Annotated in this window: 54 protein-coding genes (2 of these 54 running past the window's edge); 29 read left to right on the top strand and 25 right to left on the bottom strand. The window is 72.5% G+C overall.

The features are described from left to right. Positions 1-713 carry the 3' portion of a LysR family transcriptional regulator gene (locus ACFWWU_RS09520; RefSeq protein ID WP_384141435.1) on the top strand. It extends 145 nt beyond the left edge of the window, so the window shows 713 of its 858 coding nt (coding positions 146-858); its start codon lies beyond the left edge, outside the window; its stop codon occupies positions 711-713. On the opposite strand, the gene ACFWWU_RS09515 is transcribed toward ACFWWU_RS09520, so the two are convergent. Both ACFWWU_RS09515 and ACFWWU_RS09510 read right to left on the bottom strand, forming a co-directional pair. After that, positions 700-1,278, bottom strand: a complete 579-nt coding sequence (locus ACFWWU_RS09515) for a GNAT family N-acetyltransferase (protein ID WP_384141432.1) — start codon at positions 1,276-1,278, stop codon at positions 700-702. The genes ACFWWU_RS09520 and ACFWWU_RS09515 overlap by 14 nt on opposite strands. A gap of 195 nt (positions 1,279-1,473) precedes the next feature. After that, a complete protein-coding gene (locus tag ACFWWU_RS09510) occupies positions 1,474-4,242 on the bottom strand; it encodes an FAD-binding and (Fe-S)-binding domain-containing protein (RefSeq protein ID WP_384141428.1) in 2,769 nt (922 codons plus the stop codon). Between the two features lie 51 nt (positions 4,243-4,293). Between ACFWWU_RS09510 and serC the strand changes: the two genes are divergently transcribed. Further along, complete coding sequence (serC, locus tag ACFWWU_RS09505; RefSeq protein WP_384141425.1) at positions 4,294-5,412, top strand: phosphoserine transaminase; 1,119 nt, start codon at positions 4,294-4,296, stop codon at positions 5,410-5,412. Positions 5,413-5,484: 72 nt separating this feature from the next. Here serC and ACFWWU_RS09500 read toward each other — a convergent pair whose 3' ends face one another. Both ACFWWU_RS09500 and ACFWWU_RS09495 read right to left on the bottom strand, forming a co-directional pair. Next, positions 5,485-6,309 (bottom strand): ABC transporter permease, encoded by an 825-nt coding sequence (locus tag ACFWWU_RS09500; protein ID WP_384141423.1) that lies wholly within the window; start codon positions 6,307-6,309, stop codon positions 5,485-5,487. Beyond that, complete coding sequence (locus ACFWWU_RS09495; protein ID WP_384141880.1) at positions 6,306-7,412, bottom strand: ATP-binding cassette domain-containing protein; 1,107 nt, start codon at positions 7,410-7,412, stop codon at positions 6,306-6,308. Before ACFWWU_RS09495 ends, ACFWWU_RS09500 begins: the two co-directional genes overlap by 4 nt. A gap of 69 nt (positions 7,413-7,481) precedes the next feature. On the opposite strand from ACFWWU_RS09495, the gene ACFWWU_RS09490 reads away from it, so the two are divergent. Beyond that, positions 7,482-8,234 (top strand): TetR/AcrR family transcriptional regulator, encoded by a 753-nt coding sequence (locus ACFWWU_RS09490; protein ID WP_384141419.1) that lies wholly within the window; start codon positions 7,482-7,484, stop codon positions 8,232-8,234. Here the strand turns inward: ACFWWU_RS09490 and ACFWWU_RS09485 are convergent. Continuing rightward, complete coding sequence (locus tag ACFWWU_RS09485) at positions 8,194-8,559, bottom strand: hypothetical protein (protein ID WP_384141416.1); 366 nt, start codon at positions 8,557-8,559, stop codon at positions 8,194-8,196. The two genes, ACFWWU_RS09490 and ACFWWU_RS09485, sit on opposite strands and share 41 nt — an antisense overlap. A gap of 69 nt (positions 8,560-8,628) precedes the next feature. Continuing rightward, positions 8,629-9,627, bottom strand: a complete 999-nt coding sequence (locus tag ACFWWU_RS09480) for a WD40 repeat domain-containing protein (RefSeq protein WP_384141413.1) — start codon at positions 9,625-9,627, stop codon at positions 8,629-8,631. 71 nt (positions 9,628-9,698) lie between these two features. On the opposite strand from ACFWWU_RS09480, the gene ACFWWU_RS09475 reads away from it, so the two are divergent. Both ACFWWU_RS09475 and ACFWWU_RS09470 read left to right on the top strand, forming a co-directional pair. Next, a complete protein-coding gene (locus ACFWWU_RS09475; protein ID WP_384141410.1) occupies positions 9,699-10,550 on the top strand; it encodes an alpha/beta fold hydrolase in 852 nt (283 codons plus the stop codon). Positions 10,551-10,620: 70 nt separating this feature from the next. Beyond that, entirely contained in the window at positions 10,621-11,307 is a 687-nt protein-coding gene (locus ACFWWU_RS09470) for a GDSL-type esterase/lipase family protein (RefSeq protein WP_384141407.1), read from the top strand. Positions 11,308-11,360: 53 nt separating this feature from the next. Here the strand turns inward: ACFWWU_RS09470 and ACFWWU_RS09465 are convergent, their stop codons facing one another. Next, a complete protein-coding gene (locus ACFWWU_RS09465) occupies positions 11,361-11,780 on the bottom strand; it encodes a carboxymuconolactone decarboxylase family protein (protein WP_384141404.1) in 420 nt (139 codons plus the stop codon). Between the two features lie 37 nt (positions 11,781-11,817). Here ACFWWU_RS09465 and ACFWWU_RS09460 point away from each other — a divergent pair, with 37 nt between their 5' ends. Beyond that, a complete protein-coding gene (locus ACFWWU_RS09460; protein WP_384141401.1) occupies positions 11,818-12,411 on the top strand; it encodes a MarR family winged helix-turn-helix transcriptional regulator in 594 nt (197 codons plus the stop codon). Positions 12,412-12,441: 30 nt separating this feature from the next. Here ACFWWU_RS09460 and ACFWWU_RS09455 read toward each other — a convergent pair whose 3' ends face one another. Further along, on the bottom strand, positions 12,442-13,431 hold the full coding sequence (locus tag ACFWWU_RS09455; protein ID WP_384141398.1) for an aldo/keto reductase: 990 nt from the start codon (positions 13,429-13,431) through the stop codon (positions 12,442-12,444). A gap of 430 nt (positions 13,432-13,861) precedes the next feature. Beyond that, positions 13,862-14,470 carry an RNA 2',3'-cyclic phosphodiesterase gene (gene thpR / locus ACFWWU_RS09450; protein WP_384141395.1) on the bottom strand — a complete coding sequence of 203 codons (609 nt, stop codon included), beginning with the start codon at positions 14,468-14,470 and terminating at the stop codon, positions 13,862-13,864. A gap of 52 nt (positions 14,471-14,522) precedes the next feature. Here thpR and ACFWWU_RS09445 point away from each other — a divergent pair, with 52 nt between their 5' ends. Next, a complete protein-coding gene (locus ACFWWU_RS09445) occupies positions 14,523-15,023 on the top strand; it encodes a GNAT family N-acetyltransferase (RefSeq protein ID WP_384141392.1) in 501 nt (166 codons plus the stop codon). 49 nt (positions 15,024-15,072) lie between these two features. On the opposite strand, the gene ACFWWU_RS09440 is transcribed toward ACFWWU_RS09445, so the two are convergent. Both ACFWWU_RS09440 and ACFWWU_RS09435 read right to left on the bottom strand, forming a co-directional pair. After that, positions 15,073-16,410 carry an MFS transporter gene (locus ACFWWU_RS09440; protein WP_384141389.1) on the bottom strand — a complete coding sequence of 446 codons (1,338 nt, stop codon included), beginning with the start codon at positions 16,408-16,410 and terminating at the stop codon, positions 15,073-15,075. Between the two features lie 28 nt (positions 16,411-16,438). Further along, positions 16,439-16,882, bottom strand: a complete 444-nt coding sequence (locus tag ACFWWU_RS09435) for a MarR family winged helix-turn-helix transcriptional regulator (RefSeq protein ID WP_024759949.1) — start codon at positions 16,880-16,882, stop codon at positions 16,439-16,441. Positions 16,883-17,069: 187 nt separating this feature from the next. Between ACFWWU_RS09435 and ACFWWU_RS09430 the strand changes: the two genes are divergently transcribed. Next, complete coding sequence (locus ACFWWU_RS09430; RefSeq protein WP_384141386.1) at positions 17,070-17,345, top strand: hypothetical protein; 276 nt, start codon at positions 17,070-17,072, stop codon at positions 17,343-17,345. Here ACFWWU_RS09430 and ACFWWU_RS09425 read toward each other — a convergent pair. After that, positions 17,315-18,760, bottom strand: coding sequence for an NCS2 family permease (locus ACFWWU_RS09425; protein ID WP_384141383.1), 1,446 nt, complete (start codon positions 18,758-18,760; stop codon positions 17,315-17,317). The two genes, ACFWWU_RS09430 and ACFWWU_RS09425, sit on opposite strands and share 31 nt — an antisense overlap. 151 nt (positions 18,761-18,911) lie before the next feature. On the opposite strand from ACFWWU_RS09425, the gene ACFWWU_RS09420 reads away from it, so the two are divergent. The 3 genes from ACFWWU_RS09420 (at position 18,912) to ACFWWU_RS09410 (ending at position 23,976) form a co-directional block, all read left to right on the top strand. After that, positions 18,912-19,235, top strand: a complete 324-nt coding sequence (locus tag ACFWWU_RS09420; RefSeq protein WP_384141380.1) for a DUF2530 domain-containing protein — start codon at positions 18,912-18,914, stop codon at positions 19,233-19,235. Positions 19,236-19,323: 88 nt separating this feature from the next. After that, a complete protein-coding gene (locus tag ACFWWU_RS09415; protein ID WP_384141377.1) occupies positions 19,324-21,732 on the top strand; it encodes an HAD-IC family P-type ATPase in 2,409 nt (802 codons plus the stop codon). A gap of 153 nt (positions 21,733-21,885) precedes the next feature. Continuing rightward, positions 21,886-23,976, top strand: coding sequence for a protein kinase (locus ACFWWU_RS09410; RefSeq protein WP_384141374.1), 2,091 nt, complete (start codon positions 21,886-21,888; stop codon positions 23,974-23,976). Here the strand turns inward: ACFWWU_RS09410 and ACFWWU_RS09405 are convergent. Then, a complete protein-coding gene (locus ACFWWU_RS09405; RefSeq protein ID WP_384141371.1) occupies positions 23,959-24,813 on the bottom strand; it encodes a hypothetical protein in 855 nt (284 codons plus the stop codon). The two genes, ACFWWU_RS09410 and ACFWWU_RS09405, sit on opposite strands and share 18 nt — an antisense overlap. A gap of 457 nt (positions 24,814-25,270) precedes the next feature. Next, positions 25,271-26,611 carry a tol-pal system YbgF family protein gene (locus ACFWWU_RS09400; protein WP_384141368.1) on the bottom strand — a complete coding sequence of 447 codons (1,341 nt, stop codon included), beginning with the start codon at positions 26,609-26,611 and terminating at the stop codon, positions 25,271-25,273. A gap of 112 nt (positions 26,612-26,723) precedes the next feature. Here ACFWWU_RS09400 and ACFWWU_RS09395 point away from each other — a divergent pair, with 112 nt between their 5' ends. The 5 genes from ACFWWU_RS09395 to tgmC all read left to right on the top strand — a co-directional run bounded on the left by ACFWWU_RS09395 (position 26,724) and on the right by tgmC (position 29,579). Next, on the top strand, positions 26,724-26,900 hold the full coding sequence (locus tag ACFWWU_RS09395; protein WP_384141365.1) for a hypothetical protein: 177 nt from the start codon (positions 26,724-26,726) through the stop codon (positions 26,898-26,900). 92 nt (positions 26,901-26,992) lie between these two features. Next, positions 26,993-27,160, top strand: a complete 168-nt coding sequence (locus ACFWWU_RS09390) for a hypothetical protein (protein ID WP_384141362.1) — start codon at positions 26,993-26,995, stop codon at positions 27,158-27,160. A gap of 39 nt (positions 27,161-27,199) precedes the next feature. Beyond that, a complete protein-coding gene (gene tgmA, locus ACFWWU_RS09385; RefSeq protein WP_384141359.1) occupies positions 27,200-27,511 on the top strand; it encodes a putative ATP-grasp-modified RiPP in 312 nt (103 codons plus the stop codon). Further along, complete coding sequence (gene tgmB / locus ACFWWU_RS09380) at positions 27,508-28,458, top strand: ATP-grasp ribosomal peptide maturase (protein ID WP_384141357.1); 951 nt, start codon at positions 27,508-27,510, stop codon at positions 28,456-28,458. Before tgmA ends, tgmB begins: the two co-directional genes overlap by 4 nt. Continuing rightward, complete coding sequence (gene tgmC, locus ACFWWU_RS09375) at positions 28,455-29,579, top strand: ATP-grasp peptide maturase system methyltransferase (RefSeq protein ID WP_384141354.1); 1,125 nt, start codon at positions 28,455-28,457, stop codon at positions 29,577-29,579. Before tgmB ends, tgmC begins: the two co-directional genes overlap by 4 nt. 506 nt (positions 29,580-30,085) lie before the next feature. Here the strand turns inward: tgmC and ACFWWU_RS09370 are convergent. Then, entirely contained in the window at positions 30,086-30,463 is a 378-nt protein-coding gene (locus tag ACFWWU_RS09370; RefSeq protein ID WP_024757633.1) for a nuclear transport factor 2 family protein, read from the bottom strand. 653 nt (positions 30,464-31,116) lie between these two features. Here ACFWWU_RS09370 and ACFWWU_RS09365 point away from each other — a divergent pair. Continuing rightward, the gene (locus ACFWWU_RS09365; RefSeq protein WP_384141350.1) at positions 31,117-31,650 is read left to right on the top strand and encodes a DinB family protein; all 534 of its coding nucleotides are present in this window, start codon (positions 31,117-31,119) and stop codon (positions 31,648-31,650) included. 22 nt (positions 31,651-31,672) lie between these two features. On the opposite strand, the gene ACFWWU_RS09360 is transcribed toward ACFWWU_RS09365, so the two are convergent. Both ACFWWU_RS09360 and ACFWWU_RS09355 read right to left on the bottom strand, forming a co-directional pair. After that, complete coding sequence (locus ACFWWU_RS09360; protein ID WP_384141347.1) at positions 31,673-34,828, bottom strand: sacsin N-terminal ATP-binding-like domain-containing protein; 3,156 nt, start codon at positions 34,826-34,828, stop codon at positions 31,673-31,675. A 227-nt stretch (positions 34,829-35,055) separates the two neighbouring features. Beyond that, positions 35,056-35,985 carry a DUF3027 domain-containing protein gene (locus ACFWWU_RS09355; protein WP_384141344.1) on the bottom strand — a complete coding sequence of 310 codons (930 nt, stop codon included), beginning with the start codon at positions 35,983-35,985 and terminating at the stop codon, positions 35,056-35,058. A gap of 523 nt (positions 35,986-36,508) precedes the next feature. Between ACFWWU_RS09355 and ACFWWU_RS09350 the strand changes: the two genes are divergently transcribed. From ACFWWU_RS09350 to ACFWWU_RS09335, 4 genes are all read left to right on the top strand, one after another. Next, the gene (locus tag ACFWWU_RS09350) at positions 36,509-37,897 is read left to right on the top strand and encodes an MFS transporter (protein ID WP_384141341.1); all 1,389 of its coding nucleotides are present in this window, start codon (positions 36,509-36,511) and stop codon (positions 37,895-37,897) included. Between the two features lie 96 nt (positions 37,898-37,993). Next, entirely contained in the window at positions 37,994-38,473 is a 480-nt protein-coding gene (locus ACFWWU_RS09345) for a DUF2771 domain-containing protein (protein ID WP_384141338.1), read from the top strand. Positions 38,474-38,480: 7 nt separating this feature from the next. Beyond that, positions 38,481-39,248, top strand: a complete 768-nt coding sequence (locus ACFWWU_RS09340; protein WP_384141335.1) for a futalosine hydrolase — start codon at positions 38,481-38,483, stop codon at positions 39,246-39,248. Then, positions 39,245-40,099, top strand: a complete 855-nt coding sequence (locus ACFWWU_RS09335; RefSeq protein ID WP_384141332.1) for a 1,4-dihydroxy-6-naphthoate synthase — start codon at positions 39,245-39,247, stop codon at positions 40,097-40,099. The genes ACFWWU_RS09340 and ACFWWU_RS09335 overlap by 4 nt, the downstream gene beginning before the upstream one ends. 17 nt (positions 40,100-40,116) lie before the next feature. On the opposite strand, the gene ACFWWU_RS09330 is transcribed toward ACFWWU_RS09335, so the two are convergent. The 3 genes from ACFWWU_RS09330 to ACFWWU_RS09320 form a co-directional block, all read right to left on the bottom strand. Continuing rightward, the gene (locus ACFWWU_RS09330; RefSeq protein WP_024759928.1) at positions 40,117-40,500 is read right to left on the bottom strand and encodes a cold-shock protein; all 384 of its coding nucleotides are present in this window, start codon (positions 40,498-40,500) and stop codon (positions 40,117-40,119) included. Positions 40,501-40,834: 334 nt separating this feature from the next. After that, positions 40,835-41,173 carry a hypothetical protein gene (locus tag ACFWWU_RS09325; RefSeq protein ID WP_384141330.1) on the bottom strand — a complete coding sequence of 113 codons (339 nt, stop codon included), beginning with the start codon at positions 41,171-41,173 and terminating at the stop codon, positions 40,835-40,837. Then, the gene (locus ACFWWU_RS09320) at positions 41,170-41,370 is read right to left on the bottom strand and encodes a hypothetical protein (RefSeq protein WP_384141327.1); all 201 of its coding nucleotides are present in this window, start codon (positions 41,368-41,370) and stop codon (positions 41,170-41,172) included. Before ACFWWU_RS09320 ends, ACFWWU_RS09325 begins: the two co-directional genes overlap by 4 nt. Before the next feature lie 131 nt (positions 41,371-41,501). Between ACFWWU_RS09320 and ACFWWU_RS09315 the strand changes: the two genes are divergently transcribed. After that, positions 41,502-41,780, top strand: a complete 279-nt coding sequence (locus tag ACFWWU_RS09315; protein ID WP_384141324.1) for a hypothetical protein — start codon at positions 41,502-41,504, stop codon at positions 41,778-41,780. Here ACFWWU_RS09315 and ACFWWU_RS09310 read toward each other — a convergent pair. Then, positions 41,768-42,409, bottom strand: a complete 642-nt coding sequence (locus ACFWWU_RS09310) for an HAD family hydrolase (RefSeq protein ID WP_384141321.1) — start codon at positions 42,407-42,409, stop codon at positions 41,768-41,770. The genes ACFWWU_RS09315 and ACFWWU_RS09310 overlap by 13 nt on opposite strands. Before the next feature lie 123 nt (positions 42,410-42,532). On the opposite strand from ACFWWU_RS09310, the gene ACFWWU_RS09305 reads away from it, so the two are divergent. The 3 genes from ACFWWU_RS09305 to ACFWWU_RS09295 are packed head-to-tail and all read left to right on the top strand — an operon-like array spanning position 42,533 to position 45,524. Next, a complete protein-coding gene (locus ACFWWU_RS09305; protein WP_384141317.1) occupies positions 42,533-43,537 on the top strand; it encodes a FecCD family ABC transporter permease in 1,005 nt (334 codons plus the stop codon). After that, positions 43,534-44,586: a FecCD family ABC transporter permease gene (locus tag ACFWWU_RS09300; RefSeq protein WP_384141315.1), complete on the top strand. Its 1,053-nt coding sequence runs from the start codon at positions 43,534-43,536 to the stop codon at positions 44,584-44,586. Before ACFWWU_RS09305 ends, ACFWWU_RS09300 begins: the two co-directional genes overlap by 4 nt. Next, a complete protein-coding gene (locus tag ACFWWU_RS09295) occupies positions 44,583-45,524 on the top strand; it encodes an ABC transporter ATP-binding protein (protein ID WP_384141311.1) in 942 nt (313 codons plus the stop codon). The genes ACFWWU_RS09300 and ACFWWU_RS09295 overlap by 4 nt, the downstream gene beginning before the upstream one ends. A gap of 4 nt (positions 45,525-45,528) precedes the next feature. Here ACFWWU_RS09295 and ACFWWU_RS09290 read toward each other — a convergent pair whose 3' ends face one another. Beyond that, a complete protein-coding gene (locus ACFWWU_RS09290; RefSeq protein WP_384141308.1) occupies positions 45,529-46,641 on the bottom strand; it encodes a hypothetical protein in 1,113 nt (370 codons plus the stop codon). A 72-nt stretch (positions 46,642-46,713) separates the two neighbouring features. On the opposite strand from ACFWWU_RS09290, the gene ACFWWU_RS09285 reads away from it, so the two are divergent. Together ACFWWU_RS09285 and ACFWWU_RS09280 are read left to right on the top strand one after the other, a co-directional pair. Then, positions 46,714-49,239 carry a helicase-associated domain-containing protein gene (locus tag ACFWWU_RS09285; protein ID WP_384141305.1) on the top strand — a complete coding sequence of 842 codons (2,526 nt, stop codon included), beginning with the start codon at positions 46,714-46,716 and terminating at the stop codon, positions 49,237-49,239. A gap of 88 nt (positions 49,240-49,327) precedes the next feature. Next, complete coding sequence (locus tag ACFWWU_RS09280; RefSeq protein ID WP_384141302.1) at positions 49,328-50,968, top strand: DNA repair helicase XPB; 1,641 nt, start codon at positions 49,328-49,330, stop codon at positions 50,966-50,968. 13 nt (positions 50,969-50,981) lie between these two features. Here the strand turns inward: ACFWWU_RS09280 and ACFWWU_RS09275 are convergent, their stop codons facing one another. After that, a complete protein-coding gene (locus ACFWWU_RS09275; protein ID WP_384141299.1) occupies positions 50,982-51,281 on the bottom strand; it encodes a hypothetical protein in 300 nt (99 codons plus the stop codon). Positions 51,282-51,330: 49 nt separating this feature from the next. Further along, on the bottom strand, positions 51,331-51,543 hold the full coding sequence (locus ACFWWU_RS09270; protein WP_384141296.1) for a hypothetical protein: 213 nt from the start codon (positions 51,541-51,543) through the stop codon (positions 51,331-51,333). A gap of 321 nt (positions 51,544-51,864) precedes the next feature. On the opposite strand from ACFWWU_RS09270, the gene ACFWWU_RS09265 reads away from it, so the two are divergent. Both ACFWWU_RS09265 and ACFWWU_RS09260 read left to right on the top strand, forming a co-directional pair. Beyond that, positions 51,865-53,907, top strand: a complete 2,043-nt coding sequence (locus tag ACFWWU_RS09265; RefSeq protein WP_384141293.1) for a HelD family protein — start codon at positions 51,865-51,867, stop codon at positions 53,905-53,907. Continuing rightward, positions 53,904-54,302 carry a VOC family protein gene (locus tag ACFWWU_RS09260; protein WP_384141289.1) on the top strand — a complete coding sequence of 133 codons (399 nt, stop codon included), beginning with the start codon at positions 53,904-53,906 and terminating at the stop codon, positions 54,300-54,302. The genes ACFWWU_RS09265 and ACFWWU_RS09260 overlap by 4 nt, the downstream gene beginning before the upstream one ends. Before the next feature lie 264 nt (positions 54,303-54,566). Here ACFWWU_RS09260 and ACFWWU_RS09255 read toward each other — a convergent pair whose 3' ends face one another. Next, positions 54,567-55,205 carry the 3' portion of an aminoglycoside phosphotransferase family protein gene (locus ACFWWU_RS09255; protein WP_384141286.1) on the bottom strand. 267 nt of this gene lie beyond the right edge of the window, so 639 of the gene's 906 nt are visible here — the last part of the coding sequence; its start codon lies beyond the right edge, outside the window; its stop codon occupies positions 54,567-54,569.

Raw genomic sequence — 55,205 nt, 5'->3', positions numbered from 1 at the left:
TCGTCGACCGCTCCACCCACCACCTCGCCCTCACCGCCGAGGGCCGCGCCTTCCAGGACAGGGCGGCCGCGGCCCTCGCCGCCTTCGACGCCGCCGTCGACCCGGCCAGGCTCCGCCACCGCCCCCTGCGCCTCGGGCACGCCTGGTCGGCCTTCGGCCCGTACACCACGCCGCTGCTCCGGCGCTGGCAGCGCCTGCACCCCGAGACCCCGCTCGAACTCCTCCGCATCGACGACCGCACGGCCGGGCTCGCCCGCGGCGAGGTGGACGCGGCGCTGCTCAGGGGCGCGGTCGACGCGCCCGGCCTGGTCACCGAGGAGCTCGCCACGGAGGAACGGGTCGCCGCGCTGCCCGCCGACAGCCCGCTCGCCGACCGGACCGACCTCGCCCTCGGTGACCTGGCCGCGGAAACGATCGTCCTCAACACGGTCTCCGGTACGACCACGCTCGCGCTCTGGCCGGCCGGGGCCCGCCCGGCCGCCACCCTGACCGTCGCGAACACCGACGACTGGCTCACCGCGATCGCCGCGGGCCGGGGCACCGGCGTCTCGTCCGGCTCCACGGCCGCGCTCCACCCGCACCCGGGCGTCGCCTACCGCCCGCTGTCCGACGCGCCGCCGCTGCCCGTGGTCCTGGCCTGGCGGGACGCCTTCCCGCACCCGGCGACGGGCGCGCTGGTCGCGATGGCGCGGGACATCGTCAGCGGGGACTGACGGAACGGGCGGAGGGGCCGAGCGCTTCCCACTCCTCGCGGAGGATCCCGTACGTGATCGAGTCCCGCCAGGCGCCCCGGACGTGGACGTGCCCCCGGATCCGGCCCTCCTCGACGAACCCGGCGGCGAGCAGCGTCCGGGCCGAGGCGGTGTTGAGGGGCGCCCGCGCGGCCCACACCCGGTGCAGGTCGAGCCCTTCGAAGGCCAGCGCGAGCAGCAGCCCGACGGTCTCCCGCCCGTACCCCACGCCCCACGACTCGGGCCGCAGCGCGAACCCCACGGTCGCCGCGCGCTGCTGATGCGGATCGATCGCGAGCCGCCCGAACCCGACGAGCGCGCCCGTGTCCCGCTCGACGACCCCGAGGGCGTACTCCTCCCGGGGCGCCACCCGTGCCGACGCGATCGAACGCTCGACGATCGCCCGCACCTCGCCGAGGGAGCGGGGCGTAAAGCTGAGGTGCTCGGTCGCGGCCTCGGAACCGTAGATGCCGTGCACGGCCGGTACGTCGCCGTCCTCCAGCTCACGCAGGAAGAGCCGACCGTACGGGGAAGGGATCCGCTCCATCCACCGAGCGTATCCGGACTCCCGCCCGGACGAGGGGAGTTGCCCCGCCCTCGGGCCGTAGCGAACGGTCAGAGACGTCCCTGCGCGGCGGCGGGGGTGGCGGGGGTGGCCCGGAAGTGGGGGCCGGTGGGGTTCTTGGGAACGCGAGCCGGGCGGCACCGGCGCGCCCTGCTTCGTGGGCTTCTGGTGGGACCTTCACCCCCGGGGCCTCTCCTCCAGGCCCTCCGCCAGGACTTCCGCCAGGTGCCGGGCGCGGAAGTCCGTCAGGTCGGCGATCTGGGTGCGGCAGGAGAAGCCGTCCGCCAGGACCGTCGTTCCCTGGGGGGTCGCGCGGAGTGCCGGCAGGAGTTGGTCCTCGGCGCAGGCGACCGAGACGGCGTAGTGGTCCGGTTCGAAGCCGAAGTTGCCCGCCAGGCCGCAGCAGCCGCCCGCCGGCTCGCCCGTGAGGCCCGCGCGGGCGCGGAGGCGGCGGTCGGCGGTGTCGCCCAGGACCGCGTGCTGGTGGCAGTGGGTCTGGCCGGTGACCGGGCGGTCGAGGCGGGGCGGGGTCCAGTCCGGGGCCAGGGTCTCCAGGGCCTCGGCGAAGGTCAGGACGGAGGCCGCGAGGCGGGCCGCCCGGGGGTCGTCCGGTAGGAGTTCGGGCAGGTCCGTGCGGAGAGTCGCCGCGCAGGAGGGTTCGAGGACGACCACCGGTCCGGGGGTGGCGGAGAGGTCCAGGACGTCCAGCGTCCGGCGCATCACCTTCCGCGCCGCCCCCAGCCGGCCCGTCGACACGTACGTCAGGCCGCAGCAGACCCGCCCCCGCGGCAGCGCCATCCCGAGGCTCGCGTCCTCCAGGACGCGCACCGCCGCGCGGCCCACCTCCGGGGCCAGGTGGTTCGTGAACGTGTCCGGCCACAGGGTGAGGGCCGGCGGGCGGCGCGAGCCGCGCTCGCCGAACCAGGACACGAACGTCCGGTCCGCCACCCTCGGCAGGGACCGCTCCGGCGTCACCCCCGCCAGACGGGCCGAGAACGGCAGCCGCGTCGCCGCGTTCACGCCCCGGCCGAAGAGGGCCAGCCAGCGGGGCAGGCCGCCCATGGTCCAGTGCGAGCGCGGCCGGCGCCAGACCCGCCGGCCCGCGTAGTGGCGGTCGAGGAACTCCGCCTTGTACGCCGCCATGTCGACGCCCACCGGGCAGTCGCTGCGGCACCCCTTGCAGGACAGGCACAGGTCGAGCGCCTCCCGGACCTCCTCCGACTGCCAGCCGTCGGTGATCACCTCGCCGAGCGCCATCTCGTGCAGCAGCCGCGCCCTACCCCGCGTGGAGTGCTTCTCCTCACCCGTCGCACGGTAGGACGGACACATGACCGAAGAGCCTGAACTCGGGCCGTCCGTGCGGCATTTGGCCACCCCTACGCATCGCGCCGCCTCCCGGCCCACGCCCACCAGCGGCAGACCCTCGAAGCGCAGGCCGGAGTCCAGTGGCTTCGGGCGGACCAGCATCCCCGGGTTCAGGCCCCCGTCCGGGTCCCATACGTCCTTCACCGCGCCGAAGAGAGCGACGAGGTCCTTCCCGTACATCCTGGGCAGCAGTTCGGCCCGCGCCTGGCCGTCTCCGTGCTCCCCGGAGAGCGAGCCGCCGTGGGCGACCACGAGGTCCGCGACCGCCTCCGAGAAGCGGCGGAAGTCCCGTACCCCCTTCGCCGTCCACAGGTCGAAGTCGATCCGGACGTGCACGCAGCCGTCCCCGAAGTGCCCGTACGGGATCCCCCGGAGGCCGAATTCCGCCAGCAGCGCGCGGAATTCCCGCAGGTACGCGCCCAGCCGGGCCGGCGGCACCGCGCAGTCCTCCCATCCCGGCCAGGCCTCCCCGCCCTCCGGCGTCCGCGTCGCCGTCCCCGCCGCGTCCTCGCGGACCCGCCAGAGCGCCCGCTGCCCCGCCGGGTCCCGGACCAGGGCGGAGTCGAGCGCGTCCGCCGCCCGGACCAGCCCCCGCGCCGGGCCCTCCCCGTCCATCTCCACGAAGAGCCACGCCGCGCCCCGGGGCAGCCCCTCGACCCTTCCCCGTACGAGGTCGGCGGCCATCCCCTCCACCGTCAGCGGGCTGTACGTAAGGAGCCCCGCCGCCGCCTCCGCCGCCGCGCTCTCGTCGGGGTAGCCGAGGACGACGAGCACCGGCTCGGCCGGCAGCGGCACGAGCCGTACCGTCGCCTCCGTCACCACCCCGAGCGTGCCCTCGCTCCCGCAGAACGAGCGGACCACGTCCACGCCCCGCTCCGGCAGCAGCGCGTCGAGGGCATAGCCGGAGATCCGGCGCGGAAGGCCCGCCGGGTAGCCGGTCCGCAGCAGGGCGAGGTGGCGGTCGACGAGGTCGAGGAGTCCGGGGGGCGCGCCCTGCCCGTTCCGCCCGAGCGTCAACTCCGCTCCCCTGTACGTCACCACATCCAGCGAGCGCACGTTGTCCGCCGTGGTCCCCCAGGCGACCGAGTGCGCCCCGCACGCGTTGTTGCCGATCATGCCGCCGAGGGTGCAGCGGCTGTGCGTCGACGGGTCGGGGCCGAAGGTCAGCCCGTACGGGCGGGCTGCCTCCCGCAGTCGGTCCAGGACCAGGCCGGGGCGGACGACCGCCGTCCGCTCCTCCGGGTCCAGGGCGACGAGCCCGGCCATGTGCCGTGTGAGGTCGAGCACCACGCCCGTGCCGGTGGCCTGGCCGCCGATGGACGTGCCGCCGCCGCGCGCGACGACCGGCGTCCCGTGTGCCCGGCACACCTCCAGGACGGCCGCCACGTCGGCCGCGTCGCGCGGCGCGACCGTACCGACCGGCACACGGCGGTAGTTGGAGGCGTCCATCGTCGTCAGGGCCCTCGCCGTGACGGAGAAGTCGACGTCTCCGGCGACGGCGGCGCGCAGGTCCGCGGCGAGGGCGGTCGCGTCTGCATCGTGTGTTCCCACAACGCCAGGATGTCTCAGTCCTCGTCTCATCCGGCGGACATCCCGCGACCGGCGCCTTCCCGAACCGATACTCTCCGCCTCGTGGCTGAGATCCAGATTCCCGCTGACATCAAGCCCGCCGACGGCCGTTTCGGCGCGGGCCCCTCCAAGGTGCGTACGGAGGCGCTGGACGCCCTGGCCGCGACCGGCACCTCTCTCCTCGGCACGTCCCACCGCCAGGCTCCGGTCAAGAACCTGGTCGGCGAAGTGCGTGCCGGCGTCTCCGACCTCTTCTCGCTGCCCGAGGGCTACGAGGTGATCCTGGGCAACGGCGGCTCCACCGCCTTCTGGGACATCGCGACCCACGGTCTGATCGAGAACAAGTCGCAGCACCTCACCTTCGGCGAGTTCTCCTCCAAGTTCGCGAAGGCCGCCAAGCTGGCTCCCTGGCTTGCCGAGCCGACCGTGATCTCCTCCGACCCGGGCACGCACCCGGAGCCGGTGGCCGAGGCGGGCGTCGACGTCTACGCGTACACCCACAACGAGACCTCCACCGGTGTCGCCGCCCCGATCAAGCGGGTCGCCGGTGCCGACGAGGGCGCGCTCGTCCTGGTCGACGCGACCTCGGGCGCGGGCGGTCTGCCCGTCGACATCACCGAGTCGGACGTCTACTACTTCGCCCCGCAGAAGTCCTTCGCCGCCGAGGGCGGTCTGTGGCTCGCGGCCTTCTCCCCGGCCGCCCTGGAGCGGGCGAAGAAGATCCACGAGTCCGGTCGGCACATCCCCGAGTTCTTCTCGCTGCCGACGGCGATCGACAACTCGCTGAAGAACCAGACGTACAACACGCCGGCGCTCTCGACCCTCTTCCTGCTCAACGAGCAGCTGAAGTGGATCAACGGCCAGGGCGGTCTCGACTGGGCCGTGGCCCGGACGAAGGAGTCCTCGGACGCGCTGTACGGCTGGGCCGAGGAGTCCAAGTACGCGTCGCCGTTCGTGACGGACGCGGCGAAGCGCTCGCAGGTCATCGGCACGATCGACTTCGCGGACGAGATCGACGCGGCGGCGGTCGCGAAGGTGCTGCGCGCCAACGGGATCGTGGACACCGAGCCGTACCGCAAGCTGGGCCGCAACCAGCTGCGGGTCGCGATGTTCCCGGCGATCGACCCGGCGGACGTGCGGGCGCTCACGGCCTGCATCGACTACGTGATCGAGAAGCTCTGATCTTCCGCACGGAAGGGCCCGGCGTCGGAGATCTCCGACGCCGGGCCCTCGTGCGTCATCTCGCTCGTCACGTCACCTGCTGAGCGCCTGGTAGCGGCGGACCGCCAGCGGCAGGAAGACCGCCGTGAGCGCGAGCGGCCAGGCGAAGGCCATCAGGACGGCGTGCTGTTCGACCCAGGTGCCGCCGCCCGCGCCCGGGTTGCCGAAGAGCTCGCGGGTGGCGGTGACCGTGGACGAGATCGGGTTCCAGGCGGCGACGGGCCCGAGCCAGGAGGGCATCAGGGACGGCGCCACGTACACGCTGGAGATCATCGTGACCGGGAAGATCACGGCGTACAGCGCCCCGGCGGCCTCCGTGTTCGGCACCATCAGGCCGCACCACACGCCCACCCAGATCAGGCTGAAGCGCAGGAGCAGGAGCAGGCCGAAGCCGAGGAGGGTCGGGCCGGGGCCGCCGTCCGACGTCCAGCCGATGGCGAGGGCGGTGGCGGCGAGGATGGCGAGTTCGGCGGCGGCGATCAGTAGGTCGGAGACGCCCCGGCCGGTGGCGACGGCGGACGGGGCCATCGGCATGGAACGGAAGCGGTCCACGACCCCCTTGCCGCTGTCGGAGACGACGGCCGTCGCGGTGTTCATGAGGCCGAAGGCCATGGTCATCGTGAACATGCCGGGCATCAGGAACTCGCGGTAGTCACCGCCTCCGGGCACGAGCATCGCGCTGCCGAAGACGAATCCGTAGAGGAGGACGGAGACGATGGGGAAGCCGAGCTGCCAGACGATCGCGATCGGCTGGCGCCGGTAGTTGAGCAGGGTGCGGCGGACGAGGGTCCAGCAGTCGACGACAGCCCAGCGGGCCCGGCCGCCGAAGGTGTCCGGGGTGGTGACGGAGGCACTCACGCGGCGGCCTCCTGACCTGCGGCGGCCTCCTGAGCCGCGGTGAGCTCCTGACCTGCGGTGAGCTCCTGACCTGCGGCGGCCTCCTGAGCCGCGCCGGCCTCCTGGCCGGTGAGGCGGAGGAAGACGTCGTCCAGGGCGGGGCGGCGCAGTGCCAGGTCCTCCACGGTGATCCGCTCCCGCTGGAGGGTTCGGGCGACCTCGGTCAGGGCGGCGACGCGATCGGTGACAGGGGCGTGGACGCGCCGCTCGGCCTGGTCGGTGCGGGGCTCGGCGCCGGCGACCCTGGCGAGGATCGCGCGGGCGGCGGGGAGGTCGGCGTGCTCGGCGACGACGACCTCGACGCGGTCGCCGCCGACGCGGTCCTTGAGACCGTCGGGGGTGTCGTCGGCGATGGCCCGGCCCCGGTCCATGACGGTGATCCGGGAGGCGAGCCGGTCGGCCTCGTCGAGGTACTGGGTGGTGAGGAGGACGGTCGTGCCGCCCGCGACGAGCGTGCGTACGGCGCCCCAGACCTCGCCCCGGGCACGCGGGTCGAGGCCGGTGGTCGGTTCGTCGAGGAAGAGGACGGCGGGGGCGAGGACCATCGAGGCGGCGAGGTCGAGGCGGCGGCGCATGCCTCCGCTGTACTGGCCGGCGCCCTTGTCGGCGGCCTCGGTGAGGCCGAAGCGGTCGAGGAGTTCGGCGGCGCGGGTGCGGGCGCGGCGGGCGCCGAGGTGGAAGAGCCTGCCGAAGAGTTCGAGGTTCTGGCGGCCGGTGAGGCCCTCGTCGACAGCGGCGTACTGGCCGACGAGTCCGATGCGGGCGCGGACGGCGCGCGGGTCGCGGGCCACGTCGATCCCGGCGACCCGGGCGTGGCCGCCGTCGGCCTTCAGGAGGGTGGCGAGGATGCGGACGGCGGTGGTCTTGCCCGCGCCGTTGGGGCCGAGGAGGCCGTGGACGGTGCCGGCGCGGACGGCGAGGTCGAAGCCGTCGAGGGCGTGGGTGGCATCGCCCTTTCTCCCGTTCCTCCCGTTCTTCCCGTACCTCTTGCGCAGCCCTTCCGCGAGGACGGCGTGTTCGGCGTGTTCGGCGGCGTATGGGGGGTGCTCGGCGCGGTCGGGCATGGAAGCCTCCAGTTCTGAGTACACCGTACTCAATTTAGAGTACACCGTACTCAGTTCTAGAGTGGCGGCATGACGACGAGCAGCCTCGACCTCCTCTGGGGCACGAGCGACCGACCCAGCCGCGGCCCCAAGCCGGGCCTCACCCTCGAACGGATCGTGACGACGGCGGTCGGCATCGCCGACGCCGAGGGGCTCGACGCCGTCTCGATGCGGCGGGTGGCGGGCGAGCTCGGCGTCGGCACGATGTCGCTCTACCGGTACGTCCCCGGCAAGACCGAGCTCCTCGCCCTGATGCTCGACCGCGTCCAGGGCGAGTCCTTCGACGACGCCCCGACGCCCCCCTCCCACTGGCGCGACACCGTCACGGCGCTGGCCCGAACCACCATCGACCTCTACCGGGCCCACCCCTGGCTGCTGAAGGTCAACGAGGCCCGCTCCGTCCTCGGCCCGAGCGCGCTGCGGGGCCTGGAGCTCTCCCTGTCGGGGCTCAAGGGGCCGCACGGCATGGGGCTGAGCGACCCCGAGACCATCTCGGTCATCATCACCGTGCAGGGCTTCGCGGCGGGGATCGCGCGCATGGAGATCCAGGCCGTCGAGGCGGCGAAGGAGACCGGCGTCGACGACGAGGAGTTCTGGCGCACCCAACAGCCGTATCTGGAGCGGGCGATGGCCTCCGGCGACTACCCGATGATGGCGGCGCTCGCCGCCGACACCTTCTCCCGGGACGTCGACCACTTCGCCTTCGGCCTCGCCCGCCTCCTGGACGGTTTCGAGGCCCTGGTCAACCCATCTGCGCCTTCACGTGATCGATCACCGCGGTGAACTGGTCGGTCGGCGAGAACTCCACCACGTCGACGTCCTCAAGGGCCTCGGGGGCATGGCCGGGGCCCCAGTAGTAGGCCTGCCCGGCCTCGTAGATCTCCTCGCCCGAGGCGGTCCGCATCCTGATGCGCCCCTTGAAGAGGTACCCCCAGTGGGGACACTGGCACAGATCGCCTTCGAGGCCCTTCAGCGCCGGCCCCATGTCGGTGCCTGCGGGAAGGTGGATGAACGCGGCGCTCATGCCGCCCCCGGCCTCCGTCATGCGCAGCTCCACGCCACCGCCCTCCAGGGCGACGGGGGTGGTCTCTCGGGTGGTTGCCGTCATGATTCCTCCACGGCCGCTCCGGTCCCGGTCTCCGGTTCTCCGGTCTCCTTCCAGTCTCGCGCGCCCGGGTCAGCGGCGCAGCAGACGCTTGAAGCAGAGGACGAGGACGGTGGCTCCCGCGAGGACCAGGAAGCCGGTGGTCGCGCTCCCCTGGCCGCCGCCCTGGTCCTGCGCCGACGGGGACTTCGGTGCACCGGGGGTCTGTGAGGAGGGCCCGTCGGACGGGGTGGCGGAGGGCCCGCCGCCCGTCTCCCGGTCCACCCGCACCACCTTGCTGTTCACACCCTCCGAGCCGAACATGAACGCCGAGCCGTCCGTCGTGTACGTCACCGACTCCGCCTGCCCCTGGAAGGGGGCGCCGACGCCCGTACCCCCGTCGCCGAGGCGTCCGTCCTTCCACGCGTGCTCCTTCGCGCCGAAGTAGCCGCGCAGGACGAGCCGTTCACCGTCCGGGGAGAAGGCGCCGTCGGTCACCCACGACACCTCGTCGACGCGCCGGAAGGTGTTCGTGCCCGACGAGGAGAGCCGCTCGGGGCCCGCGTACAGGCCGCCGCCGTCCTGGTTCTTGCTCGCGATGTACACCCGGCCGGTCTTCGGATGGACCATCAGGGCCTCGGCGTTGCGCGGCCCGTCGGCGTACTTCACGACGTACTGCTTCGCCGACACCTTCTGGTCCTTGAGCGCCTTCGGCTCGGGGAAGCGGTAGATCCAGACGTGGTCCCAGGAGCCGTCGAGGTTGTCGCCGATGTCGCCGACGTAGATGTCGCCGTCCGGGCCGACGGCGATCGCCTCCATGTCCCGGGGGGTGCCGACGCCCTCCATAGTCAGGGTCGCGACGGTCTCGCCCGTACGGGAGTCGATGCCGTAGATCAGGGGCGCGTCCTGGTCGTTGTGCGTCCAGTAGATCCCGGGGTGGGCCCGGCTCGCCGCGAGACCGCTGGACTCGGTGATCCGGGGGTCCGAGATCGTGAAGTCCCGGTCGGGGTCCTGCCCTTCGGCACGGGCAGGACCGGCGGGGAGCAGCGCAAGGGCCGCCGCCGCGCCGAGGGCGCACAGAGCAGTTCGCATGCCCTCAAGCCTGCCACGGCCCCGGGGAAACCCGCTTGACCAGCGAGGAAGCCGCTGTCATGGTCACGCGCATGCCCACTTTCACCGCGCCCGACGGCACGGCACTCACGTACCACGTCTCCGGCTCCTTCCCCGGTTCCGGTGCCCCACTGCTCTGCCTGCCCGGTGGTCCGATGCAGGACTCCGACTACCTCGGGGACCTGGGCGGGCTCACCGCCTTCCGGACGCTGATCCGGCTCGACCTGCGGGGCACGGGCGCGTCGGCGGCGCCGGACGACCCGGCCTCGTACCGCTGCGACCGGCTCGTCGAGGACGTCGAGGCGCTGCGGATCGAGCTCGGGCTCGACACCGTCGACCTCCTCGGGCACTCGGCGGGCGCGAACCTGGCCGCCCTGTACACGGCCGCGCATCCGGAGCGGGTGGCCCGGCTGGTCCTCGTGACCCCGGGCACGGCGGCGGTCGCGCTCGACACGAGCGGCGAGGAGCGGCTCGCGGCGGCGCGGCTGCGGAGCGCCGAGCCGTGGTTCGGCCCGGCGTACGCGGCCCTGGAGGAGCTCACGGCGGGGCGCGGGTCGGCCGAGACCTTCCAGGCGGTCGCCCCCTTCTTCCACGGGACGTGGGACGAGGCGGCGCGCGAGCGGCACGCCGAGAGCCACCGGCAGCGGAACGGCGAGGCAGCGGGGGTCTACGGGAGCGAGGGCGCCTTCCAACCGGCGGCCACGCGCGCCGCGTTCGCGGAGTTCGGGCGTCCGGTGCTCGTCGTCGCCGGGGAGGGCGACGCGAACACGCCGGTGCCGACGGCCACCGCGTACGCGGAGCTGTTCCCGAAGGCCACGCTCGCGGTCCTGGCCGGAGGCGGGCACTACCCGTGGCACGACGACGAGCGGTGGTTCACGAAGACGGTCGACACGTTCCTCGCGTAGGACGGCTGCCCGGCCGTCCGTGTCCGGGATCACGTCGCCGCCCCGGGGAGGGGTCCGCGATGATGTGACCATGCGCTTTCTGTTCGTCGGCGACAGCATGACCATCGGACGCGTCGGCGACTGGACCTGGCGCCACCGGATGTGGCAGCACCTGGAGGCGACGCTTCCGGGCGGGTACGAGATCGTCGGCCCGCGCACCGGGCTCTACGACCCGACGGCGGCCGACGACCCCGACGGCGTCGACGCCTACGCCGACCCCGCCTTCCCCGCCCCCGCCCGGCGCCATCTGGCCGGCTGGGGCGAGGGCTGGCTGCACATGGCGCCCGTGATCGGCGAGACGGTCACGGCCACGGGGGCGGACGTCCTGCTGATCTCCCTCGGCCTGATCGACCTCGGCTTCTACACGAACAGCGACCAGACCGCGGAGAACGTCCGCGCGTTCGTCGCGGGGGCCCGCGCCGCGAACCCGCGGGTGCGGGCCGTCCTGCTGCCGGTCATACCGAACGTCCGCGCCGAGTACGACGCGCCCTTCGCCGCCGAGTGCGAGCGCTTCAACGAGCTCCTCGCGAAGGCGGTCGCCGACCTGGACACGGCGGCCTCGCCGCTCCTCCTGGCGGCGATCCCGGAGTCGTACGACATCCACGCGGACACCTACGACGGCACCCACCCGGGGGTGACCGGCGAACACAAGCTGGCCGCGGCGTTCGCCACGGCGATGCACCAGGCCTGGGGCCTGGGCGGCCCCTACCCGCTCTGAGGTCATCGTGGAAGATCACCGGGAGCTGAGCCGAGGCTCCCGGGACCCGGGGGTCACGCGGCGCGGGTGAGGCGGTTCGCGAACGTCGAGACCGTGTACGCACCGATGCCGAGGACGACCTCCAGGGCGTTGCGGCGGGTGTAACCGTGGGACGCGAAGGCCGCGAGCTCCTCGTCGCTGACGGCGCCCGAGGAGGCGAGCACCTGGAGGGTGAAGAGGCGGACGGCGGCGAGGCGTTCGGGTGCGGGGGCGCTCTCCGGGTCGAGGGAGGCCATCTTGGCCTCGTGCATGTCGACGCACAGGTGGCACTGGTTGCGGGCGGCGACGGTCAGGATCACGGTCTCGCGGGAGTGCGGGTCGAGCGTCGTGGACTCGAAGATCTCGCTGAGCTTGAGGAAGCCGTTCAGGGTCTCCGGCGACTCCTTGAGGAGGGCGACGGCGTCGGCGGTACGGGCGGAAAGGTCTGCGGGCAAGGTGTCTCCGATGCGAGGGTGACCTAGAATGGACAACATGGTTGACCATGTCGATGGAGAGAACGTAAACCAGGTTGTCGATCAGGGCAAGGGGGAATCCACGGAATCCACCGAATCCACGGATGCCTCGGAAGCCTCGGAATCCCCAGGGGCACCCGGCCCGGGTTACGAGCTGCCCCTGCTCCTCTTCGGCGGCTTCCGCACCCTCATCGACCGGCTCCACGCCCGTCTCGCCGCCGAGGGCCACCCCGACCTCCGCCCCGCCCACGGCTTCGCCCTGCAGGCCATCGGCGCGGGGGGCGCCACCGGGGGCGCCACCGCCAGCGACATCGGGCGGCGCCTCGGCGTCTCCAAGCAGGCCGCCGGCAAGACCGTCGACCGGCTCCTCACCCTCGGCTACGCGGAACGCGCCGACGACCCCGCCGACGCGCGCCGCAAACTCGTCCGCCTCACCCCGCGCGGCCGCGACGCCCTCGCCCGCTCCGCCGCGATCTTCGACGCACTGCGGGCGGAGTGGGTCGCGGCCCTCGGCGCGGACCGCGTCCGCGACGTCGAGACGGCCCTGCGGAACGTCGTCCCCGCGGAGACGGCGTTCCGCCTGGACGCCACGAGCTGGCTCGGCGCCCCTTAGAACCGGGGCATCACCCGGCGAACCGGGCCATCACCAGGCGAAGGCCTCCGGCGACGGACCCGGGCCCGGGAAGATCTCGTCCAGCGCTGCCAGGACCTCCTCGCTCAGCTCCACCTCCAGGGCACGCAGCGCGCTCGTCAGCTGCTCCGGCGTGCGCGGGCCGACGATCGGACCCGTCACGCCCGGGCGGGTGAGCAGCCACGCGAGGGCCGTCTCGCCCGGCTCCAGGCCGTGCTTGTCGAGCAGGTCCTCGTAGGCCTGGAGCCGCGCCCGCGCCGCCGGGTCGGCGAGCGTCGCCGCCGCGCGCCCCTCGGTGCGGCGCTTGCCCTGTTCCTCCTTCTTCAGGACCCCGCCGAGCAGGCCGCCGTGGAGCGGCGACCACGGGATGACCCCGAGCCCGTACTCCTGCGCGGCCGGGATCACCTCCATCTCGGCGCGCCGCTCGAAGAGGTTGTAGAGGCACTGCTCGCTGACGAGGCCGACCGAGCCGCGCCGGGCCGCGGTCTCGTTGGCCTGGGCGATCTTGTAGCCGGGGAAGTTCGAGGAGCCCGCGTAGAGCACCTTGCCCTGCTGGATCAGGACGTCGACGGCCTGCCAGATCTCCTCGAAGGGGGTCGACCGGTCGATGTGGTGGAACTGGTAGACGTCGATGTAGTCGGTGCCGAGCCGCTTGAGGCTGGCGTCCACCGCGCGGCGGATGTTGAGCGCCGAGAGCTTGTCGTGGTTGGGCCAGGCGTCGCCGTCGGCCGCCATGTTCGCGTACACCTTGGTGGCGAGGACGGTCTTGTCGCGGCGGCCACCGCCCTGGGCGAACCAGGAGCCGATGATCGACTCCGTCCGCCCCTTGTTCTCGGCCCACCCATACACGTTGGCGGTGTCCACGAAGTTCAGACCTGCGTCGAGTGCGGCGTCCAGGATGCCGTGACTGGTCGGTTCGTCTGTCTGTGGACCGAAGTTCATCGTGCCGAGGACGAGTCGGCTGACCTTGAGTCCAGTACGTCCGAGCTGCGTGTACTTCATGAGGCACAAGCCAACTGCTTCGAGCCCACTCCAAGCAAGAGTGGCTTCGCCGACTTCAAGCGACGGCGTTTGCCGGAGACTTGCGGCGGCGGTTCGTGACAAGAGGGAGTTGGGCATGGCGCGCGAAGAACTCACACGGCTCACCGGCAACACCGACGGCGGCCCCCTGCCTTCACCCCGCCCGCCGGGGAAGGGCTCGACCTGCCTCGTCCGCAAGCAGGAGATCAAGCAGTGACTCCCGCTCTCCGTGCGGACACCGACGCGCGCGGCGGGGGCGGGCCGCCATCGCTCCAGCGAGGGGACGCCGCTGCCGACGGTCCTGCCGAGGTGCCTACTGCCCGGTGACCGCCGCCACCGCGATGATCGCGAACATCAGTACGAGCACGCCGGCCATGATTCGGTTACGGGTCTTCGGGTCCACGCATCGAGGTTAACCCGACTGCCCGCCCCGCCCTTCCCCGGCTCCCGCTCCTCCCCCTTCCAGCGGCCAGCCGTCGAGCTTCTCGTACCGGGGCTGCTCGCCCGCCACCCCGCTCACCGGCAGGTTCGAGCGGACCAGCGCCAGCTCGGCCACCTGCCAGCGGCGGCCCTCGAAGGCGTGGAGCTCGTCGAGGAACGGAGGGAGATCGACCTCGTCCGTCCGCGCGCGGGCGAGCGTCAGATGGGCCTGGTAGCGGCGGTGCTCCTCCATCGCGACCCCGGCCCGGCGCGCGGCGGCGTCGGCCCGCTCGGCGAGCAGCCGCAGCTCGTCCAGGTCCCCGGCGACGCCCGTCCACAGGGCACGGCGTCCGAAGTGCCCGCCGCCGTGAAGGCGCAGCGGGAACGGCGGGGTGCGGTGCGCGGCCCGGGCGAGCCTGACCCGCAGCTCGGGCAGCAGCTCCTCGTCGACCTCGCCCATGAAGGCGAGCGTGAGGTGCCAGCCGGGCCGCGAGGTCCAGCGCAGCCCGTCGGCCCCGGGCAGCCGGTGCAGTCGATCCGTGACGTGTCCGAGCTCGTCCAGCTGCTCCGCAGGCGGCAGGACGGCGGCGAAAAGCCTCATGGGGAGAGTCTGGCAGCCCGGGAGGCCGGGCCGGGAGGCTAGCCTCTGCGGGATGAAGATCCGAAAGGGCGGGGTGGAGGACCTCCCCGCGATACTCGCAGTGCTGGACAGCGCCGTGGTGTGGCTCAACGGCAGGGGGATCACCGCCCAGTGGGGCACGGAGCCGTTCTCGGCCCGCGCCGCGGCGGTGCAGCAGGTCGAGGACACCCTGACCGAGGGCGATCCGTGGATCGCCGAGATCGACGGCGTACCGGCGGGCACGATGACGCTGACGCCGCACCCGGGCAAGCACGTGCCGCCGGCGGACGAGCCCGAGGTGTACGTGCGCCTGCTGGCGACCGACGCGCGGTTCCACGGGCACGGGGTGGGGGCGGCGCTCCTCGCCCACGCGGCGGAGGAGACCCGGCGGCAGGGGGTGTCGCTGCTGCGGGTGGACTGCTTCGCGGGCAGCGAGGGGCGGCTCGTCGCGTACTACGAGGGACAGGGCTTCACCCGGACCGACCCCTTCGCGGTGGGCGAGTGGCAGGGGCAGATCCTGGAGCGCCGGGTCTGAGGAGCGGCAGGGGTACGGGGGCGTCGGCGGCGCCCCCGTACGCGTACCGTCAGGCGGCCGTCACCAGCCGCTCGCGTGCCACGAAACGCACCTGCGGGTGGCCGTGGCGCCAGCCGAAGGCCATCTTCAGGCCGCCGACCTTCGCCAGGATCAGGCCGATGACGCCGGCCGCGGCCAGGGAGATCACGCCGCCCGTGGCGAAGCCGACGCGGGCGCCGTACGTGTCGGTCACCCAGCCGAGGAGCGGGGCCCCGATCGGGGTGCCGCCGGCGAAGACCATCATGTAGAGGCTCATCACCCGGCCCCGCATGGCCGGGTCGGTCGCCATCTGGACGGCCGAGTTCGCCGTGATGTTGACCGTGAGGCCGATCATGCCGATCGGCACGAGCAGCAGCGCGAACAGCCAGAACGTCGGCGACAGCGCCGCCGCGATCTCCAGGACGCCGAAGACCGCCGCCGCGACGACCAGCATCCGCAGCCGGGTCGAGCCCCGGCGGGCCGCGGCGAGGGCGCCCACGAGGGAGCCGGCCGCCATCAGGGTGTTGAGGAAGCCGTACGTACCGGCGCCGACGTGGAAGACCTCCTCCGAGAAGGCCGTCAGCCAGATCGGGAAGTTGAACCCGAAGGTGCCGATGAAGCCCACGAGGACGATCGGCCAGATCAGGTCCGGTCGCCCGGCCACGTACCGCAGGCCCTCCCGCAGCTGGCCCTTGCCGCGCGGGGCGCGCTCCACCTTGTGGAGCTCGCTCGTCCGCATGAGCAGGAGGCTCACGAGGGGCGCGAGGAAGGAGAGGCCGTTGAGGAGGAACGCCCAGCCGCTGCCGACTCCGGCGATCAGCACGCCGGCGACGGCGGGGCCGACGAGCCGCGCGGACTGGAAGTTCGCCGAGTTCAGGGAGACGGCGTTGCGCAGGTGCTCGGGGCCGACCATCTCGGCGACGTAGGCCTGCCGGGCCGGGTTGTCGACGACGGTCACCATGCCGAGGAGGAAGGCGATCAGGTAGACGTGCCAGACCTGGATGGAGCCGGAGAGCGTGAGGACGGCGAGCGCGAGACCGCAGAGGCCGAGGGCGGCCTGGCTGAAGAGGAGCAGGGTGCGCTTCGGGTAGCGGTCGGCGATGACACCGCCGTACAGCCCGAAGAGCAGCATCGGCAGGAACTGCAGGGCCGTGGTGATGCCGACGGCGGCGGCCGAGCCGGTGAGGCTCAGGACCAGCCAGTCCTGGGTGATGCGGGCCATCCACGTACCGGTGTTGGAGACGATCGCTCCGGTGAAGAACAGCCGGTAGTTGCGGATTCTGAGCGAGGAGAAGGTTTCCCCCCGCCCGCGGGTCTTGAGGGTGGGTCGATGGACGGGTGCGGAGTCTGCTCCGGGTCCCGTACTCAAAGTGCGTTCGCCTCCTCGGCTGGGGGTTCTAGAGGTGTGCGAGCTTCTCCAGGACCGGGGCGGCGGCGCGCAGCTTGGCCCATTCGTCCTCGTCCAGACCCTCGGCGAGGGTGGCCAGCCAGGCGTTCCGCTTGCGGCGGGACTCTTCGAGCATGGCCTCGGCCGTCTCGGTCTGGCGGACCACCTTCTGCCGGCGGTCGTCGGGGTGCGGCTCCAGCCGGACCAGTCCCTTGGCTTCGAGCAGCGCGACGATGCGGGTCATCGACGGCGGCTGGACGTGCTCCTTGCGGGCCAGCTCACCGGGGGTGGCCGAGCCGCAGAGCTTGAGGGTGCCGAGCACCGACATCTCGGTGGGGCTCAGCGACTCGTCGACGCGCTGGTGCTTGAGTCGTCGGCTCAGTCGCATGACGGAGGAGCGGAGCGCATTCACGGCCGCGGCGTCGTCGGCTGTGCCGTGGGACAGGTCTGGCATGTTCGTTAGCCTAACTCATTACTCTTCCTAAATACCAACCGGGACGCGCCGACGTCGCGTGGATCACACGAGAGGGGGCACCCCCTTGCCGACAGATCACACTTCGGCACCCATGTATCACCCAAACGAGTGAGTCGGATCCGGAAAGTGACGCAAAGAGGCACCGCATGCCCCGACCCTGAACGACATGGGATCGACAGTGCTCAGCCTGCGTATCGACGGTGAGCTGCTCGACCGGCTCAGGAGCCACGCCGCGAAAAGAGGAATGAGCGTCCAGGACTATGTCGTCCGGACGCTCATTCGGGAGGATTTCGACGAGCGGTTCAAGACCGCCGTCGACGAGACGGAGAGGTTCTACGGGTCGGAGCCGGAGCCTTGCGCCGAGGTGGCGGCGGCGTCGGTGCCTCCGTCAGCCGCGCCCTCGCCCGAGGATCACGTGAGGCCGAGCGCCGGCATCGCGTAGTAGAAGACGAAGACCGCCGACACGACGTACATGGCCGCCGGGACCTCACGGCCCCGGCCGACCGCCAGGCGCAGCACGCTGAACGCGATGAAGCCGAAGCCGATGCCGTTCGTGATCGAGTACGTGAACGGCATCATCAGCATCGCCAGGAACGCCGGCACCGCGATGGTGAAGTCGCTCCAGTCGATGTCCTTGACCGAGCCGGCCATGATCAGGAAGCCGACCGCGAGCAGCGCGGGCGTGGCCGCCTGCGAGGGGACCATCGTCGCCAGCGGCGTCAGGAACAGCGCGATCGAGAAGAGTCCGCCGGTCACGACCGAGGCGAGACCCGTCCGCGCGCCCTCGCCGACGCCCGCCGTGGACTCCACGAAGCAGGTGGTGGCGGAGGACGAGGTCGCGCCGCCGGAGGCGACGGCCAGGCCGTCCACGAGCAGGACCTTGTTGATGCCCGGGAAGTTGCCGTCCTTGTCGATCAGCTTGGCCTCGTCGCCGACACCGAGGATCGTGCCCATCGCGTCGAAGAAGCAGGACAGCAGCACGGTGAAGACGAAGAGGACGCCGGTCAGGAGACCGACCTTCTCGAAGCCGCCGAAGAGGCTGACCTCGCCGACCAGACCGAAGTCGGGCGAGGCGACGGGGTTGCCCGGCCACTTCGGGGTGGTGAGGCCCCAGGAGGGGACGGTCGCGACCGCGTTGATCACCATGGCCACGATCGTCATGGCGACGATCGAGATCAGGATGGCGCCCGGCACCTTGCGGATGATCAGGGCGAGGGTGAGCAGGGTGCCCAGGATGAAGACGAGGACCGGCCAGCCGAGGAGGTGACCGCCGCTGCCGAGCTGGAGCGGGACGGTGGTGTGCGCGGCGTCGGGGATGCGGGAGACGAAGCCCGAGTCGACGAGGCCGATGAGCATGATGAAGAGGCCGATGCCGATCGCGATGCCCTTGCGCAGGCCGACCGGGACGGCGTTCATGACGCGCTCGCGCAGACCGGTCGCGACGAGCAGCATCACGACGACGCCGGCGAGGACGACCATGCCCATGGCGTCCGGCCAGGACATCTTCGGCGCGAGCTGGAGCGCGACGACCGTGTTGACGCCGAGGCCGGCCGCAAGCGCGATCGGGACGTTTCCGATGACGCCCATGAGGAGCGTCGAGAACGCCGCCGTGAGGACGGTCGCGGTGACGAGCTGGCCGCCGTCGAGCTGGTTCCCGTACATATCCTTGGCGCTGCCGAGGATGATCGGGTTCAGCACGATGATGTAGGCCATCGCGAAGAAGGTGGCGAAACCGCCCCGGACCTCGCGGGCGACGGTCGACCCGCGCTCGGAGATCCGGAAGTAGCGGTCGAGGCCCGAGGCGGGAGTCCCGGGGGTCTCGGGGGACGGGGCCGTGGCGGTGGCCGTGGTGCTCATGGGGTGGGGTTCCTCTTCGGAAGAAGTCCTTTTTTGGCGGTTCATACGAGGGAAACCCGCCAGAGGCAAACCGTTTCAGTATGAACACATGAACGAGCGAGCGTCTATCTCCGCGCGTAGATACGAATTCCCGCCACCTAGACTGAGTCCCATGGCGAAGTGGACACCGAAGCACGAGGCACCCGAGCCCCTCGAAGGGCCCGTCGTCGCCACCATCACCGGCGGCACGATCCTCTGGTTCGCGCTGTTCCTCGTCCAGGTCCCCTTCTACGGCTGGTTCGACGACCGGGACCTGACCTGGTGGGTGTGGACCTGCCTGGCGGGTGGCGGGCTCGGCCTGATCGGCATTTGGTACGTGCGGGGACGCGAAGCGGCGATCAAGCGGCACGAGGCGGCGGCGGAGTCCGCGGCGTCGGCGTCGGCGTCGGCAGAGTCCGCGGACTCCGCCGACCCCGAGACGCGCCCGCACACGTAATGCCAGAGGACCATTCGCCTCCTCCCCCGGTCTGATCTTCGCCCTTCTCGGCAGGTGAACGACCCATTCCGGTCGTACCGTCGACAACATGACTCAGCGGGCGAAGATCGACACCGGCGGCGGCGAGACCGAGGCGGTGGAGCCGCCCGTCGTGCACCGCCCGGCCGGGCTCACCGCGGCCGAGGTCGCCGAGCGGGTCGCGCGCGGCGAGGTCAACGACGTACCCGTACGCAGCTCCCGCTCGACCACCGACATCGTCCGCGCGAACGTCTTCACCCGGTTCAACGCCATCATCGGCGTGCTGTGGGTGATCATGTTCTTCGTCGCACCGATCCAGGACAGCCTCTTCGGCTTCGTGATCATCGCGAACACCGGCATCGGCATCATCCAGGAGCTCCGCGCCAAGAAGACCCTCGACGGGCTCGCCCTCATCGGCGAGGCGAAACCGACCGTCCGCCGCGACGGGGTCGCCGCCGAGCTCTCCACCTCCGAGATCGTCCTCGGTGACCTGATCGAGCTCGGCCCCGGCGACAAGGTCGTCGTCGACGGCGTCGTCGCCGAGGCCGACAGCCTGGAGATCGACGAATCGCTCCTCACCGGCGAGGCCGACCCGGTCGTGAAACAGCCCGGCGACCCGGTCATGTCCGGCTCGTTCGTGGTCGCCGGCGGCGGCGCGTTCACCGCCACCAAGGTCGGCCGCGAGGCCTACGCGGCCCAGCTCGCCGAAGAGGCCTCCCGCTTCACCCTCGTCCACTCCGAGCTGCGCAGCGGCATCTCCACGATCCTCAAGTACGTGACGTGGATGATGGTCCCGACCGCGATCGGGCTGATCATCAGCCAGCTCGTCGTGAAGGACAACGACCTCAAGAACTCGATCGCCCGCACGGTCGGCGGCATCGTCCCGATGATCCCCGAGGGCCTCGTGCTCCTCACCTCCGTGGCCTTCGCGATCGGCGTGATCCGCCTCGGCCGCAAGCAGTGCCTCGTCCAGGAACTCCCCGCCATCGAGGGCCTGGCCCGCGTCGACGTCGTCTGCCTCGACAAGACGGGCACGCTCACCGAAGGCGGCATGGACGTCACGGAGCTCCGACCATTGGGCGGCTCGGACGAGGCGTACGTACGAAAGGTCCTCGGCGCCCTCGGCGAATCGGACCCCCGCCCGAACGCCTCCCTCCAGGCGATCATCGACGCCTACCCGGACTCGGTGGACTGGCGCTGCACCGAGTCGCTCCCCTTCTCCTCGGCGCGCAAGTACAGCGGCGCGGCGTTCAGCGAAGGCAACGGCGAGAACTCCACCTGGCTCCTGGGCGCCCCCGACGTCCTCCTCCCCCCGGAGGACCCCACCCTCACGGAGATCGACCACCTCAACGAACAGGGCCTGAGGGTCCTCCTCCTCGCCCGCACGACCCGCGAACTCGACGCCCCCGAGGTCGCCACCGACGCCCGCCCGACGGCCCTCGTCGTCCTGGAACAGCGGCTGCGCCCGGACGCCGCCGACACCCTCGCCTACTTCGCCGACCAGAACGTCGCCACGAAGATCATCTCGGGCGACAACGCGGTCTCGGTCGGCGCGGTGGCCGGAAAACTGGACATGCCCGGCGCCGAGAACACGGTCGACGCCCGCACCCTCCCCACGGACCGCGAGGAAATGGCGAAGGTCCTCGACGAGAACGCGGTCTTCGGCCGGGTCAGCCCGCAGCAGAAGCGGGACATGGTGGCGGCGCTCCAGTCCCACGGCCGCACGGTCGCGATGACGGGCGACGGCGTCAACGACGTCCTGGCCCTGAAGGACGCGGACATCGGCGTCTCGATGGGCTCAGGCTCGGAAGCGACCCGCGCCGTCGCCCAGATCGTCCTCCTGAACAACTCCTTCGCGACGCTCCCCTCAGTGGTGGCGGAAGGCCGCCGAGTAATCGGCAACATCACCCGCGTAGCCACCCTCTTCCTCACCAAAACGGTCTACTCGGTCCTCCTCGCGGTCCTCGTCGTCTGCTCCCAAGTCGAGTACCCCTTCCTCCCCCGCCACCTCACCCTCCTCTCCACCCTCACGATCGGCGTCCCGGCCTTCTTCCTCGCCCTCGCCCCCAACAAGGAACGCGCGAGGCCGAACTTCGTCCGCCGGGTCATGCGGTACGCGATCCCCGGCGGCGTCATCGCGGCGGCGTGCACCTTCACCACGTACCTCCTCGCCCGCCACCACTACAGCGGCGAAGGCGCCCTGGAGGCGGAGACCAGCGCGGCCACCCTCACGCTCTTCCTGGTCTCCATGTGGGTCCTGGCGATCATCGCCCGCCCCTACACCTGGTGGCGCATCACCCTCGTCGCCACCATGGCCGGCGCCTTCCTCCTGGTCCTCGTCGTCCCCTGGCTCCAGGACTTCTTCGCCCTGAAACTGGTCGGCACGACGATGCCGTGGGCGGCAGTCGTGATCGCGGCGGCAGGCGCGACACTCCTCGAGGTGGCGTACCGCTGGGTGGACCGGAGGTTCCCGGCATAAGCCCCGGCGGACCGAGCCCCGGCGGCAAGGTCCCTGCCGAGCCGCCCGAGTCCCCGCTAGGGTGACCGATCGATCGCGCGTGATCATCGGTTGGGGGCGGGGATGGCTGCGGGTACGGGGGAAACGCGTCTGACGATGCTCGGGCACTATCAGGTGACCGAGTTGCTGGGAGCCGGCGGCATGGGCGAGGTCTACCTCGCCCACTCGCCCTCCGGACGGGCGGTCGCCGTCAAGGTGATCCGCGAGGACCTCGCGGCGAAGCCCGGCTTCCGCGAACGGTTCGCCCGCGAGGTCCAGGCGGCCCGACAGGTGAGCGGCGCGTTCACGGCGCCGGTCCTGGACGCGGACACGGAAGGTCCCACCCCGTGGATGGCCACCCAGTACGTCGAAGGCCCCACCCTCGCCGACGTGGTGAACGACCGGGGCACTCTCCCTGCCGACGAGGTCTGGCGACTGGCTTCGGGCCTGTGCGAGGCGCTGCGCGACATCCACCGCGCGGGCCTGGTCCACCGCGACCTGAAGCCCGGGAACATCCTGCTGGCCGAGGACGGCCCACGGGTCATCGACTTCGGCATCTCGCGCGTCGTGGACGCCACCGCCCTGACGCAGAGCGGTCAGATCCTGGGAACACCCCTTTTCATGGCGCCCGAACAGTTCCGCACCCCCCGTGACGCGGGACCGGCCGCCGACGTCTTCGCGCTGGGCTCGGTCCTGGTCTACGCGGCGACCGGCCACGGCCCGTTCGACGCGGACACCCCGTACGCGATCGCCTGGAACGCCGTCCACGAGGACCCGAACCTCACCGGCCTGCCCGAATCCCTCCGCCCCGTCGTCGAACCCTGCCTGCGCAAGGACCCCGCCGAACGCCCCGCCCCCGAAACCCTCCTGACCCTCCTCTCCTCCCGCCGCGAACGCCGCGCCCACCGCACCTCCGCCCGCGAAGCCGAACTCGCCCGCACCCGCCGCGTCCGGCTGCGCCGGGTCGCGCTCGCGGCGGGCGCGGTGGCATGCGCGGCGCTGATCGTCGGCGTATGGACGTGGTGGCCGAACGGGGACGGCGGCGAAAGCCCCCGCAAACCGCTCGCCACGGCCGGCACCGCACGGCCGACCCCGACACCGACGCCGGTACGGCTGCCCGGCTGGAAGCCGTGGACCACGCAAGTACTGACGAACACGGACCCGCTGGACCGGATGCTGCACTGCCGCTACCAGTTCTCAGCGCTCTGGTGCACGGGAAACGGCCTGCTGGCGGCGCGCCTGGATCCCCTCACCGGAAAAGTGCTGTGGCAGCGGCAAGGCCCCGAGCAGGGGCCTCCGCCCCTGCTCGAGGTGACCCGCTCGGCCACGTTCGCCGCCACGTACGACGGCGACGGCACCGGTACGAGTCACTCGTACAAGATCTGGACGTTCGATCCCGCGACGGGTACTCCCCTGCTCGAGCGCGTACTCCCTGGCACGAAAGCCTGCGGCACCGCCGGCCAGACTCTCTTCTGTGCTCGCGACGGGAAGATCTCGGCGTGGGATCCGGGCTCGATGAGCCCTATGTGGACCGCCGCGCCGGGCTGGGAACTGTTCATCCCGCCCGCGGGTTCTCCGCCGAGCAACCGCGTCCACGTCGTCAGACGAGACCCCGAAGAGCACATCATCGAAGTCGGGGAGATCACCCAGGGCGACGGCACGCTCCTCTGGAACCGCGGCGTCTCCCCGGACACCGACGTGATCACGATCTCCGAGGAGGGTTACGTGTACGCCGCGTCCCCCGCCCGGCAGGACATGACCAGGCTCACCAGGACCGACCGCAGGACCGGAGCCGAGAAATCCGTCGAACTCGGCACTTCGGAGGAGCTGTTGGGCATCGCGGGCGACGTGTTCTACAGCCATCGCGAGGGAGTCATCAGCGCCTACGACATCGCCGCGGAACGACGTCTGTGGTCCTCGACCACACTCCACGAAGGTTTCTCCGCCCCGGCGGTGGCGGGCGACCGCGTCCACTTCACCGCCGAGGACGGCACCGTCATCGCCCTGAACCGACACGACGGCGGCGCGCTGTGGGAGCGCCGTCCTCCGAAGAGCACCGTGGATCTCAGCCAGTCCGACCCACCGCCCACGACCCAACTGCGGGCGCCCGTGATCATGGGCGACGTCATCATCGCGCCCGCCTACGACTCACGGATCCACTCGTTCCTCGCGCCGGAGAAGGCCACGCCCCCTCAGGCGAAGGCCCCTTCAACCGCCGCCGGTTGAGTCGTCACGACATTCACCGCAGACGGCCTCGGGGTCACGGCTGCGGAAGGCCCGGTCGCATCCGTCGCAGGTGATCAGCGGCGCGGGCCCTTCGATCGCCGACGACGGCGGACCGGCGGGCAGTCGGGGAGGTCGGAGGGTGGTGAGCCGGTACTCCAGGAACCTGCCCGGGTGGTGGATGGGGACGTGCGCGGGCGGGAGGGTGGCGGTGAGCGTACGGATGACCTGGGCGGGAGTCGCGGCCAGGTCGAACCACGCCTCGACGGCGGGCGCGAGCCGCAGGACCTCCCGCCAGGGCAGCAACAGCCGGGGGTCGACGGTCCGCAGCCGCGCGAGGAGCTCGGCGGCGGGCCCGGGAAGCTCCGGGCCGGCTGCTGGTACGGGCTCGGCGGGCTCAGGCCCGGGGTCGGGGTCGGGTTCGGGTTCGGGGTCGGGGTCGGGGTCGGGGTCGGGGTCGACGGGCGGCGCAGCCCGCCGCACCGGCAACCCATACCCGGGCCGGTCGTACGACACGACCCGAGTGGCGAACCGCCCGCCCCCGAGCGGCACCCGATGCCGCTCCAAGTACCCTTCGGCCACCAGCTCGTTGAGCGCGCGCCGGATGGTGATCTCGCCCTCGGTGAAGCGGTTGGTGAGCGTCTTCACGGTGACGTCGGCACCTTCGGGCAGCGACTGGATGTGCACCCCGAGCCCGATCGCCACGGCTGACAGGGACGGATGCTGGGCGAGGTGATTGCCGACGACCGTGAACCGGTCGGTATGCCGGAACCGCACGCGGATCACCCCGGAGCGGGGCGCGTCGGCGGGGATCTCGAACGGAACGGGGTACGCGGACACGGCCGCGTTAGACTGCGGACAAGCCATGGGGAAGCGCTACTTCCTGCTTGGTCAGGCCCTCGTCAGGATGCCAGTCCTGCCGGGGGCCGAGTTGCTGCATATGCCGTTGTTGCGGCCGACCGTACAGCATCCGTCCGCACTCCGGACACTCCTTCACCCGAACGTGTGGCAGGGCCAGTTGGGGAGCGGGAGGGGTGGGTTGGGGAGTTCTCAACCCGTTAATAAATGGGCGTCGTGCACCACCGGCGCGTGGCCGGGCGCACCCCGGCGACGGGGGCGGGTCCGGGGGGTGGGGTCACGCCAGGGGCCCGGGCAGTGTCGGGGGTCGGAGGGCGCCTGGCAGGCCGGTGGGGTGGGGCTCGGTTAGTGGCCGGGGGCCGGTGGGTCCGCTGGGGTTGGGTTCGGGGTGCGCGGCGGAGAGTTCGCGACGACCCTCCCCGGCGAAACGCCGTCTCCGTCAGCACGGCCCCGCGCCCCGCACCATCAGGCGGCCGCGGTCGAAGACCTCGCGTGCGTGGGTGTTGCCGAGGTGTGGCCGGAGGGCGGAGAGCATCGTCGTCACCCGGTCGTCGCACCGACCGGACTGTACGTGCGGGTAGTCGTCCAGGACACGACCCCAGTCGGCACACGCCTCCTCCAGACGCCCGATCTCCAGCTTCCGCTCCGCGAGCATCGCGTTGTACCGGACCCGCGTGCGACGGTAGCCGGGCTCGCGCAGACGGTCGGCCAGCTCCAGGGATTCGATCGACCCGGCGACATCACCGAGCTCGTAACGGACCTGCCCCACGTGGTAGTTCAGCGCGGACGGGTCGTACGACCCGAACGCCTTCGCCCGAGACTCCGCCCTGTCCATGGACCGCTCCGCCTCCTTGATGCGCAGCAGCGCGCCCACCCGGTCCCCGGTCTGCGCGGCAGCGTGGGCCTGCTGCCCCGCGAGGAACGCGACCATGCGGGGACCAGCCTGGGGAGAGGCCGCGGCGGCCGCATCCGCCAGGCGCGAGGCGAGGGGTCCGTGACCGAGATCGACCGCCTGCACGCTCATCCCGCGCAGAGTGGTGCAGTAGGTCAGGTGGTCACCCGCCGCGCCGGCCAGTTCAAGGGCCTTGGTGTAGTACTGCTGGGCCAGGCCGTCCTTGCGCTCGTCCATCGCCATGAATCCGGTCAGATAGCAATGGTCGGCAGCCGCCGACCGCAGGGCGTTCTTCACTCCGTCGGAGGCCGTCGCCCTGAGCGCGGAGACGATCGTGTTCACGAGAAAGGCCGCCGCCATAGGACGGGCCATCCGGCCGCCGAACTTGTCGTCGAGATCGCTGATGTGCTCGGTCATGGCAGTGATCGCCGCAACCTCGGGGCTTCCGATCCGCGCGTGCGGATCGGTTTGCACCTTCTCCAACCGGTCCCGCACATCCGGCCACCCCGGGATGACGGCGGCAGCCGAATAGACCCCTACTCCAAGGACACTCCTGCGTGATGGGTCCATGTCCGCACTCCCGAGGTCGGCCAGTCCCGCCACGGTATCCGGCGTGCCGTCGGAAACCTCGGGCGAATGAGTGAACCCAGCCGCGTACATGCTGATGGGACGGCCAAGCCTGCGCGCGAGCGCCTCCAGGACCAGCGGACGGACCGGCCTCCTCGGAAGCGTGCCCGCCAGCCAGTGCGGCACCGCGGATTCGTCGTACTGGAACGGGATGCCAACCTCGCCACCCACACGGGCGATAGCGCGGACGAACTGGCCTCTCGACCAGCCGGTCTCCTCGAAGAGAGCAGCTAACGCGACGTTCGGTGTACGTGCCGCCATGGCGAACCCCCTGAACTTTCACGGGTTTCACGGTCCGGTACCTGCTCAACAGTACTCACGCTCCGTGTCGAGCAGTTGACTGAACATCACACCACGCGAGAGGAGCGAATGCATGACCACCCCCGATCTGCCACGTCGAACGCCCGGTTCCAGCGGGCGGAGGTACACCGCTCCCGAACCGGTGCCGGGTGCGCCGAGTCGGGCGCTCCGGATGCGCGCGGCTGCCGGCTGGGTGAAGTTCATGCGGCGGGCCGAGGCCGGCGAACGCTTCCCGGAGACGAAGACGTGAACCCGGTCGGCCACGACGGATACGAGCAACACCCTCTGCTCCACAGGCGGGTGCGGGACATCGCCAGCAGCGGAGAGGGGGAGCTGACGGCCGTGACGCACGAGTTGCACAGCGACGGCCGAGTGATCCGCGTCGCCCACATCCGCCCCACGAGCGGCATCGAGTGGACGACCTCGGCCGACAACGTACAGGCCGCCCTCCAGGCCGCCGGACTCCCGGCCCTGCCGCGCGACGGATCGCCTACCCACGCGGCCGAGTAGGGGCACCACACACCATCCCAACCGACCCTTGGAGGACCCATGTTCCACCACTCCGACCGGCTTCCGACCGGGACTCCCCTGCCCATGGGCCACGTCACCTCCGCGCCCTGGGGCGTTCAGCGCATGGCCCCGTACCCGGCGATGGCCCCCGCCTACGCCCGGGCCGAGATCGACCCGGATACCCAGACCGCCCGCTACTTCGACGCCGCCGGCCAGGTCATGGAGATGCCCGGACACGGCACCAGCACCGGTACCAACCCCAGTACGAACACCGGCAACCCGTCCGACGGGTCCAGCGGCGGCGGTACCGGCGGCGGGGACAGCGACACCGGGAACGACGCCGACCAGTGATCCCCGTCGGCCCGGTGCTGGTCGTCACCGTGATCGACGACCCCACGGCCGACCTGGTGATCAGCGAGCTGCACGATCGGGGCGTCCCGGTCGTGCGGCTCGACTCAGGGGACTTCCCCGCCACCTTGTCGTTCGCGGCCACCCTCACGCCTCACGGCATCGAAGGAACGCTGTCCACCCCCACCCGGACCGCCGACCTGTCCCACGTTCGGTCGCTGTACTACCGGCGGCCCTCCGGCTTCACCTTCACGCACCTCGACGAGCAGAACGCCCGCTTCGCCGTCACACAGGCCCGCTACGGCCTCGGCGGTGTCCTGGCCTCACTCCCCGACTGTCTGTACGTCAACCACCCCCACCGCATCGGAGACGCCGAGTTCAAGCCCTCCGGCCTCGCCGCAGCCGTCCAGTGCGGCTTCTCGGTCCCGTCGACCCTCGTCACCTCGGACCCGGACGCCGCCCGCTCGTTCGCCAGGACACACGGGCCGGTCATCTACAAACCGTTGTCGACACCCCTGTACCGGGTCGACGGCGTCTCCTGCACGGTCGAGGTCGGCGAGGTCACGGCGGACCAGATCGACGAGCGCGTGGCCGGTACCGCCCACCTCTTCCAGCACCGCGTCGACAAGGTCGGCGACGTCCGCGTGACCGTCATCGGGCGGCAGGTGTTCTGTGTACGCATCGACTCCGGGCTCCTCGACTGGCGAACGGACTACGACCGGCTCGCCTACACCGTCGTCGAGCCGCCACCCGGCATCAGCGATGCCCTGTACCGGTACCTGGACCACTTCGGACTGGTCTTCGGCTCATTCGACTTCGCCGTGGACCGGACGGGGACATGGTGGTTCCTCGAATGCAACCCGAGCGGCCAGTGGGCATGGATGGAACCGGAAACCGGACTGCCCATGGTCGCGGCCATGGCCGGCCTCCTGGAACGGATGACCACGTGAGCGACGACACGATTCTTCGCGAGGGACTTGCCGACCGGCTCGCCGCGGACGGTCAGCTGCGTTCGCCCGAGTGGCGCCGGGCCGTGGTCGACGTTCCCCGCCATGAGTTCCTCCGCAACGGGTTCTTCCGCCGGGTGGATGGCAACGGCCCTACCGGATGGGAGCCGGTCATGCCGGAAGACCCGGCCTGGCTCCCGGCCGCCTACGAGGACGACTCACTCGTGACCCAGGTCGCCGGAACCATCTCCCCCGGCGACATCCAGGGCCGTATCTTCCGGTCCCCGACCAGCTCCAGCACCATGCCGAGCATCGTCGTACGGATGCTCGAAAACCTCCAGGTGGACGACGGCACGCACGTCCTGGAGATCGGCACCGGTACGGGCTACTCGACAGCCCTCCTCTGCCACCGCCTCGGCGACGATCTCGTGACCTCGGTCGAAGTCGACGCGGACGTGTCCACACGGGCACGCACCTCCCTCCGCGCCACCGGTCACCTGCCCCGGCTCGTCGTCGGGGACGGCCTCTCGGGGGACCCGGAGGGCGGCCCGTACGACCGGATCGTGGCCACCTGCGGAGTCCTCGGCGTCCCACCGGCCTGGCTCGCCCAGACCAGGCCCGGCGGTCGGATCCTCGCCACGGTGTGCGGATGGATGTACTCCTCCGAACTCGCCCGCCTGACCGTCGAGGACGGCGTCGCGCACGGCAGACTCCTCGGCGGCCAGATCTCCTTCATGCTCGCCCGGGCCCATCTGCCGCCGCCTCTGGGAGCGTTGCCCGATCTCGGCGACGGCGAGGAGCGTGAGGCCGTCATCGGCGCGGATGCTCTGGACGACTGGACCGCCCGGTTCGTCGCCCAACTCGCTGCGCCTCGCGCTCAGCTCCTCCGGATCTCTCTCGACGGCGGCGAGGCAGCCCCCGTACTTCTCGATGTAGGGGCCGGGGCGTGGGCGTCCCTCCACCAGCTCGGCCGTCGTTGGGTGGTCCGCCAAGGCGGACCGGACCGACTCTGGGACCGAATCGAAGATCACGTGGCTCGCTGGCGACGGGCCGGTTCACCGGACCTCGACCGCTTCCGGATCACCGTCACCCCAGACGCCCAGACCATCACCTGGCCGAACTGACCAGCGGTCGAGAGCGGACGAGGGCACTCGGCACCGGGGCGGGGCCTCGGGGTGGGCCGGCTTCGTGGGCTTCTGGTGGGACCGCCCTCTTTCCGAGAGTCGCACCTTCCGCCACCGCGTCAAGGGCGCCTTCGGCGTCGCTGCGCGATGGCCTGCGGCCACCCTTGACCCGGCGGCTCCAGGAGCGAAAGACCTCTCGGAGGGCGGCCGGGGGCGTGGCCACGCGGGGGCCCGGGCATCGGTCGGGGTCGGACGGCGCCTGGCAGGCCGGTGGGGTGAGGCTTGGCTAGCGGCGGGGGTGGGTGGGTCCGCTGGGGTGGGTTCGGGGTGCGCGGTCGTTGAATGGGGCAGTCGGGCTCGGCTTAGCGAGTCACGGCCGGTGGGGAGTTGGGATTCAGGCCCCGCTGGTCTGTCTCGGTGGGGGGTGGAGACATGCCTAGCGTGTAGTTACTACGAGTAGCTAGTGCTGTGACCGCATAGGTTCGCCGGGTTGGTTGGAAAATGGCTCAGGAGGCGGACGGCTCGATCTCCCCCGCGAAGACGATGACCTGGTCGATGAGGCTCCGCCGCAGATGGACGACGTCCGTTCCCGCCAGGCGGGGGCCTCCATCCGGCGTCGTGAAGACCCACTGGTACCGGGCCCACTCGTCCGGCATGTCCACCGCCGAACAGCGCACCATCGTGCCGGTCCCCGCGGGGTGGCGCCGGATGTCCAGCACGAACCGCTCGACCGCCTCGATCCCCTCACTGCGGCCCAACGGTCCCCAGAAGACCACGTCCGAGGTGAGGGCCTGGGAGAGCAACGCAGTCACATAGCTGTCGTCCGAGGCGTTGAACGCGGAGATGAACGTGTCGATCGCGGACCGCGCGGTCTCTTCCTGCATGCACCAGTAATACCAGTCGCCTCGCGGAACGCGCTCGTCCCGTGAGCCGTCCTCCGACCACGGTGAACCATCCCGGTCACAGCACTAGCCGCTGGGGTGGGGAAGTCGGGGTATTTCGCCCCTGGTCTGCGATCGATCTGTAGCAATGTCTCGTCTGGTGTCGTCTCGCCTCACCGGTGGGTCTTCCCCCCACCGGGAGTGACCAGCGGGGCTTGAATCTCGGCCGACCACCGACCGTCCGCCGCTTAGCCAAGCCCGGCTGCCCCATTCAACGGCAGCGCACCCCGAACCGACGGAAGGTGCCCACCCACCCCCGCCACTGGCCCAGCCCCACCCCACCGGCCTGCCAGGCGCCCTCCGACCCCCGACACTGCCCGGGCCCCCGCGTGACCCCCGGCCCCCGGACCGCCCTCCGAGAGTTTTTGCGCGGCTTCCGTCGCCGGGTCAAGGGTGGCCGTAGGCCATCGCGCAGCGACGCCGAAGGCGCCCTTGACGCGGCGGCGGAAGGTGCGACTCTCGGAAAGAGGGCGGTCCCACCAGAAGCTCGCAAGAACCCCTCGCCCCCCAGAGGCCCCTGGGCCGGACCGGGCACCGTCGTGGCGGGGTCGGCATCGCGGTCAGCTTCTGACCTACATCCCTCCTACCGTCGGACCATGACCACTTCACCTGAAGCCGAAGGCTCCGTCCCGTTCCTTCGAGGAGAGCTCGGAGAGCTGCTGCGTGCGCTCGCCGAGCAGCGCGAGTTGCTTCTCATCACCGTGCGCGGCATCACCGACGCCCAGGCCGCGCAGCGTACGACCGTCAGCGAGCTCACCCTGGGCGGGATCGTCAAGCACATCGCCCGTGGCCACCACGTGTGGACGCAGATCCTGGCCAAGGGGGACGGGGAGCTGCCGGACGGCATGCTCGACATGGAGCAGTACCGCATGGCCGGCGGCGAGACGCTCGCCGGGCTCCTGGAGCAGTACGCGACCGAGGCCCGGGGAACCGAAGAAGCCCTGGTCGGCCTGCCCGATCTGGACCGGACCGTGCCCCTCCCCAGGACTCCGTGGTCCCCGCCCGAGACCGTCTACTGGTCCGTGCGCCGGATCCTGCTCCACCTCCTCAGGGAGACGGCTCAGCACGCCGGGCACGCGGACATCATCCGGGAGGCACTCGACGGAGCGAGCACCACCGCCCAGCGGTGATCGCCCGCTCCGGGGACCTCGGTCAGTCGAACCAGCGGTCCCTGGCCAGTTCCGCTGTACGGGACGGGTCTTCGAGCAGCGCCGCCACCTCGAAGCGGCGGGGCCACTGGCCTGCCGACCAGGCCAGGCCTGCCGCTACGCCTTCCAGGGTGGCGGCGTGGAGGACGCCGTCCGGGGTCACCCGCCAGTCCAGTTCCACGCCCGCCGCTCGGAGTTCCTCGTGTTCGATGTACGAGGCAGGGGTTGCCGGGCCCAGGAGGGCGTGGACCGACGGCGGGACCTCGTGTTCCTCGCCCACCGTCGTCACCTCCGCCTCGAACTCCTCGCTCAGGCGGCGGACCTGGAACAGTTCCGCCAGGTCGGCCGCGCGGGACGGGGCGACCGGGAGCAGTGGGGTGTCGCCCGTGAGGGGGAGGAGGTCCGGGGCGTCCGCCACCAGGGTTTCGGCCGCGTCCACGACGACCAGCTCTCCGTTCACCACCGCCCGCAGCTCGTCCGGGAGCGTCACCTGGTCCGGGTCCAGGTCCGCCAGCGCCGTGTAGAGGGCGTGGAGTTGGGGGGCCGTGACCTCGCGGGACGGGTCCGCCAGGCGGGTCAGGAGTTCGGCCGCGCCGCCCGGTTCCTCCAGGAGCGCCGCCACCGAGGTGCGGACGCCCAGGGCCCGCAGGACCTGTTCGTCGTCGAAGCCGGTCGCGTCGGCGGAGTCGTACAGGCCGGAGAGGAGGGGGTCCGAGCCTTCGGCGCGGAGTCCCGCGGGGCGGCGGCCGTCCAGGACCGGGTGGTCGCGGAGCCACCACGCCGTGTACGAGCGGACCGTCTCCGTCGTGCCGTCCGGGAGGAGGATCCGTACCGGCTGGGTGAGGGCGTCGCGGAGCGGGGGCTGCGCCAGGAGCGCCAGGGCCTGCGGCCAGGCGTCGTCGTCCACCAGGTCCAGGTCCCGTACCGCCACGATCTCCGTCGCCACCGGCGGCACCGGCGACTCCGGCAGGCGGTCCAGGACGTCCTCGCACCACACGTCGACCGCGTCCAGGAGGCCGGCGTCGTCCGGCTCCGGGTAGTCGCTCTCCCGGGGCTCGACCTCGTCCGGGTCGAGGACCAGGTCCGTCGCGCGGACCAGGGCGAAGGTGGACAGGACTCCGCAGGCCGCCAGGGGGCGTTCGCCCCAGCGGGCCGCCAGGTCCCCGTCGACGAAGGGCAGTTCGTCCTCGCGCATCACCGACGCGAAGGGGGAGCCCGGGAGGACCAGCTCGCCCGCCGGGGTGAGTTCGCCGTCCTCGTCGGGGAGGGCGAGCGCGCCCAGCCACGGTTCCTCGCCCTGGTCGAGTTCCGCGTCCCTGACCAGGGCGAGGACCGTCTCCGCCAGTTCCTCCGCGTCGAGGGTGTCCGCGTCCTCGTCCCAGATCTCCCCCGCGTCGAGTGAGGCCGCGACCGCCGCCCGTACCTGCGGGGTCGTCAGGACCGCGCGGGGCGTGGCGGGCAGGGCGCCCAGCTTCTCCAGGAGCGGGTGCGCCGCCTCCGGGTGCGCCACCTTCAGGCCGAGGCGGGTCAGTTCGGCGGGTGTCCGGTCCTGCGGGAGCAGGACCTGGCGGGGGCCGATCGTCGTACGGATCCGGCCGCCGTCCTCCGAGTCGTCGGAGTCGTTCGCGAGCGGCACCGGGAGGCCCGTCAGGCGGTCCGGGTCGACTCCGGCGAGGGAGTCGTACACCCGCCACCACCACGTCGGGGCCCGGTCCACGCCGGCCAGCCGGTCGATCGCCTCCGTCAGCGGTACGCGGCCCACCCCGAGCGTGCGCAGTTCGGGGCGCCGCTCCAGGCCGGCCGGGAGGAGGGTCGGGAAGACCTCGGCGAGGACGTCGACGGTCTCGGCGCCCGCGCCTTCCGCCACCTCCGCCTCGATCGGGCGGAGCGCCGGGAGCTCTTCGGAGGGGGCCGCCGGGGCCAGGAACGCGACCCTCGGCAGCCGGTCGAGGATCGCCTCGCGCAGCGCCCCGTCGAGCGGGCCCTTGCCGAGCGGGCCGGGTACGAGGTCGAGGGTGGCGGTCGTCACCGGGTGCCAGTCGGCGAGGAGTTCGGCGTACGCGTCCGCCGCGCGCTGCACCAGGTAGTCGGTGAGCGGGCCGGGTGCCGGGTGGCGCCGCGCGGTGTCCAGCGGCAGGGAGGCGATGAGGAGGGCGGGGATGCCGAGGGGCTCGTCGGTGGGCGTGGGGGCGTGCACGACCGGTTCGGTACGGGGGTGGCGCGGGGCGCCCTCCGCGTCCACGGGTACGGCCCAGGTGACGGCCCAGTGGGGGCGGAGCCGCTCCTCCACCGGGCGGTCCTTGAGGAGTTCGGCGTCGAGGGGCCCGGTGTGGGAGACGGTCCGCCAGCGGTGGGTGCCGGTCGCCGTGTCGTCGATACGGACGTAGCCGTCGTCCTCGGACCTGCGGAGGGTTCGTACGCCCTCGGCCGTCTCGACGACGATCTCCGCGAGACCGGGGAGCGTGAGGAGCAGCGCGTCGTCGACCGATTCGAGGAGCCGCTCGGCCAGGTCGCGGGCGGCGGTGTCGCGCAGGGGGAGGACGACGACCGTGTCGTAGCCGTCGGGCGCGGTGCCCTCGGCGGGCAGCGGGAGACGCAGGAGGGGTACGTGGCCGTCCCTGCGGCGCAGTTCGTCGCCCAGGCCCGGGCTGTGGCGGGCGGACTCGGCGGCGAGTTCGCGGGCCTCGGCGAGGGACCAGCGGACGCCGCCGTGGCGGCCGAGGACGGCGGGTTCGTCGGTCACGGCGAGGACGGCGGCGAAGCCGACGCCGAAGCGGCCGACGGCGCCGGGGCCCTGCTCGCGCTTGGCGGAGGCGCGGAGCGTGGACAGCGACTCGGCGCCGGTGGCGTCCAGCGGGGCGCCGGTGTTGGCGGCGGCGAGGATCGCGGGGCTCTCGTCGTCCGCGGGGTGGAGGGTGAGGCGGAGGCGGCCGGTGACGCCGGCGCGGTGGGCGGCGTCGGCGGCGTTCTGGGCGAGTTCGACGACGAGCCGGTCGCGGTAGCCGCCGAGCGCGAGGTCCTCCTCGGCGTTGGCGTCCTCGCGGAACCGGGCGGGCGAGGCGCCCCAGGCGTCGAGCACTCCCCGCCGCAGCCGTGCGGTGCCGAAGGGATCGGTTCCGTCGGTCGTCGTCCGGACGCTGACGCTCACGTCTGACTCCACTCTGCGGGGCGGTGATCACTCGCCGATCCCGCGCCGATCACGTGCTGATCGGTGCTGACCGGCGCTGATCGGGTGCGGATCGGGTGCGAATCGGTTGGTGACACTGCCGGACCGAAGGTCCGGGCCCGAAAGGTACCGCGCTCCGCCCCGCCCCGGCCGCCGGGGCACGTCCCGCCCCCGGGGCGCGCGGAAGCACATCCCGGGGTGGGAACGAGGGTGAACGGGGGCTACGAGTGGCCCAGGTCCTCGGAGGAGTCGTCGGGCTCCGTCGTCGAGCCGGAGTCCTTGGCCGGGCGGAGCGGGAAGACGTCCGAGGCCATCGAGTCGAGGACCGGGGGCGCCGGGCGCGGGGGCTTCGGCATGACCGCGGCCTCCGAGTGGCCCCCGCAGCCGTACGCGAGGGAGACGACCCGGCCGTCCGCCGGGGAGAACTCGTTGGCACAGACGCCGAAGGCCTGCTTCAGGGAGCCGGCGAGCGGCACCAGGAACGCGCAGGACTCGCAGGACGCGGGGGCCGCCTGCGCCATCGGGGTCTTGGCGCCGAAGTTCTCGTCCCAGCGGTCCGCGGCCACGTGCAGGCCGTAGCGGGAGAGGACGCGGGCCCGGCGCATGCCGAGCTCCTCGGCGACCGCGGCGATCGTGCCGCGCGAGGGCGTACGGGAGACGATCTCGGCGTCCTCGGCGTCGAGGTGGTCCGCCAGCTCCTCCGAGACCGCCGAGTTCGGCGGCGGCGCCTCCTCGCCCGTGTATCCGGGCTCCAGGCGCAGGTCGTCCTGCTCGGTGGGGAGCAGGTCGCCGGGCCCCATGTCGCCGGGGCGGAGGCGCTCGCTCCACGGCACCCACTCGGGGGCGAGGAGGGCGTCGGCGCCGGGCAGCAGGACGGTTTCGTCAAGCGTGACGTTCTTGGCGCGTGAGGCGCGGGTGACCGTCACCGCCCAGCGCCAGCCGCGGTAGCCCGGCTCCTCGCACTCGAAGAAGTGCGTGACGACCCGGTCGCCCTCCGCGACGACCTCGACGTGTGCGCCCACCTTGGCGGGCGCGGCCGCCTCCTCGGCGGCCTCCCGCGCGAGGTCTACCGCCTCGACGCACAGGCGGTCGGGGGTACGCGTGGCTCGCGGGGTACGCGGGGCACCGCTTCGCGTCGTCGCAGCACTCACAGGTCTCGCTTCTCTCCTACGCCGTCTCACGGGTGCGCCGGCCGAGGGGCGAAAGCGAAGCCACGGGCGGCGGGCGGAGCGGACCTGAGGGCCGCATCGACGTCCGCACCCGACTTGTCTCGCGTGTCTCGGGCACACCTATCGCCATCCATTCTGCGGGATGCCGAAGAGGCGCGCGGCCGAGAACTTCCGCCGGTGACGCGCTACGCACGCTACCCCGTTCGCGGGCCTCCGCCCACCTGCCCGCCTCAAGTGGCCCGGATCGCGGACGCTCCGGACCGCCTCGCCACCGTCTCACGACTGCCTCGCGACTGCCTCGTGACCACTGTTTCGCGGCTGATTCCCGGCTGTCCCGCCGCCCTCTTGCCGCCCTCCCGTCGCCCTCCTACCGCCCCGTTGCCGCTTCCGTACCGGCTCCGTAGCGGCTCCGTAGCGGCTCCGTAGCGGCTCCATACCGCCTTCGTACCTCCGCCGTTCGCCGCGCCACGGTTCGTCCGGCGCGCCGGTGGGGCACTATGACGGAGTGGCAGCCGCACGGTCCCCCGCACGATCCGAAGATCATGCCGGACCGCTCAGCCGAGCGGGCCGGGCGGTCGGACGCGCCCTGCACCTGCCCTTCACCGGAACCGCGAAAGGCATCCGGAAGGCCACCCACGCCCATGGCGCGGGCGAGTCGGGCCTCGGCAAACTGATCGAGCTGCACGCCGTGAACGGCGCCGGCGACGTCATGATCACCGTCGCCCTCGCCTCCACCGTCTTCTTCTCCGTGCCCACCGACGAGGCCCGCGGCCGCGTCGCCCTCTACCTCGCCGTCACCATGGCCCCCTTCGTCCTGCTCGCCCCGGTGATCGGCCCGCTCCTGGACCGCATCCCGCACGGCAGGCGCGCGGCGATGGCGGGCGCGATGCTGACCCGCGCGGTGCTCGCGATCATGATGTCGGGCGCTGTCGCCACCGGCGGCCTGGAGCTGTACCCGGCGGCCCTGGGCGTCCTGGTCGCCTCGAAGGCGTACGGGGTGGTGCGCAGCGCGGTCGTCCCGCGCCTGCTCCCACCGAAGTTCTCCCTCGTGAAGGCGAACTCCCGGGTCACCCTCGCCGGGCTGCTCGCCACCGGGATCGCCGCGCCCGTCGGGGCGGGGCTCCAGCTGATCGGGCCCCGGTACCCGCTGTACGGGGCGTGCGCGCTGTTCCTGCTCGGGGCGTTCTGGGCGCTGCGGATGCCACCGAAGGTGGACTCGGCGAAGGGTGAACGGCGGGCGCATCTGCTGACGCACGGCGAGCGGAAGCCGAGCCTGCGGACGGTCGGCCCGTCCGTCCTGCACGGCCTGGAGGCGAACGCGGCGCAGCGCATGCTGTCGGGTTTCCTGATCTTCTTCCTGGCGTTCCTGCTGCGCGAGCATCCGCTCTCCGGGCAGAGCGCCGCCGTCTCCCTGGGGATCGTGGCCGTGGCGGCGGGCGTGGGGAACGCGTGCGGCACGGCGGTCGGCTCGCTCCTGCGCGACCGGGGCCACGGGCCCGAGGTGATCATCGCCACGATGATCAGCGTGGTGTGCGGTACGGCGATCTGCGCGGCGATCTTCTTCGGCGGCCTGATGGTCGCCGTCCTCGGCGCGGTCGCGGGCCTCACGCAGGCCCTGTCGAAGCTGTCGCTCGACGCGCTGATCCAGCGGGACGTGCCGGAGGTGGTGCGGACCTCGGCGTTCGCGCGCTCGGAGACGGCGCTGCAGATGGCGTGGGTGGTGGGCGGGGCGATCGGCATCTCGCTGCCGCTGAACGGACAGCTGGGCTTGGCCGTGGCGGCCGGGTTCCTCGCGCTGGGCGCGCTCCTCGCCGTCCGCGGCCTGCTGGCGGCGGCCCGCCGCCGCGCCGACCCCCCGGGCCCGCAGGGCCGCTCGAAGACGCGGGTGGCCTAGGAGGAGCACGGCGAGGAAGGCGTTCCGAGGTCACGGAGCGGCGGCGCGCCGTACCCCGGCGTGGCGCGGGCGCGGCGGCCCGATAGCCTTCGGCTCATGACCGTTGCGTTCTTCTCCGGCTCGCGCCGCCGGGCCGCCGTCGCCCTCGGGGCCGTCTCCGCCGGGCTCCTCGTTCTCTCCGCCTGCGACAAGCCGACTCCGATCGCGACTGTCACGGTCGGGTCCGACTCGATCCACTCCGAGGCCGCCTGCTACAACGACGGCGACGCCATCAAGGAGTCGCAGATCCAGCAGTGCCTCAACAAGAAGGCCGAGAAGTCCATCACCGTGGCGATGGACGACAAGATCCGCTTCGGGGTCGACCCCGAGATCGCGGACAACGGCTGGACGATCTTCCTCGGCGGCCAGCAGGCCGAGCCCGAGCCGTACAAGAAGACGTACCGGACCATTCCGGCCAGCGCCTTCTTCTCCAGCCAGACCGGCGAGGCCACCGACAACAGCCAGGTGACCATCGTCGAGAACACCGGCAAGAAGCTGACCGGCATCTGGCACTTCCAGCTGAAGAAGGAATCCTGATCCGCCGGTGGTCCACCGGATCCTGATCGTGACGGCCGTGGCGGCGGAGGCCGACTCCGTCGCCGCCGGCCTCGGTCACGACGTCCCGGAGACCGCCTGGGAGCCCCTGGCGCTCCCGGGGGGCCTCACCCTGCGCCGCCACGCCGACGGAGTGGATCTCCTCGTCGGCGGGGTCGGACCGGCGGCCGTGGCCGCCGCGACGGGTACGGCACTGGCGTGCGCCTCGCTGGCGGACGCCTCGCTGGCGGACGCCGCCGCCTCGTACGACCTCGTCGTCTCCGCCGGGATCGCCGGCGGATTCGCGCCCCACGCCCCGATCGGCACCGTCGTCGTCTCCGAGGCGATCATCGCCGCCGACCTCGGCGCGGAGACCCCCGACGGGTACCTCGCCGTCGAGGAGCTCGGCTTCGGACGGTCCGCGCACCCCGTACCGCATTCCCTCACCGGCCCCCTCGCCGCCGCGCTGCACGCCGGCGGCCGGCCGCACACCGTCGCGCCCGTCCTCACCGTCTCCACCGTCACCGGCACCGTCGGACGCACCGCCGAGCTGGCCGGGCGCCACCCGACGGCCGCCGCCGAGGCGATGGAGGGCTTCGGCGTCGCCGAGGCCGCCGCCGCGTACGGCGTGCCCGTCGTCGAGATCCGGGCCGTGTCGAACGCCGTCGGCCCGCGCGACCGCGCCGCCTGGCGGATCGGCGAGGCCCTGGACTCCCTCCGGCAGGCGTTCTCCCTGCTGGGCCCCGCTTTCTCCCTGTTCTCGCTGGAGGCGAAGTGAAGCTGAAGATCGCCTACTCGCCCTGCCCGAACGACACCTTCGTCTTCGACGCCTGGGCCCACGGCCGCGTCCCGGACGCCCCCCGGCTCGACGTGACCTTCGCCGACATCGACGTCACCAACGGCTGGGCGGAGGGCGGCACCGACGACCACGACGTCCTGAAGGTCTCGTACGCCGTGCTGCCCTGGATCCTCGACGAGTACGCGCTGCTGCCCTGCGGCGGCGCCCTCGGCCGGGGCTGCGGCCCGCTCGTCCTGACCCTCCCCCACTCGGGCACGGCGGCGGACCTCGCGGGGAAGACGGTCGCGGTGCCGAGCGAGCGCTCGACCGCGTACCTCCTCTTCCGGCTGTGGGCGGCCGAGACCGTGCCGGGAGGCGTCGGGAACGTCGTCGTCATGCCGTTCCACGAGATCATGCCCGCCGTCCGCGACGGCAAGGTCGACGCGGGGCTCGTCATCCACGAGGCCCGCTTCACGTACCAGAACTACGGCCTGCACTGCCTCGCCGACATGGGCGAGCACTGGGAGGCCACGACCGGGCTCCCGATCCCGCTCGGCGCGATCGTCGCCCGCCGCTCCCTGGGCGAGGAGACGCTGCGGCTGCTCGCCGAGTCGGCCCGTACGTCCGTGCGGATGGCCTGGGACGACCCGGCGGTCTCCCGGCCGTACGTCCTGGAGCACGCGCAGGAGATGGACCCGAAGGTGGCCGACCAGCACATCGGCCTCTACGTCAACGAGTTCACGGCCGACCTGGGCGAACACGGCTACGCGGCGGTCCGCGGGCTGCTCACCCGCGCCGCGGCCGAGGGACTCGTACCGCCCCTCGGCCCCGACGCGCTGGCGTTCCCGTAGTTCCGGGTCCCCGGGTCCTACACGTCGAGCTGGTCGGCGACCGCCCGCAGCAGGCCGGCGATCTTCTTGCCCTGGGCCTTCTCCGGGTAGCGGCCGCGCTCCAGCGCCGGCGTGATGTTCTCCAGGAGCGTCGTCAGGTCCTGGACGATGGACGCCAGTTCGTCGGGCTTACGGCGCTGCGCGGCGGCGACGGACGGCGTCGGGTCGAGGATCGCCACGGAGAGCGCCTGGTCGCCGCGCTGACCTGCGACGACCCCGAACTCGACCCGCTGGCCGGGCTTCAGCGCGTCGACTCCGGCAGGGAGCACCGACGAGTGCACGAAGACGTCGCCGCCGTCGTCGCGGGAGAGAAAGCCGAAGCCCTTCTCGCTGTTGAACCATTTGACCTTGCCGGTAGGCAAAGCACGCACCCCATTCCACCAGTCAGCCGAACCACTGTCGTCGCGGATCAGGCCGTCTAGCGTTTGCTCGTGCCTGCCGTCGTTCGAAGCCTCCCCAGCTCTGTACCCCCCGTCAAGCAGCTCCACCCCTCCCGGCCGCTAGTCCTGGCCGGGATCGATCGCAGCTCGCCGGGGCGAGAAGGCACGGACATCACAGCACACGTACGGGGCTCCTCGAGAGCGGATTACCCCTGGACGTACGACAAACCCCCCTCCCGTAGTGAATACGGGAGGGGGGTTTGTCAGGTCGGGCTGCACCGGCCGGCGGGCAGCAGCCCCCGGCCACTGTGATCACCTACGGAGCCGTCCCCGTCTCTCGCACCGTTTGCGCTCCGCCGTGCGCTCCCGTGCGCTCCCGCTCATAGGCGTCCAGGCGGCCTCGCAGCGTCATGGGCAGCTCTGTCGACCCGTAGGTCTCGGTCAGGGCCTCGCGCACGTCAGGGTCTTCGAGGAGACGCGGGGACGCCCAGTGCCGGGGGACGTTCCATCCGCACCAGATCCAGTCCGCCGGTTCCGGCATCACGAGCTTCTGCTCCGCCGCGATCCTTCCGATCTCACCGAGGTCGAGCACGGCCCCGGAGCGGTTGCCGCGGGCCATGTCCGGCCAGCAGTCGCGCCAGACCCACATGGTCACCTTGTACTCCGAGGCCGCCTGAACGGAGACAGTCCGCCGGACACATCCGTGTCCTCGGCCTCGCCGACGAGGATGCCCGCCACGTGGGGTGCGTTGACGTAGTGCTCGATTCCCCGCCGCTGCCGCGCGATGGCGGTCGACTCGTCGGAGTCGGACGACAGCCGCAAGTACGCCAGGTAGCGCAGATCGGATTTCATGAACATCACGGTGCATACGTGCCTAGGCGAACCGCCAGGACGTACAGGTAGGCACGTTTGTTCTCATCCTCGAGGGTCGGCGGCAGGACGGCGCCGGATTGTCCGTCCCGCCCGGGAACTACCCTGGCCGGATGCGTACTGAAATCCCCGCCGTACCGGTGAACGACAGTGCTCCGGGTGACGGTCTCGTCAAGGTCGGTGTCGTCCTCTTCGCCGTCGGTGCGGTGGCGACGCTGGTCACGGTGGCTCCGTTGTTCCTGGGGACCGACCCGTTCCCCACCGTCGCGTACACCGTCTCCATGCTCATGGGCGTCGGATTCGCCGTCGCCGCCGCCGGGGTGCTGCGGTCGATCGCGGCCCAGCGGCGGCAGGCCCGGGAGGGTGTGACCGCGCCCGCTCAGGCGCGGTAGGCCTCCAGCCAGGGGCGGAAGTCCGTCAGGTCCGTGAGGACCACGTCCGCGCCGGCCGCGCGCAGCTCCTCGGGGGCGCAGGGGCCGGTCGCGACGGCCACCGCGAGGGCGCCCGCCGTGGCGGCGCCCCGGACGTCGCCGACGTGGTCGCCGACGTACACCTGGGCGTCGTGGGCGCGCAGGGCCTCGGCCTTGCCCTCGGCCCAGAGGCCGCCGACGACGGCGTCCGGCTCGATCCCGAGGTGCGCGAGGTGCAGCTCGGCGTGCGGGCCGTTCTTGGCGGTGACGACGATCGTGCGGCCGCCCGCGTCGCGCACGGCCTGGATCGCGTCCCGGGCGCCCGGCATCGGGGGCGAGGGCTCGATCGCGTACGCCGGGTAGAGCGCGCGGTAGCGCACCACCATCTCCGCGACCCGCTCCTCGGGGAACCAGTACGCCATCTCGTGTTCGAGGGGCGGGCCGAGGCGGGTGACGACCAGGTCGGCGTCGATCGTCGCGCCGGTCTCGGCGGCGAAGGCCTCGAAGGCGGCCTTGATGCCGGGGCGGCTGTCGACCAGCGTCAGGTCGAGGTCGAAGCCGACGGTGAAGGGGGGAGCAGGGGCGGGCGCGGGTGTTTCGGCGGGCGTCATGGGCCAATTCTGCGGGACCTCGGGCACCGGCGTTCGAATAATCGGTGCTGTTTACACTGAGGCGAGCCTTACCGAACCTCGCCTCGCCACCTCGCCACCTCGCACTTCCGCCGATGGGTCCCCATGCCAGCCGCTTTCCCCTCCAGACGGGTCCTCGCGACCTCGGCGGCTGTCGTCGCCCTGCTGCTCGCCGTCCTCCTGAGCCTCGCCGTGGGCGCGCGCGCCATCGCCCCCTCGACCGTCTTCGACGCCCTGCTGCACGGCGGGACGAGTGACGACGCCGAGGTCGTACGGCAGCTCCGCGTCCCCCGTACCCTCATCGGGCTGATGGTCGGCACCGCGCTCGCCCTCGCGGGCACCGCGCTCCAGGGCATCACCCGCAACCCGATCGCCGACCCCGGCATCCTCGGCATCAGCCAGGGGTCATCGGTGGCCGTGGTCCTCGCCATCGCCTTCTTCGGGGTGCACAGCCTCGGCGGGTACGTGTGGTTCGCCTTCGTCGGCGCCGCGCTCGCCTCGGTCGCCGTCTACGCCATCGCCTCCGGCGGCCGCGGCGGGGCCACCCCCGTGAAGCTGGCGCTCGGCGGGGCCGCGATCAACGCCCTGCTGCTCTCCGTCACCACCGGCGTCCTCACGACCAAGGCCTCGGCGCTCGACGAGTTCCGGTTCTGGCAGATCGGCTCCCTCGACGGCCGCGACGCCGAGATCGTCGGCCAGATCTGGCCCTTCCTGCTGCTCGGCACGGTCCTCGTGCTGTCCGTGGCCCGCGGTCTCGACGCGCTCGCGCTCGGCGACGACGTCGCCAAGGGGCTCGGGCAGCGGGTCGCGACCGTACGGATCGTCGGCGGGCTCGGCGCGACCGTCCTGACCGGCGCCGCCGTGGCCGCCGCCGGGCCCGTCGCCTTCGTCGGCCTCGCCGTACCGCACATCGCGCGGGCGGTCGTCGGCTCCGACCACCGCTGGGTCCTGCCGATGGCCGCGCTCATCGGGCCGGTGATGCTGCTCGTCGCGGACGTCGCCGGGCGGGTCGTCTTCCCGCCGGGCGAGATCCCCGCCGGGGTGATGACCGCGTTGATCGGGGTGCCGTTCCTGATCACGCTCGTGCGGCGGAAGGCGGTGCCGGCATGAGCAGCACCGTGGTGCGGCCCGCCGGGTACGGGCTCGTGCGCGCCGGGCGGGGGTCGTTCCTGGTCCACCGGCGTTCGGCCCTCGTCACTGGCTGCCTTCTCCTGCTCCTGGCCGCCGCCTCCGTCGCGTACCTCTGCGTCGGCGAGCGGTTCGTCGGCCCCTCGGAGGTCGTACGGATCCTCCTCGGGCAGCCGTCGCCGTCCGCGTTCGTCGTGGAGGAGCTGCGCGAGCCGCGGCTCGTCGTCGCCCTCGCCGTCGGCGCGGCCTTCGGGATCGGCGGCGCGCTCATCCAGACGGTGGCCCGCAATCCGCTCGCCAGCCCCGACATCATCGGCATCAGCCAGGGCGCGGGGGCCGTCACGGTCGCCGCGATGACCTTCGGCCTCACCTCGTACACCGTGCTGCCGTACGTCTCGATCGCGGGCGGCATCCTCGCCGCCGCGCTCGTGTACGTGTTCGCCTGGCGCGGCGGGCTGCACGCGACCCGCTTCGTCCTCATCGGCATCGGCATCGCGATCGCGCTGCGGTCCCTCATCACCCTCTTCATGACGAAGGGCGACTACCTCGTCGCCCAGCAGGCCCAGGTCTGGATGACCGGCTCCCTCAACGGCCGCGGCTGGGACGAGTCCGGGCCGATCCGGTGGACGCTGCTCCTGATGCTGCCCGCCGTGCTGTGGGCCGCCCGCGCGCAGCGGACGGTCTCCCTCGACGACGACACGGCGACCGCCCTCGGTGTACGGCTCGGCCGGGTCCGCCTCGGGCTCGTCGCCGTCGGGGTCGTCCTCGCCTCCGTGGCGACGGGCGTCGCGGGACCGGTCGACTTCGTGGCGCTGCTGGCCCCGCAGATCGCCCGCCGCATGACGCGGACCGCGCAGATCCCGCTGCTCTGCTCCGCGCTCGCGGGCGCGGTGATCGTGGTCGTCGCCGACCTGCTGGCCCGGCGGCTCCTCTCCCCCGTCGAACTGCCCGTGGGCGTCCTCACGGCGGCGGTCGGCGCCCCGTACCTGATCTGGCTCATCGTCCGGAGCCGAACGGAAGGCAAGGCATGACGAGCATGGGTACGGGTGTGGGCACGGGTGCGGGCACGGGTGCGGGCACGGGTGCGGGTGCGGGTGCGGGAGTGGGTGTGGGTGTGGGTACGGGCACGCGTGCGGGCACGGGCAGTGGTGCCGGTGCTCGTACGGGTCGGCTGGCCGCGCGCCGTCTGACGCTCGCCTACGAGGACCGCACCGTCGTGCACGAGCTGGACCTCGCGATCCCCGACGGCAAGGTCACGGTGATCGTCGGCCCCAACGCCTGCGGCAAGTCGACCACCCTCCGGGCGCTCGGGCGGCTCCTCAAGCCGGCCGGCGGCGCCGTCCTCCTCGACGGCGAAGAGCTGGCCAAGCTTCCCACGAAGCGGATCGCCCGCTCCATCGGACTGCTGCCGCAGACGCCCGTCGCACCCGAGGCGATCACCGTCGCCGACCTCGTCTCCCGGGGCCGCCAGCCGCACCAGGCCTGGTGGAAGCAGTGGTCGGAGGAGGACGAGCGGGCCGTCACCGACGCCATGGAGCGCACGGACGTCGCGGCGCTCGCCGACCGGTCCGTCGACGCGCTCTCGGGCGGCCAGCGGCAGCGGGTGTGGATCGCGATGGCCCTCGCCCAGGAGACCGACCTGCTCCTCCTCGACGAGCCCACCACCTACCTGGACATCTCCCACCAGGTGGAGGTCCTCGACCTGGTGCGCCGCCTCAACCGGCTGCGCGGCCGGACCGTCGTCCTCGTCCTGCACGACCTCAACCAGGCCGCCCGGTACGCCGACCACCTCGTCGCCATGAAGGCCGGCCGGGTGGTCGCGGAGGGCCCGCCGGAGGAGGTCGTCACCGCGGAGCTCGTACGGGACGTCTTCGGCCTGGAGTCGGTCGTCGTGCCGGACCCGGTGACGGGCTCGCCGCTGGTGGTGCCGGGCGCGCCGTGGCGTACGGACGACGACGACGCCGTCTGAGAGCTCAGTGCCTGCGGGAGCGCCAGAGCAGGAACAGCGCCGAGGCGATCGCCGCGCCCCGCAGGACCCAGGGCCAGGTCTCGGCGATCGCCGCGCTCATCGCGGGGCCGCCGGGGGCCACGGCCTCGCCCCAGCGGCCCTCGACGCGGCCCCACAGCCAGACGATGCCGGTCGCCGCGGCGAGGCCGGGGATGACGAGGACGGCGCCCTTGACCTCGCCGGGGGTCAGGCGGCGGGAGGCGTACGCGAGGAGCCAGCCGGCGGCGAGCGCGACGAGCGAGCCGAAGACGGCGCCGCCGATCAGGAGCAGCGCGGCGAGCAGGACGAAGGGGTTCGCGAGGCGGGGGCGGGCGGGGGCCGGGGCGGCCTCCGGCTCTTCGACGGCCTCCTCCGGCTCCGGTGCGGGGGCGGTCTTCCGCCGCAGGACGACGCGGGCGAGACGGCGCCACCGGCCAGGGGCGTCCTCCTCGTCCTCGAACTCCTCGTCGTCGGTCTCGGGGGCCGGGGGCTCGAAGAGGTCCGGCCGTTCGATGCCGCCGACGAAGCCCGGGAGCCCTTCGGTGACGTCGATGTCGGTGGCGTGGGTGGCGTCGGTACGCCACCAGTCCGGGTCCAGATCGCCGTCGCGGACGCCGTCTCGGACGCCGTCTCGGACGCCATCGCGGACGCCGTCGCGGGGCGGGGGGACCGAGGCGGGCGACGGGGACGGCTTGGCGGTGGGCTTCGCGGAGGATTTGGCGATCGGCTTCGCGGAGGGTCCGGCGATCGGCTTCGCGGACTTCGCGGGCTTCGCCTTCGCGGATCGCGGGGACGGTACCGCCGCCCCGCCCGGCCTGGCCGTACCGGCGGCCCCGCCCGGCCCGCCCTGCCCCGGCCCGCCCGGCCCCGGCCCGTCCTCCGCCCGTTCCACGACCTCGTCGGGCGTACCCAGCGCGCCGAGGATCCCCCGTACCGCCGCCGCGCTCTCCTCGCCGTGCGTGGCGCGCCGCCGGTCGATCTCGTTCCGCAGCGTCGACACCAGCCGTGCCCGGTCGCTCGGCGGCAGCTGCCGCTGCTGTGCCAGATCGCCGACCCTGCTCAGATAGTCGTAGACCAACTGGTCGCTCTCGATCCCCACAGTGCCCCTCCACAGCCGGTTCGCCCGGTACGCCCCGACGTTAGCGCGCGGGCAGGGGCTAACGTGGTGCGGATGGGGATCGGTGAGCTCGACCGGGAGGCGCACGTGGCCGAAGCATCTGGTGCCGCGGCGCCGCGCACGCTCGCGGAAGCGCTGCGCGCGCGGGGCGACGACGGCCTGGCCGCGCTGCTGCGCGCCCGGCCCGACCTCCTGGGCCCCGTGCCGAACGACCTGACCCAGCTGGCGACCCGTGCCGGTACGCGCGGTTCCGTGATCCGGGCGATCGAGCGGCTCGACCGGTTCTCCCTCCAGACGGCCGAGGCGCTCGCCGTGGCCCCGGACCCGACGCCGTACCCCGTGCTCCTCGCGCTGGTCGCCGGCGACGAGGGCGACCCGGAGATCGAGGCGGCGCTGCCCGCCGCGGTCGCGCTGCTGCGCGAGCAGGCGCTCGTGTGGGGCGAGGACGATCGGCTGCGGCTCGTACGGACCGCGCGGGAGCTGCTCGCGCCGTCGGCGCAGCATCCGTCGCCGACGGGGCTCGGGCCGACGGTCGCCGAGGCCACGTCCGGGATGTCGCCCGGCCGGGTGCAGGAGATCATCGCGGCGGCCGGTCTGACGTCGACGCACGACCCGGTGTCGGCGGTGGCCGTGCTGACGGAGCTGTTCACCGACCGGACGCGGATGGGCGAGCTGCTCGACACGGCGCCGCCGGAGGCGCTCGCCGTCCTGGACCGGCTGGTGTGGGGTCCGCCGTACGGGGAGGTCACGGCGAACCCGGCGCCTCCCGTGCGCTGGCTGCGCGACCGGGGGCTGCTGCTGCCGGTGTCGCCGCGGACGATGGTGCTGCCGCGGGAGGTGGCGCTGCATCTGCGGGGCGGGCGGGCGCACCGGGCGCCGGAGCCGCTGCCGCCGGAGCCGGTGGTGGGGCGCGACTACCGTCCACAGGTTGTGGACAGCGCCGCCGCCGGGCAGGCGTACGCGGCGATCGCGACGATCGAGGAGCTGCTGAAGTCCTGGGACCGGGGCGGCCCGCCGGTCCTGCGCGCGGGCGGACTCGCCGTACGGGACCTCAAGCGGATCGCCGCGACCCTGGACGTCTCCGAGCAGATCGCCTGCTTCTGGCTGGAGCTCGGTTACGCGGCGGGGCTGCTCGCCTCGGACGGCGCGGCCGACGAGCGGTACGCGCCGACGCCCGCCTACGACGACTGGCTGGACCTGCCGCCCGCCGAGCGGTGGGCGCGGCTCGTCACGCCGTGGCTGACCGCGACCCGTACGTCCGGTCTGGTCGGCGGCCAGGACGCGAAGGGCCGCACCCTCTCGGCGCTCGGCCCCGACCTGGACCGCTCGTCCGCCCCCGAGGTCCGCCACCGGGTCCTGTTCCTGCTCGCGACGCTCCCGCCGGGCGCGGCGGCCGACCCGGAGTCGGTCCTCGCCCGGCTGCGCTGGGAGCGGCCCCTGCGGGGCGCCGAGGGCTCGGCCTCCGCGGGCGCCGCCACCGTGCGGTCCCGGATCGCGCGCTGGACCCTGGAGGAGGCCGAGCTGCTCGGGCTCACCGGGCGCGGCGCCCTGTCCGGTCCCGCCCGCGCGCTCCTCAACCTGCCTCTCGCCGAGGCCGCGTCCCCCGCGGAGCCGGGCGGCGGGGTGGAGCCGGCGGTGGCCGCGGCGCGGGCGGCGACGCTGCTTGCCCCGCTGCTCCCCGAGGCCGTCGACCACGTCCTCCTCCAGGCCGACCTGACGGCCGTGGCGCCGGGCCCGCTGCGGCGGCCGCTCGCCGACGCGCTGGGTGTCCTCGCGGACGTGGAATCGAAGGGTGGCGCGACGGTCTACCGGTTCACGCCGGGCTCCGTGCGGCGCGCCCTCGACTCGGGCCAGACGGCGACCGACCTCCACGAGTTCCTCGCGAAGCACTCGACGACGCCCGTCCCCCAGCCGCTCGCCTATCTCGTGGACGACGTCGCGAGACGCCACGGCCACCTCAAGGTCGGTGCGGCGTCGGCGTACGTGCGCTGCGACGACGACACGGTCCTCGGCGAGATCCTGGCCGACCGGCGGTCCGCGCCGCTGGGGCTGCGCCGCATCGCCCCGACGGTGCTGGCGGCGCAGACGGACCCGGTGTCGCTGCTCGACGGGTTGCGGTCGATGGGGTACGCCCCGGCGGCGGAGTCGGCGGAGGGCGACGTCCTGATCGCCCGCGCCGACGCGTACCGCACCCCTGCCCGTACGGCCCCGGTCCCCGTCCCCGACGGCCCGCCGTCCCCGGACGGCACCCTCCTCGCGGCAGCGGTCAGGGCGATCCGGGCCGGCGACCGGGCGGCGACGGCGGTCCGCAAGGAACCCTCGACCCCGACGACCGCCGGCGCCCTCCCCCGCACGTCGGCGGCCGAGACCCTGGCCACGGTCCAGGCGGCCGCGATGACCGGCTCGGCGGTCTGGATCGGCTACGTCAACGCGGAGGGCGCGGCGAGCCAGCGGGTCATCGCCCCGGTCCGCGTGGAGGGCGGCTACGTGACGGGTTACGACCACACGGCCGACGAGGTCCGCACGTACCCCCTGCACCGGATCACGGGCGTCGCGGAACTGGCGGACGACCAGGTGTGACGTCGGCATCGCGCCGACCGCCGCGTATCAGGCAGACTGGAGGATTGGCCGCCGTCATCGGGAGCGGCCCGGGAAGGACTGATCGCGCGTGAATGGGCCTCTCATCGTCCAAAGCGACAAGACGCTGCTCCTGGAGGTCGACCACGAGCTCGCCGAGACGTGCCGGCGGGCCATCGCGCCGTTCGCGGAGCTGGAGCGGGCGCCCGAGCACATCCACACGTACCGGCTGACGCCGCTCGGGCTGTGGAACGCGCGGGCCGCCGGGCACGACGCCGAGCAGGTGGTCGACGCGCTCGTCGAGTACTCCCGCTATCCCGTGCCGCACGCGCTGCTCGTCGACATCGCCGAGACCATGGACCGGTACGGGCGGCTCACGCTCTCCAAGCACCCCACCCACGGGCTCGTGCTGACCAGTACCGACCGGCCCGTCCTGGAGGAGATCCTCCGGTCGAGGAAGGTGCAGCCGCTGGTCGGGGCGCGGATCGACGACGACACCGTCGCCGTGCATCCCTCCGAGCGCGGGCAGATCAAGCAGACGCTGCTGAAGCTGGGCTGGCCTGCCGAGGACCTCGCCGGGTACGTCGACGGGGAGGCCCACCCGATCGAGCTCGCCGAGGACGGCTGGAGCCTGCGGCCGTACCAGCGGCAGGCCGTCGACGGCTTCTGGCACGGCGGTTCCGGGGTCGTCGTGCTGCCGTGTGGTGCGGGGAAGACGCTGGTCGGGGCCGGGGCGATGGCGGAGGCCAAGGCGACGACGCTGATCCTGGTGACCAACACCGTCTCCGCTCGGCAGTGGAAGAGCGAGCTCGTGAAGCGGACCTCGCTCACCGAGGACGAGATCGGCGAGTACAGCGGGACGAAGAAGGAGATCCGGCCCGTCACCATCGCCACCTACCAGGTCCTCACGACCAAGCGGAAGGGCATCTACCCGCACCTGGAGCTCTTCGACTCCCGGGACTGGGGCCTCGTCGTCTACGACGAGGTGCACCTGCTGCCCGCGCCCGTCTTCAAGTTCACCGCCGATCTCCAGGCGCGGCGGCGGCTCGGGCTGACCGCGACGCTGGTCCGGGAGGACGGGCGCGAGTCGGACGTGTTCTCGCTCATCGGACCCAAGCGGTTCGACGCGCCGTGGAAGGAGATCGAGGCGCAGGGCTACATCGCGCCCGCCGACTGCGTCGAGGTCCGGGTCAATCTGACCGACTCCGAGCGGCTCGCCTACGCGACGGCCGAGCCGGAGGAGAAGTACCGCTTCTGTGCGACGACGGCGACGAAGCGGAAGGTGACCGAGGCCCTGGTGAAGAAGTTCGAGGGGCAGCAGATCCTCGTCATCGGGCAGTACATCGACCAGCTCGACGAGCTCGGTGAGCATCTGAACGCACCGGTCATCAAGGGCGAGACGTCGAACGCGCAGCGGGAGAAGCTCTTCGACGCGTTCCGTACGGGCGAGATCAGCGTGCTCGTGGTGTCGAAGGTCGCGAACTTCTCGATCGACCTGCCCGAGGCGACGGTCGCGATCCAGGTGTCGGGCACCTTCGGCTCCCGGCAGGAGGAGGCGCAGCGGCTGGGCCGGGTCCTGCGGCCGAAGGCCGACGGGCACCAGGCGCACTTCTACTCGGTGGTCGCGCGGGACACGATCGACCAGGACTTCGCGGCGCACCGGCAGCGGTTCCTGGCGGAGCAGGGGTACGCGTACCGGATCGTCGACGCGGACGAGCTGCTCGCTCCGTAGGGGGTGTGCGGGCTCAGTCCATCAGCGCGAGGAACGGGCCCGCTATCGCCAGGCAGTACTGGGCGATGACGAGTCCCCGGCGGGGCACGATCAGGGCCCCCACGCCCGCTATGGCTCCGGCGGCCAGCGCCCAGAAGCCGGCCGCGATGAACATGCCGCCGACGCCGTCGCCCTCGATGGCGTCGCCGAGGGTGATCATGAAGGTGGCCACCAGGCAGGCCAGGAGGAGCAGCAGGCCGCAGCCCGCTGTGAGGCGGAGGGTCAGGGGGGTCGGGCCGGTGGTGTCCGTGGTCGTGGTGGTCGTCGTCTCCATGTCCTGATCACATCAGGTCCGGCAGGACGGCGGCCAGGCGTTCGCGTACTCAGTCGGGGCCGGGTGCGTACTCAGGGCGCGGGTTCCTGACGCCGGCCTCGGGCGGGCCGTAGTCGCCCAGGAGGACGACACCGGCCGCCGCGCCGCCGAAGGCGCGTATCGCGCGGAACGCGGTGCCGAGCGGGCGGGTGCGTGGTCGGGGTCGGGGTCGGGGTCGGGGTCGGGGGACGGTGGTCACGAGGGTGAAGGTCGTCGCGGTCATGTCTCCATGATGGAATCCGGACATTCCGAACACATCGGCCTGGGGGTGGAACCTGGGTCCCCCTCATGGCGGACCCCGACCCTTACGGAAATGGGGGCTTCCGGTGGAGTGAAAACGATTCGCCCCGCCCAGCCCGCCGGAGTTACACTCGCCAGCTTCCCCGCCTCCCTCCGTGGAGAGCCGCCGCCCGGCCGGAAACCGGCGGCCACCTCGTCGTGTCCGCGTATCCACCTGCTCGGAGGCTTCACCGTGTCCGTTTCCGACCCCGCGTCCGTTTCCGACCCCGCGTCCGGTTCCGAACCCGATTCCGGTTCCGGCCCCGTGTCCGTGTCCGACCCCGCGCTCGATCCGCTCTCGCGCGAGCGCGCCCATCTGACCTCCTCCCGCGCCGCCCTCCGCGCGATGCGCGAGGACGTCGAGGCGCTGGACATCAAGGACGTCACCGCGAACTGGGTCAACTCCCTGGTCCTCGGGCGCCAGATCGAGGACCGGATCAAGGCCCTCGCGGACCTCGCGGACACCCCGCTGTTCTTCGGTCGGCTCGACTACCTGCACACCACGCAGGAGGGGCAGCGCTTCTACATCGGGCGGCGGCACGTCCACGACGCCGACGGCGACCCGATGGTGATCGACTGGCGTGCGCCGGTGTCGCAGCCGTACTACCAGGCGTCGAAGAAGGACCCGCAGGACGTGGGGCTGCGGCGGCGCTTCGGGTACACGGCCGGCGACCTCACCGCGTACGAGGACGAACACCTCTCCGACCCGGCCGAGCTGGAGACCACGAGCCGGCTGCTCCAGACCGAGATCGAGCGGCCCCGCGTCGGCCCCATGCGGGACATCGTGGCGACGATCCAGCCGGAGCAGGACGGGATCGTCCGCTCCGACCTGTCGGGGACGGTGTGCGTACAGGGAGGCCCGGGCACCGGGAAGACGGCCGTGGGCCTGCACCGTGTCGCGTACCTCCTCTACGCGCACCGGGAGCGGCTCGCCCGCACCGGCACCCTGGTCATCGGCCCGAACCGCTCCTTCCTCCACTACATCGAGCAAGTCCTCCCGGCTCTAGGCGAGTTGGAGGTCCAGCAGGCGACCGTCGACGATCTCGTGGCGCACGTCGAGGTACGGGGGACGGACGAGGCGGCGACGGCGGTCGTCAAGGGCGACGCCCGGATGGCGGAGGTGCTGCGGCGCGCGGTCCGTGCGCACGTCTCGCTGCCGAAGGAGCCCCTGATGGTGGTGCGCGGTTCGCGGCGGTGGCGGGTGCCGGCGCACGAAATCGAGCAGATGGTACGGGAGTTGCTGGACCGGGACATCCGGTACGGGGCGGCCCGCGAGGCGCTTCCGCAGCGGATCGCGCACGCCGTCCTGGTGCGGATGGAGGAAGCCGGCGAGGCGCCGGACGACCGGGTGCAGAACGCGGTCGCGCGGAACCCCGCCGTGAAGGCCGTCGTGAAGGAGTGCTGGCCGCCGGTGGAGCCCGCGAAGCTGGTGCTGCGGCTGCTCGGTGACGCCGACTTCCTGGCGGAGCACGCGGAGGGGCTGCTCACCGAGGACGAGCAGAAGCTGCTGCTCTGGGCGAAGCCGGCGCGGAGCGTCAAGTCGGCGAAGTGGTCTGCGGCGGACGCGGTGCTGATCGACGAGACGAGGGACCTGGTCGAGCGGACGCACTCGCTCGGGCACGTGGTCCTCGACGAGGCGCAGGACCTGTCGCCGATGCAGTACCGGGCGGTGGGGCGCCGGTGCACGACCGGTTCGGCGACGGTCCTGGGCGACCTGGCGCAGGGGACGACGCCGTGGGCGACGGAGAGCTGGGCGCAGGCGCTCGGGCACCTGGGCAAGCCGGAGGCGGTCGTGGAGGAGCTGACGGCCGGCTTCCGCGTACCGCGCGAGGTCATCGCGTACGCCTCGCGGCTGCTTCCGCACATGTCGCCGGGGCTCGCGGCGGTGGAGTCGGTCCGGGAGAACCCCGGCTCGCTGGCGGTCCGGCACACGGCGGACCCGGAGGACCTGGACGCCGCCGTCGTCGCCGCCTGCGTCGAGTCCCTGGCCCACGAGGGCTCGATCGGCCTGATCGCCGCCGACGCGCGGATCGCGCCGCTGGCGGAGGCGCTGACGGCGGCCGGCCTCGCGTACCTGTCCCCCGGCGAGGAGACGACGGCCGAGTCCCGGCTGACCCTGGTCCCGGCCTCGCTCGCGAAGGGCCTGGAGTACGACTACGTGGTCCTGGACGAACCGGCGGCGGTCGTCGACGGCGAACCGGACGAGCGGACGGGCCTGCGGCGGCTGTACGTGGCGCTGACCCGTGCCGTCTCGGGGCTGACGATCCTTCACTCGGCGCCGCTTCCCGAGCAGTTGGGCGAGCTGTGACGGCGATCGGGGCCCTGCACCACGTCGAGCTGTGGGTGGGCGACCTGGAGAGCGCCGCGGCGAGCTTCGGCTGGCTCCTCGGCGCCCTCGGATACGCGCCCTTCCAGCGCTGGGAGGGCGGCCGCAGCTGGGCGCTCGGCGCCTGCTACCTCGTCGTCGAGCAGTCCCCGGCCCGCACGGGGGACGCCCACGACCGGCGCCGTCCGGGCCTGAATCACCTCGCCTTCCACGCGGGCGATCGGGCCGCCGTCGACCGGCTCGCCGCCGAGGCGCCGTCCCGCGGCTGGCGGCTGATGTTCGCCGACCGCCATCCGTACGCGGGCGGCGAGGGTCACTACGCGGCCTACCTGGAGAACGCCGACGGGTTCGAGGTCGAACTGGTGGCGGCTGCCTAGGGGTTGGCGGGTCTGGCGGGTCTGGCGGTCCGCAGGCGGAAGGGCATGCCGTGCCGGGCGTACGGGCGCCGGAGTTCGATCCCGACGATCAGCGTGTTCGGCGGCGGCGCCGCCGAAGGGCAGCAGGACGGGAGCGTCCCCCGCCCAGCTGGTCGTCGCGCAGCCGCTCGCCGAGGCGGCGCGCACCAGGGGCGTACGGGGTCACGGATCACGCGTCACGGATCACGCGTCACGGGTCACGGATCACGGGTCACGCGTCACGGGTCAGGCGGTGAATTCGGGCAAGGCCTCCGACCAGGTCCGGTGGGCGACGGCGGCCAGGACCGGGTTCGTGACGCGGTAGTAGGCCTCGGTCACCAGGCCCCAGCACAGGGCCCAGCCCCGGCCGCGTGCCCAGGTGGCGTCGTCGACCCGGGCGGCCTCGCGGAAGAGGGGGCGGGTCTCGGCGGTGAGGAGCGTCCAGGCGGGCATCGTGTCGCAGGCCGGGTCGCCGACGCCCAGGCCACCGAAGTCGATGACGGCGCTGAGGCGGCCGTCGCGTCCGAGGAGGTTGCCGGGGAGCAGGTCGCCGTGGATCCAGACGGGTGCGCCCTGCCACTGCGGGAGCCGGAGCACCGATTCCCACGCCGCTGTCGCGAGCTCCGCGTCGACCGTGCCGTCGGCGCCGAGGGCGCGGATCGCGCCCGGCATGTTGCCGTCCTCCCAGGCGGTGACGGGGCCGCCCCGGAAGGAGGCCGGTCCGCCGGTCGCGTCGACCGCGCGGAGGGCGGCACCGAAGCGGCCCAGCTCGACGGCGGCGTGGGCGAGGTCGGTGAGCGGTGCGTCGAAGGCGTCGGCTCCGTCGAGCCAGCGGTAGACGGACCAGGGCAGCGGGAACTCCGCGCCGCCCTCGGCCCGGCCCAC

This window comes from Streptomyces sp. NPDC058650 (assembly GCF_042717315.1).
Lineage (GTDB): Bacteria > Actinomycetota > Actinomycetes > Streptomycetales > Streptomycetaceae > Streptomyces.
Note: the sequence above shows the minus strand (reverse complement) of the source record. Positions and strands in the feature narration are given on the sequence as shown.

What these genes read in the sequence shown, in the direction of transcription:
- ACFWWU_RS09285 (WP_384141305.1), top strand. Translation starts at nt 46,714, where the DNA reads ATGGGGATCGGTGAGCTCGACCGGGAGGCGCACGTGGCCGAAGCATCT.
- ACFWWU_RS09370 (WP_024757633.1), bottom strand. Translation starts at nt 30,463, where the DNA reads ATGCAGGAAGAGACCGCGCGGTCCGCGATCGACACGTTCATCTCCGCG.
- ACFWWU_RS09320 (WP_384141327.1), bottom strand. Translation starts at nt 41,370, where the DNA reads ATGAAATCCGATCTGCGCTACCTGGCGTACTTGCGGCTGTCGTCCGAC.
- ACFWWU_RS09480 (WP_384141413.1), bottom strand. Translation starts at nt 9,627, where the DNA reads ATGCGAACTGCTCTGTGCGCCCTCGGCGCGGCGGCGGCCCTTGCGCTG.
- ACFWWU_RS09420 (WP_384141380.1), top strand. Translation starts at nt 18,912, where the DNA reads ATGGCGAAGTGGACACCGAAGCACGAGGCACCCGAGCCCCTCGAAGGG.
- ACFWWU_RS09295 (WP_384141311.1), top strand. Translation starts at nt 44,583, where the DNA reads ATGACGAGCATGGGTACGGGTGTGGGCACGGGTGCGGGCACGGGTGCG.
- ACFWWU_RS09310 (WP_384141321.1), bottom strand. Translation starts at nt 42,409, where the DNA reads ATGACGCCCGCCGAAACACCCGCGCCCGCCCCTGCTCCCCCCTTCACC.
- ACFWWU_RS09275 (WP_384141299.1), bottom strand. Translation starts at nt 51,281, where the DNA reads ATGGAGACGACGACCACCACGACCACGGACACCACCGGCCCGACCCCC.
- ACFWWU_RS09270 (WP_384141296.1), bottom strand. Translation starts at nt 51,543, where the DNA reads ATGACCGCGACGACCTTCACCCTCGTGACCACCGTCCCCCGACCCCGA.
- ACFWWU_RS09510 (WP_384141428.1), bottom strand. Translation starts at nt 4,242, where the DNA reads ATGAGACGAGGACTGAGACATCCTGGCGTTGTGGGAACACACGATGCA.
- ACFWWU_RS09430 (WP_384141386.1), top strand. Translation starts at nt 17,070, where the DNA reads ATGGGATCGACAGTGCTCAGCCTGCGTATCGACGGTGAGCTGCTCGAC.
- ACFWWU_RS09435 (WP_024759949.1), bottom strand. Translation starts at nt 16,882, where the DNA reads ATGCCAGACCTGTCCCACGGCACAGCCGACGACGCCGCGGCCGTGAAT.
- ACFWWU_RS09445 (WP_384141392.1), top strand. Translation starts at nt 14,523, where the DNA reads ATGAAGATCCGAAAGGGCGGGGTGGAGGACCTCCCCGCGATACTCGCA.
- ACFWWU_RS09300 (WP_384141315.1), top strand. Translation starts at nt 43,534, where the DNA reads ATGAGCAGCACCGTGGTGCGGCCCGCCGGGTACGGGCTCGTGCGCGCC.
- ACFWWU_RS09485 (WP_384141416.1), bottom strand. Translation starts at nt 8,559, where the DNA reads ATGACGGCAACCACCCGAGAGACCACCCCCGTCGCCCTGGAGGGCGGT.
- ACFWWU_RS09475 (WP_384141410.1), top strand. Translation starts at nt 9,699, where the DNA reads ATGCCCACTTTCACCGCGCCCGACGGCACGGCACTCACGTACCACGTC.
- thpR (WP_384141395.1), bottom strand. Translation starts at nt 14,470, where the DNA reads ATGAGGCTTTTCGCCGCCGTCCTGCCGCCTGCGGAGCAGCTGGACGAG.
- ACFWWU_RS09305 (WP_384141317.1), top strand. Translation starts at nt 42,533, where the DNA reads ATGCCAGCCGCTTTCCCCTCCAGACGGGTCCTCGCGACCTCGGCGGCT.
- ACFWWU_RS09495 (WP_384141880.1), bottom strand. Translation starts at nt 7,412, where the DNA reads ATGCCCGACCGCGCCGAGCACCCCCCATACGCCGCCGAACACGCCGAA.
- tgmA (WP_384141359.1), top strand. Translation starts at nt 27,200, where the DNA reads ATGTTCCACCACTCCGACCGGCTTCCGACCGGGACTCCCCTGCCCATG.
- ACFWWU_RS09365 (WP_384141350.1), top strand. Translation starts at nt 31,117, where the DNA reads ATGACCACTTCACCTGAAGCCGAAGGCTCCGTCCCGTTCCTTCGAGGA.
- ACFWWU_RS09455 (WP_384141398.1), bottom strand. Translation starts at nt 13,431, where the DNA reads ATGAAGTACACGCAGCTCGGACGTACTGGACTCAAGGTCAGCCGACTC.
- ACFWWU_RS09460 (WP_384141401.1), top strand. Translation starts at nt 11,818, where the DNA reads ATGGTTGACCATGTCGATGGAGAGAACGTAAACCAGGTTGTCGATCAG.
- ACFWWU_RS09395 (WP_384141365.1), top strand. Translation starts at nt 26,724, where the DNA reads ATGACCACCCCCGATCTGCCACGTCGAACGCCCGGTTCCAGCGGGCGG.
- ACFWWU_RS09470 (WP_384141407.1), top strand. Translation starts at nt 10,621, where the DNA reads ATGCGCTTTCTGTTCGTCGGCGACAGCATGACCATCGGACGCGTCGGC.
- ACFWWU_RS09425 (WP_384141383.1), bottom strand. Translation starts at nt 18,760, where the DNA reads ATGAGCACCACGGCCACCGCCACGGCCCCGTCCCCCGAGACCCCCGGG.
- ACFWWU_RS09345 (WP_384141338.1), top strand. Translation starts at nt 37,994, where the DNA reads ATGACCGTTGCGTTCTTCTCCGGCTCGCGCCGCCGGGCCGCCGTCGCC.
- ACFWWU_RS09515 (WP_384141432.1), bottom strand. Translation starts at nt 1,278, where the DNA reads ATGGAGCGGATCCCTTCCCCGTACGGTCGGCTCTTCCTGCGTGAGCTG.
- ACFWWU_RS09490 (WP_384141419.1), top strand. Translation starts at nt 7,482, where the DNA reads ATGACGACGAGCAGCCTCGACCTCCTCTGGGGCACGAGCGACCGACCC.
- ACFWWU_RS09315 (WP_384141324.1), top strand. Translation starts at nt 41,502, where the DNA reads ATGCGTACTGAAATCCCCGCCGTACCGGTGAACGACAGTGCTCCGGGT.
- ACFWWU_RS09400 (WP_384141368.1), bottom strand. Translation starts at nt 26,611, where the DNA reads ATGGCGGCACGTACACCGAACGTCGCGTTAGCTGCTCTCTTCGAGGAG.
- ACFWWU_RS09415 (WP_384141377.1), top strand. Translation starts at nt 19,324, where the DNA reads ATGACTCAGCGGGCGAAGATCGACACCGGCGGCGGCGAGACCGAGGCG.